58 protein-coding genes (1 of these 58 only partly in view) are annotated in these 56,472 nt (G+C 61.7%); 27 read left to right on the top strand and 31 right to left on the bottom strand.

Annotated features, from left to right (window positions below; all coding sequences use genetic code 11):
- A protein-coding gene (locus VMA09_10260) for a carotenoid oxygenase family protein (GenBank protein HUA33977.1) crosses the window boundary here: on the top strand, nt 1-600 show its 3' portion. 807 nt of this gene lie to the left of the window's left edge; 600 of the gene's 1,407 nt are visible here — the last part of the coding sequence; the start codon falls outside the window, past its left edge; it ends in the stop codon at nt 598-600.
- 15 nt (nt 601-615) lie between these two features.
- On the opposite strand, the gene VMA09_10255 is transcribed toward VMA09_10260, so the two are convergent.
- The 14 genes from VMA09_10255 to VMA09_10190 form a co-directional block, all read right to left on the bottom strand.
- Entirely contained in the window at nt 616-1,227 is a 612-nt protein-coding gene (locus VMA09_10255) for a methyltransferase domain-containing protein (protein ID HUA33976.1), read from the bottom strand.
- A gap of 104 nt (nt 1,228-1,331) precedes the next feature.
- Nucleotides 1,332-1,526, bottom strand: a complete 195-nt coding sequence (locus tag VMA09_10250) for a helix-turn-helix domain-containing protein (GenBank protein HUA33975.1) — start codon at nt 1,524-1,526, stop codon at nt 1,332-1,334.
- A 207-nt stretch (nt 1,527-1,733) separates the two neighbouring features.
- Nucleotides 1,734-3,386: a protein translocase subunit SecD gene (gene secD / locus VMA09_10245; protein ID HUA33974.1), complete on the bottom strand. Its 1,653-nt coding sequence runs from the start codon at nt 3,384-3,386 to the stop codon at nt 1,734-1,736.
- Between the two features lie 52 nt (nt 3,387-3,438).
- The gene (yajC, locus tag VMA09_10240; GenBank protein HUA33973.1) at nt 3,439-3,786 is read right to left on the bottom strand and encodes a preprotein translocase subunit YajC; all 348 of its coding nucleotides are present in this window, start codon (nt 3,784-3,786) and stop codon (nt 3,439-3,441) included.
- Complete coding sequence (gene tgt / locus VMA09_10235; protein ID HUA33972.1) at nt 3,786-4,919, bottom strand: tRNA guanosine(34) transglycosylase Tgt; 1,134 nt, start codon at nt 4,917-4,919, stop codon at nt 3,786-3,788. The genes yajC and tgt overlap by 1 nt, the downstream gene beginning before the upstream one ends.
- Nucleotides 4,920-5,939, bottom strand: a complete 1,020-nt coding sequence (queA, locus tag VMA09_10230; protein ID HUA33971.1) for a tRNA preQ1(34) S-adenosylmethionine ribosyltransferase-isomerase QueA — start codon at nt 5,937-5,939, stop codon at nt 4,920-4,922. It abuts the gene before it with no gap.
- Nucleotides 5,940-6,012: 73 nt separating this feature from the next.
- The gene (locus VMA09_10225) at nt 6,013-7,323 is read right to left on the bottom strand and encodes an MFS transporter (protein ID HUA33970.1); all 1,311 of its coding nucleotides are present in this window, start codon (nt 7,321-7,323) and stop codon (nt 6,013-6,015) included.
- A 276-nt stretch (nt 7,324-7,599) separates the two neighbouring features.
- The gene (hpaB, locus tag VMA09_10220; protein HUA33969.1) at nt 7,600-9,045 is read right to left on the bottom strand and encodes a 4-hydroxyphenylacetate 3-monooxygenase, oxygenase component; all 1,446 of its coding nucleotides are present in this window, start codon (nt 9,043-9,045) and stop codon (nt 7,600-7,602) included.
- A 1-nt stretch (nt 9,046) separates the two neighbouring features.
- Nucleotides 9,047-9,934 carry a dihydrodipicolinate synthase family protein gene (locus tag VMA09_10215; protein HUA33968.1) on the bottom strand — a complete coding sequence of 296 codons (888 nt, stop codon included), beginning with the start codon at nt 9,932-9,934 and terminating at the stop codon, nt 9,047-9,049.
- Between the two features lie 21 nt (nt 9,935-9,955).
- A complete protein-coding gene (locus tag VMA09_10210; protein ID HUA33967.1) occupies nt 9,956-10,300 on the bottom strand; it encodes a toxin-antitoxin system HicB family antitoxin in 345 nt (114 codons plus the stop codon).
- Nucleotides 10,293-10,535, bottom strand: coding sequence for a type II toxin-antitoxin system HicA family toxin (locus VMA09_10205; GenBank protein ID HUA33966.1), 243 nt, complete (start codon nt 10,533-10,535; stop codon nt 10,293-10,295). Before VMA09_10205 ends, VMA09_10210 begins: the two co-directional genes overlap by 8 nt.
- 50 nt (nt 10,536-10,585) lie before the next feature.
- On the bottom strand, nt 10,586-11,452 hold the full coding sequence (locus tag VMA09_10200; GenBank protein ID HUA33965.1) for a hypothetical protein: 867 nt from the start codon (nt 11,450-11,452) through the stop codon (nt 10,586-10,588).
- The gene (locus tag VMA09_10195) at nt 11,445-12,920 is read right to left on the bottom strand and encodes an aldehyde dehydrogenase family protein (protein HUA33964.1); all 1,476 of its coding nucleotides are present in this window, start codon (nt 12,918-12,920) and stop codon (nt 11,445-11,447) included. The genes VMA09_10200 and VMA09_10195 overlap by 8 nt, the downstream gene beginning before the upstream one ends.
- A gap of 303 nt (nt 12,921-13,223) precedes the next feature.
- Nucleotides 13,224-14,399, bottom strand: coding sequence for an acyl-CoA dehydrogenase family protein (locus VMA09_10190; GenBank protein ID HUA33963.1), 1,176 nt, complete (start codon nt 14,397-14,399; stop codon nt 13,224-13,226).
- A 149-nt stretch (nt 14,400-14,548) separates the two neighbouring features.
- Here VMA09_10190 and VMA09_10185 point away from each other — a divergent pair, with 149 nt between their 5' ends.
- Nucleotides 14,549-15,202 (top strand): LON peptidase substrate-binding domain-containing protein, encoded by a 654-nt coding sequence (locus VMA09_10185; protein ID HUA33962.1) that lies wholly within the window; start codon nt 14,549-14,551, stop codon nt 15,200-15,202.
- A gap of 370 nt (nt 15,203-15,572) precedes the next feature.
- The gene (locus tag VMA09_10180) at nt 15,573-16,007 is read left to right on the top strand and encodes a hypothetical protein (GenBank protein ID HUA33961.1); all 435 of its coding nucleotides are present in this window, start codon (nt 15,573-15,575) and stop codon (nt 16,005-16,007) included.
- A 298-nt stretch (nt 16,008-16,305) separates the two neighbouring features.
- On the opposite strand, the gene VMA09_10175 is transcribed toward VMA09_10180, so the two are convergent.
- The 4 genes from VMA09_10175 to VMA09_10160 form a co-directional block, all read right to left on the bottom strand.
- On the bottom strand, nt 16,306-16,683 hold the full coding sequence (locus tag VMA09_10175) for a hypothetical protein (GenBank protein ID HUA33960.1): 378 nt from the start codon (nt 16,681-16,683) through the stop codon (nt 16,306-16,308).
- A 132-nt stretch (nt 16,684-16,815) separates the two neighbouring features.
- Nucleotides 16,816-17,814 carry an MBL fold metallo-hydrolase gene (locus VMA09_10170; GenBank protein ID HUA33959.1) on the bottom strand — a complete coding sequence of 333 codons (999 nt, stop codon included), beginning with the start codon at nt 17,812-17,814 and terminating at the stop codon, nt 16,816-16,818.
- 112 nt (nt 17,815-17,926) lie between these two features.
- A complete protein-coding gene (locus tag VMA09_10165; GenBank protein HUA33958.1) occupies nt 17,927-18,139 on the bottom strand; it encodes a dodecin family protein in 213 nt (70 codons plus the stop codon).
- Nucleotides 18,140-18,199: 60 nt separating this feature from the next.
- Nucleotides 18,200-18,952 carry a class I SAM-dependent methyltransferase gene (locus VMA09_10160; GenBank protein HUA33957.1) on the bottom strand — a complete coding sequence of 251 codons (753 nt, stop codon included), beginning with the start codon at nt 18,950-18,952 and terminating at the stop codon, nt 18,200-18,202.
- A gap of 326 nt (nt 18,953-19,278) precedes the next feature.
- Between VMA09_10160 and VMA09_10155 the strand changes: the two genes are divergently transcribed.
- Nucleotides 19,279-20,289 (top strand): trypsin-like peptidase domain-containing protein, encoded by a 1,011-nt coding sequence (locus VMA09_10155; GenBank protein ID HUA33956.1) that lies wholly within the window; start codon nt 19,279-19,281, stop codon nt 20,287-20,289.
- Between the two features lie 135 nt (nt 20,290-20,424).
- On the opposite strand, the gene VMA09_10150 is transcribed toward VMA09_10155, so the two are convergent.
- Both VMA09_10150 and VMA09_10145 read right to left on the bottom strand, forming a co-directional pair.
- Complete coding sequence (locus tag VMA09_10150; protein ID HUA33955.1) at nt 20,425-21,036, bottom strand: Rieske 2Fe-2S domain-containing protein; 612 nt, start codon at nt 21,034-21,036, stop codon at nt 20,425-20,427.
- Between the two features lie 174 nt (nt 21,037-21,210).
- Nucleotides 21,211-21,642 carry a hypothetical protein gene (locus tag VMA09_10145; protein HUA33954.1) on the bottom strand — a complete coding sequence of 144 codons (432 nt, stop codon included), beginning with the start codon at nt 21,640-21,642 and terminating at the stop codon, nt 21,211-21,213.
- A 113-nt stretch (nt 21,643-21,755) separates the two neighbouring features.
- Between VMA09_10145 and VMA09_10140 the strand changes: the two genes are divergently transcribed.
- The 5 genes from VMA09_10140 to VMA09_10120 all read left to right on the top strand — a co-directional run bounded on the left by VMA09_10140 (nt 21,756) and on the right by VMA09_10120 (nt 27,163).
- Nucleotides 21,756-23,120 carry a hypothetical protein gene (locus VMA09_10140; GenBank protein HUA33953.1) on the top strand — a complete coding sequence of 455 codons (1,365 nt, stop codon included), beginning with the start codon at nt 21,756-21,758 and terminating at the stop codon, nt 23,118-23,120.
- A complete protein-coding gene (locus VMA09_10135) occupies nt 23,120-23,965 on the top strand; it encodes a radical SAM protein (GenBank protein HUA33952.1) in 846 nt (281 codons plus the stop codon). The genes VMA09_10140 and VMA09_10135 overlap by 1 nt, the downstream gene beginning before the upstream one ends.
- A gap of 236 nt (nt 23,966-24,201) precedes the next feature.
- Entirely contained in the window at nt 24,202-24,846 is a 645-nt protein-coding gene (locus tag VMA09_10130; protein ID HUA33951.1) for a hypothetical protein, read from the top strand.
- A 100-nt stretch (nt 24,847-24,946) separates the two neighbouring features.
- Nucleotides 24,947-26,782 carry an outer membrane protein assembly factor BamD gene (gene bamD / locus VMA09_10125; protein ID HUA33950.1) on the top strand — a complete coding sequence of 612 codons (1,836 nt, stop codon included), beginning with the start codon at nt 24,947-24,949 and terminating at the stop codon, nt 26,780-26,782.
- Between the two features lie 18 nt (nt 26,783-26,800).
- Nucleotides 26,801-27,163 (top strand): hypothetical protein, encoded by a 363-nt coding sequence (locus tag VMA09_10120; protein HUA33949.1) that lies wholly within the window; start codon nt 26,801-26,803, stop codon nt 27,161-27,163.
- Here the strand turns inward: VMA09_10120 and VMA09_10115 are convergent.
- Nucleotides 27,160-28,440, bottom strand: coding sequence for a M20/M25/M40 family metallo-hydrolase (locus VMA09_10115; protein ID HUA33948.1), 1,281 nt, complete (start codon nt 28,438-28,440; stop codon nt 27,160-27,162). The two genes, VMA09_10120 and VMA09_10115, sit on opposite strands and share 4 nt — an antisense overlap.
- A gap of 118 nt (nt 28,441-28,558) precedes the next feature.
- On the opposite strand from VMA09_10115, the gene VMA09_10110 reads away from it, so the two are divergent.
- Complete coding sequence (locus VMA09_10110; protein HUA33947.1) at nt 28,559-29,383, top strand: hypothetical protein; 825 nt, start codon at nt 28,559-28,561, stop codon at nt 29,381-29,383.
- A gap of 1 nt (nt 29,384) precedes the next feature.
- Here VMA09_10110 and VMA09_10105 read toward each other — a convergent pair whose 3' ends face one another.
- Complete coding sequence (locus VMA09_10105; GenBank protein HUA33946.1) at nt 29,385-30,173, bottom strand: enoyl-CoA hydratase-related protein; 789 nt, start codon at nt 30,171-30,173, stop codon at nt 29,385-29,387.
- Between the two features lie 394 nt (nt 30,174-30,567).
- Here VMA09_10105 and VMA09_10100 point away from each other — a divergent pair, with 394 nt between their 5' ends.
- A complete protein-coding gene (locus tag VMA09_10100; GenBank protein ID HUA33945.1) occupies nt 30,568-30,735 on the top strand; it encodes a hypothetical protein in 168 nt (55 codons plus the stop codon).
- A gap of 4 nt (nt 30,736-30,739) precedes the next feature.
- On the opposite strand, the gene VMA09_10095 is transcribed toward VMA09_10100, so the two are convergent.
- The gene (locus VMA09_10095) at nt 30,740-32,128 is read right to left on the bottom strand and encodes an FHA domain-containing protein (protein ID HUA33944.1); all 1,389 of its coding nucleotides are present in this window, start codon (nt 32,126-32,128) and stop codon (nt 30,740-30,742) included.
- An 80-nt stretch (nt 32,129-32,208) separates the two neighbouring features.
- Nucleotides 32,209-33,252, bottom strand: a complete 1,044-nt coding sequence (locus VMA09_10090) for a histone deacetylase (GenBank protein HUA33943.1) — start codon at nt 33,250-33,252, stop codon at nt 32,209-32,211.
- Nucleotides 33,253-33,365: 113 nt separating this feature from the next.
- On the opposite strand from VMA09_10090, the gene VMA09_10085 reads away from it, so the two are divergent.
- The 3 genes from VMA09_10085 (at nt 33,366) to VMA09_10075 (ending at nt 36,886) form a co-directional block, all read left to right on the top strand.
- A complete protein-coding gene (locus VMA09_10085; GenBank protein HUA33942.1) occupies nt 33,366-33,596 on the top strand; it encodes a twin-arginine translocase TatA/TatE family subunit in 231 nt (76 codons plus the stop codon).
- A 16-nt stretch (nt 33,597-33,612) separates the two neighbouring features.
- Nucleotides 33,613-34,428 carry a twin-arginine translocase subunit TatC gene (gene tatC, locus VMA09_10080; GenBank protein HUA33941.1) on the top strand — a complete coding sequence of 272 codons (816 nt, stop codon included), beginning with the start codon at nt 33,613-33,615 and terminating at the stop codon, nt 34,426-34,428.
- A 61-nt stretch (nt 34,429-34,489) separates the two neighbouring features.
- Nucleotides 34,490-36,886, top strand: coding sequence for a glycoside hydrolase family 15 protein (locus VMA09_10075; protein ID HUA33940.1), 2,397 nt, complete (start codon nt 34,490-34,492; stop codon nt 36,884-36,886).
- Here VMA09_10075 and VMA09_10070 read toward each other — a convergent pair.
- Entirely contained in the window at nt 36,883-37,116 is a 234-nt protein-coding gene (locus VMA09_10070; GenBank protein HUA33939.1) for a DUF4911 domain-containing protein, read from the bottom strand. The genes VMA09_10075 and VMA09_10070 overlap by 4 nt on opposite strands.
- An 88-nt stretch (nt 37,117-37,204) precedes the next feature.
- On the opposite strand from VMA09_10070, the gene VMA09_10065 reads away from it, so the two are divergent.
- From VMA09_10065 to VMA09_10055, 3 genes are all read left to right on the top strand, one after another.
- Nucleotides 37,205-37,555 carry a hypothetical protein gene (locus VMA09_10065; GenBank protein ID HUA33938.1) on the top strand — a complete coding sequence of 117 codons (351 nt, stop codon included), beginning with the start codon at nt 37,205-37,207 and terminating at the stop codon, nt 37,553-37,555.
- A 212-nt stretch (nt 37,556-37,767) separates the two neighbouring features.
- On the top strand, nt 37,768-38,634 hold the full coding sequence (locus VMA09_10060) for an ArsA-related P-loop ATPase (GenBank protein ID HUA33937.1): 867 nt from the start codon (nt 37,768-37,770) through the stop codon (nt 38,632-38,634).
- The gene (locus VMA09_10055) at nt 38,631-39,740 is read left to right on the top strand and encodes an ArsA-related P-loop ATPase (GenBank protein HUA33936.1); all 1,110 of its coding nucleotides are present in this window, start codon (nt 38,631-38,633) and stop codon (nt 39,738-39,740) included. The genes VMA09_10060 and VMA09_10055 overlap by 4 nt, the downstream gene beginning before the upstream one ends.
- On the opposite strand, the gene VMA09_10050 is transcribed toward VMA09_10055, so the two are convergent.
- Complete coding sequence (locus tag VMA09_10050; GenBank protein HUA33935.1) at nt 39,726-40,109, bottom strand: hypothetical protein; 384 nt, start codon at nt 40,107-40,109, stop codon at nt 39,726-39,728. The two genes, VMA09_10055 and VMA09_10050, sit on opposite strands and share 15 nt — an antisense overlap.
- Nucleotides 40,110-40,188: 79 nt before the next feature.
- Between VMA09_10050 and VMA09_10045 the strand changes: the two genes are divergently transcribed.
- From VMA09_10045 to VMA09_10035, 3 genes are all read left to right on the top strand, one after another.
- A complete protein-coding gene (locus VMA09_10045; protein ID HUA33934.1) occupies nt 40,189-40,617 on the top strand; it encodes a VOC family protein in 429 nt (142 codons plus the stop codon).
- A gap of 290 nt (nt 40,618-40,907) precedes the next feature.
- Complete coding sequence (locus tag VMA09_10040; protein ID HUA33933.1) at nt 40,908-41,192, top strand: hypothetical protein; 285 nt, start codon at nt 40,908-40,910, stop codon at nt 41,190-41,192.
- Between the two features lie 150 nt (nt 41,193-41,342).
- The gene (locus VMA09_10035; GenBank protein ID HUA33932.1) at nt 41,343-41,804 is read left to right on the top strand and encodes a hypothetical protein; all 462 of its coding nucleotides are present in this window, start codon (nt 41,343-41,345) and stop codon (nt 41,802-41,804) included.
- A gap of 24 nt (nt 41,805-41,828) precedes the next feature.
- On the opposite strand, the gene VMA09_10030 is transcribed toward VMA09_10035, so the two are convergent.
- Nucleotides 41,829-43,004, bottom strand: a complete 1,176-nt coding sequence (locus VMA09_10030; GenBank protein ID HUA33931.1) for a hypothetical protein — start codon at nt 43,002-43,004, stop codon at nt 41,829-41,831.
- 125 nt (nt 43,005-43,129) lie between these two features.
- On the opposite strand from VMA09_10030, the gene VMA09_10025 reads away from it, so the two are divergent.
- From VMA09_10025 to VMA09_10005, 5 genes are all read left to right on the top strand, one after another.
- On the top strand, nt 43,130-44,050 hold the full coding sequence (locus VMA09_10025) for a TIGR03560 family F420-dependent LLM class oxidoreductase (GenBank protein ID HUA33930.1): 921 nt from the start codon (nt 43,130-43,132) through the stop codon (nt 44,048-44,050).
- 35 nt (nt 44,051-44,085) lie between these two features.
- On the top strand, nt 44,086-44,808 hold the full coding sequence (locus tag VMA09_10020; GenBank protein HUA33929.1) for a hypothetical protein: 723 nt from the start codon (nt 44,086-44,088) through the stop codon (nt 44,806-44,808).
- Between the two features lie 156 nt (nt 44,809-44,964).
- Nucleotides 44,965-46,404, top strand: coding sequence for an amidohydrolase family protein (locus VMA09_10015; GenBank protein HUA33928.1), 1,440 nt, complete (start codon nt 44,965-44,967; stop codon nt 46,402-46,404).
- Nucleotides 46,405-46,431: 27 nt separating this feature from the next.
- The gene (locus VMA09_10010; GenBank protein ID HUA33927.1) at nt 46,432-47,979 is read left to right on the top strand and encodes an acetolactate synthase large subunit; all 1,548 of its coding nucleotides are present in this window, start codon (nt 46,432-46,434) and stop codon (nt 47,977-47,979) included.
- A gap of 66 nt (nt 47,980-48,045) precedes the next feature.
- A complete protein-coding gene (locus tag VMA09_10005) occupies nt 48,046-49,569 on the top strand; it encodes a bifunctional heptose 7-phosphate kinase/heptose 1-phosphate adenyltransferase (protein HUA33926.1) in 1,524 nt (507 codons plus the stop codon).
- On the opposite strand, the gene murJ is transcribed toward VMA09_10005, so the two are convergent.
- Nucleotides 49,566-51,203 carry a murein biosynthesis integral membrane protein MurJ gene (murJ, locus tag VMA09_10000; protein HUA33925.1) on the bottom strand — a complete coding sequence of 546 codons (1,638 nt, stop codon included), beginning with the start codon at nt 51,201-51,203 and terminating at the stop codon, nt 49,566-49,568. The two genes, VMA09_10005 and murJ, sit on opposite strands and share 4 nt — an antisense overlap.
- A 97-nt stretch (nt 51,204-51,300) precedes the next feature.
- Here murJ and hemW point away from each other — a divergent pair, with 97 nt between their 5' ends.
- Entirely contained in the window at nt 51,301-52,449 is a 1,149-nt protein-coding gene (hemW, locus tag VMA09_09995) for a radical SAM family heme chaperone HemW (GenBank protein HUA33924.1), read from the top strand.
- A gap of 224 nt (nt 52,450-52,673) precedes the next feature.
- Here hemW and ispD read toward each other — a convergent pair whose 3' ends face one another.
- Both ispD and ppk2 read right to left on the bottom strand, forming a co-directional pair.
- Entirely contained in the window at nt 52,674-53,354 is a 681-nt protein-coding gene (ispD, locus tag VMA09_09990; GenBank protein ID HUA33923.1) for a 2-C-methyl-D-erythritol 4-phosphate cytidylyltransferase, read from the bottom strand.
- Nucleotides 53,355-53,375: 21 nt separating this feature from the next.
- Nucleotides 53,376-54,209, bottom strand: a complete 834-nt coding sequence (gene ppk2, locus VMA09_09985; protein HUA33922.1) for a polyphosphate kinase 2 — start codon at nt 54,207-54,209, stop codon at nt 53,376-53,378.
- A 156-nt stretch (nt 54,210-54,365) separates the two neighbouring features.
- On the opposite strand from ppk2, the gene VMA09_09980 reads away from it, so the two are divergent.
- Nucleotides 54,366-55,196 carry a hypothetical protein gene (locus VMA09_09980; protein HUA33921.1) on the top strand — a complete coding sequence of 277 codons (831 nt, stop codon included), beginning with the start codon at nt 54,366-54,368 and terminating at the stop codon, nt 55,194-55,196.
- A gap of 3 nt (nt 55,197-55,199) precedes the next feature.
- Here the strand turns inward: VMA09_09980 and VMA09_09975 are convergent.
- On the bottom strand, nt 55,200-56,472 hold a 1,273-nt coding region (locus tag VMA09_09975; GenBank protein HUA33920.1), incomplete at its 5' end, for an alpha/beta fold hydrolase.

The following is a 56,472-nucleotide window of genomic DNA, read 5'->3' as shown; positions in this document are numbered from 1 at the left end:
TTCCGATGGTTCGCGGCGGGAGCGCGGATGGCGTGGCATTCGATGAATGCCTTCAGCAACGACTCCAGGATCTTCGTCGACGTGTGCGAACAGGACGCCGCGGTTTTTCCCTATCCTGATGGAACGCCGACAGAACCTCGACTCGCGACTCAGCGCCTCGCGCGATGGGTGATCGATTGGGACAAGCCCGGCAAGTTCGCAATCGAGAGACTGTGCGAGGAGCAATGCGAGTATCCGCGTATCGACGAGCGCCGTACGAGCGCCGCCTATCGCTACGGCTACGTCGCATGCATTGGAGGTCCTGGCAGCGACGATCTATTCCATCGCGGCATCGGCCGCTTCGATCATTCGACGCGCGAGATGCGCATCTACAACGCGGGTCCCGCGTTCGCACTTGCGGAACCGGTCTTCGTGCCTGAATCGCACGATGCCGCCGAGGGCGACGGCTACCTGCTGACCAACATCTACGATGAGGCGCGGGACGCGAGCCATCTTGCGATCTTCGATGCGAGCGAAATCGAGCGCGGTCCGATCGCGCGGGCGCACCTCGACCATCGCGTGCCCGTGGGCTTCCACGGCCAGTGGCGAGGTTCCGTCTGAATCAGGGCTACGGAACTAGGCGGTCTTGCGCAAAATCAACAGGCGGTGAACAGGCCCGCACGGGCTGTCGGTCACGACGCTGATCTGCTGGCCTTCGAGCAACCTGCTCTTCTTGAGCTTCGAGGTCCATCCGAGCACGCGCGTGATCGGATTGAGCAGGTTGCCGAAAATCGAAAGCACCGGATTCTCGCTCTGAAAGTGCGTCGTGATCACAATCCGGCCGCCCGGCTTACACACGCGCACCATCTCCGCCATCATCTTGTATGGGTCGGGAACGACGGTGATCACATGAAAGCAGGTCACGCAATCGAAAGTATTATCGGGAATATCGAGATTGAGCGCGTCGCCAGTCCGGAGCTCGACGTGCTTCCATCCGTTGTCATTGGCGCGCTTGACGGCCTGCGCGAGCATGTCGGTCGACGGATCGATGCCGACGACGTGCACGTAGGGCGGATAGCCGTCGAGCGCGATGCCGGTTCCGACGCCCACCTCGAGCACCTGCTGCTCGGGACGCAGGTTCAGCTCTTCGATTATCTCATGCTCGTGATCGGTAAACGCGCGGCCGAAAAACTGGTCGTAGAAGCGCGCCAGGTCAGAATAGATTCGGCTCTCATGCGGTTCTGCCATTCGTTTTGAACTCCCTGAGAATGCACCGCAACGCGAGAGGTCCGAGCGCCAGACGACGGCGAGGATTGCCGCCTACCGCCCCGCACATCCCATCTCAGCAGGCGTCAAGCGGCAGCGTTGATCCCCCTTAACTGTCGTTTAACTGAGGTAATGTCCCGCTTGCGAAAGCGCCATTGGCGGCCCTTCTTGAAGGCGGGAATAATATTCCGGCGGGCAAATTCATTGACCGTGTCGGGACTGAGGTCCAGAAGAAACGCGACCTCACGCGAATTCAACAAGATGTCGTCTTTATCGGCCATGTCTTAGTCCAACAAGACGCCCTTTCTACAGGATTGTTTCGAGCGTCGCCGGTTCTAATACGCCGTTGTCGAACAAGTCAAGGAACTGCCACGGAAATCTGTAGATTGTTGATTGAGCTGCGTGCCTCATGACTCGGATGCTAGCGTTGATATTATTCTGCCATGAACAACGAGTTAACTATTCCTCACGCAATCCTACTATCGCTATTACACGCTAATCCTGTCAAGACGCCGCACCATGATTCGATAGTCGTACCACGCCCTCGTCACCACGATACATGAGAATAGGCCTGTCAGCACGCCGACGCACAGGGTGACCGCAAAACCCTTAACCGGCCCGGTACCAAACTGAAACAGGATGAGACCGGCGACGAAAGTCGAGATATTCGAGTCCCGAATCGCCGACCAGGCGCGCTGATAGCCGAGCTTGACCGCCTCGCGCGGCGACTTGTTGTTGCGCAGTTCCTCGCGCATTCGCTCGTTGACGAGAACGTTTGCATCCACCGACATTCCGAGCGTCAGCACGATACCCGCGATACCCGGCAGCGTGAGTGTCGCGCCCATCGCGGCCATCACGCACAGCAGCAAGATAATGTTGAGCGTGAGGCCAAAGTCGGCAAGCAATCCCGCGCCGCTGTAATACACCGCCATGAAGATCAGCACCGCACCCGCGCCGATCACGAAAGAGATCTCACCCTGGCGGATCGATTCGCGGCCGAGCGTCGGACCGACGGTGCGCTCCTCTTCGATCGATACAGGAGCGCTCAACGCGCCTGAGCGCAGCACGATCGCGAGGTCGTGCGCTTCCTCCATCGAGAAGCGCCCGGAAATCTGCACGTGCCCGCCCGGGATTCGCTCCTTGATGACGGGGTCGGAATAGACGGTGTTGTCCAGGATGATCGCGAGCTTCTTGCCGACGTTCTCGGCCGTGACCGTATCGAAAATGTCCGCGCCGCGCGGGTCGAGCTCGACCGCGACATACGGTCCCTCGAGGCGCCCGCCGGGCCGCACGCGCGCATCGGTCACCGTATCGCCGCTGAGCAACACGGGAGACTCGACCAGGTACTGGGTGTGGCGATCGGAGCTGTAGAGCAGATCGTCTCCGGGAGGCGGTCCGTTTTTGATCGCGTCCTGCAAGTCGTGCGAGTCGTCGATCAGCTTGAACTGCAGCACCGCAGTTCTGCCGATCAGCTCCTTGGCGCGTTCGGGATCCTGGATACCGGGGAGCTGAATCAGGATTTCATTGCTGCCTTCCTGCGCCACGGTCGTCTCGCGAACACCGAGCTGGTCGATACGATTGCGGATCGTCTCGAGCACCTGGTCCATCGCGTTCTTTTGGATCTCGGTAGCTTCGCGCGGCTTGTAAGCCAGCGTGTAGGCCGGGCCGCCGTTATCAGTCGGCGAGGTGTTAACGGTGAGGTCCGTAAAGGCCGACGAGAGCAGGTCGAGGAACGCGGAGCGATCGCTGGGGTTCTTGAGTTTTACGACCAGCGCCCCTGATTTGTCCTGCGTGATATCGACATCGATCGGAGGCTTGTCAGCCTTGAGCTGACTCTTGAGATCGTCGCCACGGCGTCGCAGCTGGGTCACCACGGCAGAGTCGAGATCGGCGCCCAACAGCAGATGCGTCCCTCCCTGCAGATCGAGTCCGAGCTGGATCTTCGCCGCGCCGAGCCACGTCGAATACCAGTCGGGCAAATCAGTGACGAAACTCGGTATCAGGATAAGCGCCGAGGCGACGAGCAGAAGCCCCGCGACGTAGAGCCGCGTCAGCCCGCTGCCACCCGAGAAATGCAGGTAGAGGAAGGCTACCACCAGCGCCAGCAGCATCAACATCGGTGCGAAACTTTGATTTTCCACTATGCTTCTCGAATCGGCCACCACTTAAAGGCGCGCCGCAAATTCGCTCAATTCAAGATGATTTTGACGAGGTCTTCCCGTAGTTGGAGATTCCCGAGATCTGCGAGCGCTCGACGCGGATCCGCACGTTGGGCGCAATCTCCACCGTGACGATCTTGTCGCCGAGCTCGGTGATCTTGCCGACGATACCGCCGGTCGTTACCACTTCGTCGTTGCGCTTGAGCTCGCCCAGCATCTTGCTGTGCTCCTGCGCCTTCTTGGTCTGCGGCCGAATCAACAGGAAATAGAAGACCGCGAAAATCGCCGCCAGCGGCACCACCGTCTGGAGCATCGTCTGCTCCGTGCTACCCGCCGTCGCGCCGCCCGCAGCCTGCGCCCATGCAACGCCTTCAAAAAACATCAGTTCTCGCTCGTCGCGGGATTGCCCTCGGCAAGCCCGCCGCTAAGTTCTTTCGCGTACGCTTTGAAATTGCCAGATGCGATAGCAGTCCGTGAGTCCCGCATCAAGCGCGCGTAGAAGTGCAGATTATGCTCCGTTAAGGCGCGCGCCGCGAGTATCTCGCCTGATACGAACAGATGGCGTAAGTAGGCTCGCGAATGGGTCCGGCAGGTTCTGCATTCACATTTCTCATCGAGCGGCCGCGTGTCGCGCAGATACGCCGCGCGCTTTATCGACACCGGCCCCGCGCTCGTGAACGCCATCCCGTTGCGCGCGTTGCGCGTTGGCAGCACGCAGTCGAACATGTCGAATCCCATGCCGATCGCGTTGAGCAAATCGGACGGCGTGCCGACACCCATCAGGTAGCGCGGTCGATCGCGCGGCAGCATCGAGACGGTGAGCGCCGCCATCGCGAGCATCTTGTCTTTGGGCTCGCCGACTGAGAGCCCGCCCGCGGCATAGCCATCGAATTCGATCGACGCGATCTGCTGCGCGCTGGTACGGCGCAGGTCTTCATAAACGCTGCCCTGCGCGATTCCGAATAGCGCCTGTGTCTGGCTTTTGCGCGCGGCGGCGCAGCGCTCGGCCCATCGCGCCGTCAGCTCGAGCGACTTGCGCGCGCGATCGCGATCGGCCGGATACGGCGTGCATTCGTCGAGCGCCATCATGATGTCCGAGCCGAGCTTCTCCTGGATATCGACCGCACTCTCGGGCGTCAGCGTCATCAGCGAGCCGTCGATATGCGATCGAAAATTGATTCCGCGGTCATCGATCGAATTGATCTTTGCCAGGCTCATCGCCTGGAATCCCCCCGAGTCGGTGAGCACCGCGCCGGGGAATCCCATGAAGCGCGCCACTCCGCCCATCTCGTGCACGAGTTCGGCGCCGGGCCTGAGAGCAAGATGGTACGCGTTGGCCAGCACCATCCTGTAGCCCATCGACCACAGCTCGTCGGGCGCCATCGCCTTCACCGTCGCGCGCGTTCCGACCGGCATGAACACGGGAGTTTCGATTTCGCCGTGCGGCGTGATCATGCGTCCCGTGCGCGCATCGCCGTCAGTCGCGATGATCGTGAGATGGATCGGCGAGTTCATCTAGATGATCAGCATCGCATCGCCGTAGCTGAGGAAGCGATATCGATGGCGCACGGCTTCGCGATACGCGTGGAGGATCAGATCGCGCCCCGCCAGCGCCATTACCATCGCAAGTACCGTCGTGCGCGGCATGTGGAAATTCGTGATCATCGCGTCGATGAGCTTGAAGCGGAAGCCGGGATAAATGAACAGGCCTGTGAAGCCTTCGGCGTCGCCCGTGATCGCCCACGATTCGAGCGAGCGCGTCGTGCTGGTGCCGACTGCGATCACGCGCCCGCCCACGCGATGCGCGTGCGCGATCGCATCCTGCGTCGCAGGCGGAATCGTGAACCACTCTGCTTCCATCGTATGCCGCTCGACCTCGGGCGCGCGCAGCGGAGCGAACGTGCCCGGTCCAATATGCAGAGTCACACGCGCCGTGCGGATTCCCGCGTCGGCGAGCTCCTTGAACAGCTCTTCGGTGAAATGAAGTCCCGCGGTCGGCGCCGCGATCGCGCCTTCCTTCTCAGCATAGACAGTCTGGTAGTCATCGAAGTCGGCGGGCTCGACCGTGCGATGAATATAGTGCGGGAGCGCGAGTGTCCCCGACGCTTTGAGAATCTGCTCGATGGATTGCTCGCCCTCGGCAATCAGAATCGGACGGCCGTGCCGCGCGTACTTCGCGACAACGAGCGTGTGACCGTCGCTGAGCTCCAGGCGCGCGCCTTCCTTGAGCGGGCGATGCGCCCGCATCATCGCGAGCCATCCGCCGGGCGCGTCAGAGACAGGGCGGATCATTAGCAGCTCTACCTTGCCGCCTGATTCCTTCTTGGCAAAGACGCGCGCCGGCAGCACTCGCGTATCGTTGAGGACGATCAAATCGCCCTCGCGCAAAAGGCGCGGCATCTTATAGAAGCGCGAGTTCTCGACACTCTTCGCGCGCCGATCGACGACCATCATGCGCACCGAGTCGCGCTGGTCGAGCGGCTCCTGCGCAATCAGTTCCTCGGGCAATTCGTAATCGAGATCGGCCAGTCGCATTTCAGAAGGAATCGGAAGTCGAGGCTGCGATGCACAATAGCATCGCAACCCGAACCTCGCGATATGGTGGTTTTCACCCGGCCGTCGCTTTCACTTCCTCAGGCAACGCAATCGCGCGATCGGTAGCGCTAACAGACCACACAGACGATAGAGCGAGCGAAGCGCCCGCGAGCGCGAGGCCGATCGCACCCGCGTACATCACCGGTCTTATGCCAACGAACTCGGCGAGCAGACCGGCGCCGATCGAGCCGACGATCATTGAAGCCAGCGCCACGAACGAGATCGTCGCCCTGACTCGTCCCAGCATCCGCGTCGGCACGAGGATCTGCAGGATCGTCTGCCCACTGATCAGCGCTACTGTGCCGCCCGCGTCACCAAAGAGCTGCTGCGCGATGAGCAGCAAGGCCGCGAGCATCGTGGCACCTCGCGCTGCGGGGACGCATATCCATGAAGCGCCCTGCAGCGCGAGACCGATCGCAAAGCCCCGCCCTTCGCCTATTCTCCTGATGATATTCGGCGCCGCGATCGAGCTGATAAGCGAGCTGACGCCGCCAACAGCGAAGATCACACCGAGCGGGCCTGGTCGGAAGCGCAGTTCATCGACGACGAACAGCATGTACAAAGTCGAGAACGTCGCGAAGCCGAGTCCGGCGATTCCGTTGATCGCGGTCAACGCGTACAGCCTCCGGTCAGCGACCATGACTCCGATGCCCTCGCGCGCTTCGTGAAAAAAACTGCGTTGACGACGGCCCGGCGCAATCTCGAGTTCGGGCTTTTCGATCGATCGAATCGCGACCGCCGACGCGATGAACGAGAGCGCATCGACGAGGATCGCGTAGGGTGCAGTGAGAATCTGCACCAGCCATCCGGCTATTGCGAAGCCGCCCACTTCGGCCGCGGCGTAGCTCGCGGACAACTTACTGTTGGCCTCGACCACGTCGGACGCATCGACGAGCGACGGCAGATATGCGCCGTAGGCGACATCGAACAGCAGATCGAGCAGCCCGACGATGAGAATCACTGGATAGAGGTACTTCATCTCGAGATGACCGAGCATCGCGGCGAGCGGAATCGTCGCCAGCAGCGCGAAGCGGCCAAGATCGGCGCCAATCATCAGCGGCCGCCGGCGGACGCGATCGACCCACACTCCGGCGACGAGACTGAAGATAAGTTTAGGGACCAGGCGCGCCGCCGCGAGCATTCCCATCTGGAGTGGAGTCGCACCGAGCGCGATAACAGCGGCGAAGCTCACGGCAACGTCGCCCATCCTTGTGCCGAACACGGAAATCGTTTCGCCGGTCCACAGCCGGCGGAAATCGCGATGCCGCCGGAGCAGGCTCACCCGCACCTCGGCGCGCTCGCGAGAATCTTCACGCATATCCATCGCAAATCCTCAAAGCAGAAAAAGAAAAAGCCCCGGGCATCGAAGCCCGGGGCTTTTTACAAGTCAGGTTTCGAATTTTCCCTAAACGATTTGGATATCTGCGAAGGTTGCCTTCATAGGAGCACGCGAAACGTGACGCGCCGAAAGTATCGTCGCGCCCTCCAACAGTCAAGCCGCACAACGCTCGATGCATTCGCTCTGCCTGGTTTGAATAATTTCGCCCGCAAAACGGGAGAGGTTATTCAAGGCGAGGTTATTCAAAGAGATCGGCAATCATCATGTGGGACGATTCAGGAATTGCTTTACCCGCTCTACCAAGGGCTTCAGGTCGGTATTATCGACCAGCGCCGAAGCCATCCTGACCGGATCGCCGAAGAAGAAGCGCTCGTATAACACCTGCCTGCCCGCGAATGCGCTGCATGCGACGTCCCAGGCGAGGCGATAGAGCGCGACGCGCTCGCGCGCGGCCGCATCTACAGATGCAAAGTATTTCTCGATATCGGGCAACTCGGCAGGATTAGCGAAATCGCTCGCCGCAGGCGTCGCCATCAGCGAGCTCGAGCTGTTGAGCTGGATGATCTCGACCATCCGCGGATAGAGCTTCGGGAACAGGTTGCGCGCCGTGTCGAGCGGCGGCCGCGCCGGCACGCATACGCCCCATTTATCGACGGACGCATCGGCTTCCGACGCGCGCAGGCACGCGCGCATCGTCTCGGTCGTCGTGATCATCTCCGCCAGGCGCTCGCGCACATGCTGCAGTGGCATCGCATCGGCGACCTCGGCGATTCGCGTTGCGAGACCGAGCAGAAACTCGCTCTTGGCGACGTTCTTTACCGCGACCTGGTGCATCATGTGGACGACAGCATTGGTCGCGCCGTAGAGCGCGTTGCATCGCGCGACATCGCCGCACAGGAATACGCGCTCCCAAGGCACCGTCACATTTTCGAAGATGACAACGGCGTCCATCTCCTCGAAGCGCGAGGCGAGCGGATGATCGAAATGCGAGCGTCCGAGGTCAAACGTCTCGCGGCACAGGAACTTGAGGCCCTTGGCGTTGCAGTTGATCGCAAACGAGAGCGCGAACGGCTCCGCAGCAGACTCCGCCCTAAGCACCGTCGATGGAAACACGAGCAGTTCTTCCGAGAGCGGCGCGAGCGTCGCGAGCATCCGCGCTCCGTTGACGATGATTCCCTCGTTCGTCTTGTCGACGAGCTTGAGTGCGAGGTCGGCGTCGGTATGCCCCGCCCATCCCTGCGCACGGCTCGCGCGCGGATTGACGAGAGTATGCGTCGCGCACCAGTCATGCTCGCGCGCGCTCAAATAGTAGTTCCAGATATTGTCGCCGAAGCGTGGATCGCTCTCGGCGAAGAACTCGCGCGCGGCCGCCATCGCCGCGATACTCGCGTTGAGATAGTCGGGGGTGCGGCCCATCATGCCGCCGCTGTAATCGGCCCACGCCTTCATCATCCGCGAGCGCTTGCGCACGTCGTCGACGCTCTTCGGAATCATGAACGAGATTCCGGCGCGGCCGCCGTCTTCGGTGCGGAACGTCATCGCCTCGGGCCGCTCGGCCTGCATGTCGTAGAGCGAGGCGAGCGAGCGGGCCGCGTGCATGAGGCCCGGATGCGTAGTCGGATCTTTGACGCGCTCGCCGCCGAGCCAGATCTCGCCGCCCAGCTTCTTTATCGATGACAGGTAGTTGTTGCCCGAGCGCGCGCCCATCTCAGAGGATCTCCTTGAGCAGCGGCAGCCGTTTCTTGATTCGCTCGGCGGCGTCTGCCGGCGCCATGTACGGCGGTCGCGCCGGTCCCATCTCGATTCCGGTCGCGACGGAGGCTGTCACCTTGGTTGTGCCGAGATGACCGAGAGTTTCCTCGCCGCCGCGCGGGAAGCATCGATTAAGGCGGCGCTGGATTTCCTCGGCGCGCTTGTAATCGCCGGCCTTGAACGCGCGGAGCAGCGCGGCCGAAGCGGGCACGGCGAAAATATTAATCAAGCCGCCCGCCGCGCCGAGCATGAGACCTGCGAGCAGCACGCGGAAGGTGTTGTAGATATCCGCGCGGCCATCGACCTCGTCGTAGAGCGCCTCGAGATGCTGCAAGTCGGTCAGCACTTCCTTGAACGCGACGACGCCCGGCAGCGTCGCGAGGCGGCCGGCGAAGCGCGGCGAGATGTTGAACTTGCTGAGCGCGGGATTGTGGTAGATGACAACCGGCAGGTCGCCCGCCTCACCGACCATGCGAAAATGATGCTCGACTTCGGTCTCGCCGCATCGCCAGTAGTACGGCGCGATCACCTGCTGCGCATCGTAGCCGAGGCGCGCGGCGATCTTCGCGTAGTGCAGAGTTTCGAGCGTGGTCGCGCCGGAGGTCATCGCGAGTGCGGAGACACCGCTGCGCTTGCGCGCCTCTTCGATCACGATCTCGAAGACCCGAGTGCGCTCGGCCTCGTTCAAGTGCAGGAACTCGCCGATACTCGGCGCGGCGACGACACCCTCGGCGCCATTGTCGAGCGCCCACCTGACCTCGGCCCGCAATGCATCTTCATTAAGCCGGTAGTCGTCATGAAACGGGGTCACCAGCATCGCAATAATTCCATGCACGAGTTTCATCAGTGCGTTCCTCCGAAGCTGCTAGATGTCCGTCGACTTGGCGAGCTTCTCTGCGACAAGCGCGTTTAAGCTCACTCCGGCTCGCTCGGCCTCGATTGCAAGCGCGCGATGGACCCGCTTGTCGATCCGCACCTGAAACACGCCACGATATTCCCGCCGCGCAGGTGCGACTGGAATTTCGAGGCCATTCGCGGCGTACGATTCCTTGGCGAGTTCCCACGCCGCAGCGAGTTCCTTGAGCGCGGCCTGCGGCGATGAGCCGAAGGCGGAGATAGAAGGAAGCTCGGTGAGATGTGCGAGCCAGTCGTTGTCCTCGTCTATAAAGAGTTCGACGCCGTATCCGTCGAACAGGTCTTGCTTAGCCACTCGAGGTTTCTTTTTCATAAATCTGCAGAAACTGCCGGACCTGATAGCTCTTTGCCTTGTTGCGCCTGGGTTGCACTGAAAGCATCAACCTCTCAGGGGAATACCAGATGCGATGACTGCCGCGCTGGCGATCAAATCTCCATCCGGCCTGATTCATCAAACTTTCGAAGTCGCTGAAGGAAAGTCCACCAGGATTGTTTCGGGCCTCGGCCAGCAGCTTGCTTAGCTTGTTCAATTTGTAACTATATATAGTTACGTTCTTCTGTCAAATCCTCGATACCCAGGTTAGGGCGCGAAGTAGAAAATCGACTGCCCCGTGCCTATCGCGGCTTCGTAGCGGCCGAATTGCTCCCCGCGCCAGTTCCATTTTTCTGCGCCGAGCGCGCCGGCCATTACGAGATAATGCGAGAAGCGGCCTTCGGGCGAGCAGTGGGCGCGGAAATCGTCGGCGCACTTCAGCACTTCGTCGTGCCGCCCCGCTTTGAACCATTCCATGATGCGCTCGTCGTAGAGGCGATTGGCCGTCGAGCTGATGTCCTCGGGCGAGGCCGACGCGTGATCGAGGACTCGATCGTAGTCCCAGAAGCGATGCGACATGCCGCCCGACGCGACGATCACCGCGCGCCGATCTGATTTGCGAATCGCGTCGCCGACTGCTGCGCCGAGCGCGAGGTCGTTTTTGACTGACGCTGTCTGGCACACGCTCATCGAGACGACGCGGCGGCGCGCGCCGGGATTGAAATAGTACATCACGTTGAGGGTCGGATAATGGAGCGGCAGATTGCGATGCGCCGAGGCGAGCGCGCGCATCCCATGCTCCTTAGCTGATTGCTCGATCGCGCGCGCCAGCTCGGGGTCGCCGCGATAGTCGTATTCGAGATCGTGCAGCATCGCCGGCAACTCCTCGGAGGTGTACACGCCGGCGAGGCGCTCGTGCGCGTTGATCACGTATTCGAGCGTGGTAAACCAGTGCGAATCGATCAGCACGAAGGTGTCGAAGTGGAGGGAGCTCAGCCGCTCGCGCTCAACCTGCGGCATCGCATCATAAAAGGTCGTGACGTTGCGGCCCATGTAAGCCCGGCGCGCCGCGGGGTCGATTATCATCAGGCGCGGCACGTGGGTCGTGAAAATCGCGGCCCTGATCTCACCCATCGCGCTCCTCCTCGCCATAGGCCAGGCACACGAGCTTCGGCTCGGTCCAGAATTCGAGGCTGAAACGGCCGCCCTGGCGGCCGAGGCCGCTCTGCTTGGCGCCGCCGAAGGGCGTGCGCAGGTCACGCAGGAAAAAGCTGTTGACCCAGACCATCCCGGTTTTGATCCGCGACGCTACGCGCAACGCGCGATCGACTTTGGAGGTCCACAGGTACGTCGCCAGGCCGTAGCGCGAGGCGTTGGCCTTTGCGATTGCGCCGTCCTCGTCGTCAAAGCGCTCGATCGTCAGGACGGGCCCGAATATCTCTTCGTTGACGGCGTGCGACTTCTCGTCAACTTCGTCGAGAAGCGTCGGCTCGTAGTAAAACCCGGGGCGCGGCAATTCGGGAACCTTGCCTCCCGCGAGCAGCTTCGCGCCCGATGCGATCGCTTCGGCGACGAAGGCGTGGACACGCTCGCGATGGGCGCCCGAGATCAGAGGGCCATATTCGGTGCCATCGACGAGCGGGTCACCGATTTTGAGCTTGGGAATTTCCGCGATGAGCCTTGAAATAAAATCGTCGGCAATGCGCCGCTCGACGAGCAGGCGCGATCCCGCAACGCACGATTGTCCCTGGCTGCGATAGATCGAACGCGCGACGCCTGCGGCGGAGAGCTTCAGGTCGGCGTCGGCAAAGACGAGGTTCGGCGACTTGCCGCCGAGCTCGAGCGTAACGCGCTTGAGCGACTCGGCCGCCGCAGCCATCACGCGCTTGCCGGTGGCGACACCGCCCGTGAACGCGATCGCATGCACTCCAGCATGCGCCACGAGTGCCGCGCCCGCATCGCCAAGGCCGGGCACGATATTGAGCACGCCGGGCGGCAGACCCGCTTCATTGGCGATCGCGCCGAGGGCGATCGACGTGAGCGGCGCAAGCTCCGATGGCTTCAACACGCAGGTGTTGCCCGCGGCGAGGCAGGGGCCGAGGTTCCAGGTGCCGAGCATGATCGGCGAATTCCACGGGATGACGATCGCGCCGACTCCGAGTGGCGGACGCTCAGTGAAGTTGACGAGATGCAGATCGCGGCTGAGGAACTTCGCCTCGCTCGCGGCGGCTTCCTGGGTCCAGGTTTCGGCGGCGGCGGCGAAGAAGCGGATATTGCGCGCGGCGCGCGCGACGTCGTGATTGACGCATTCGGCGACGGGCTTGCCGACGTCGCGCGCCTCGAGCATCCCGAGCTCGCGCGCGTGGCGCTCGATCGTATCGGCAAAGCGGCCGAGGATTTTGCCGCGCGTCTCGGCGCTCATGCGCGGCCATGGACCACGATCGGCGGCTTCGCGCGCGGCGGCGACGGCGCGGTCGATGTCGGCATCGGAGGAGCTCGCGATTTGGGCGAGCTCGCGTTCGGTTGCGGGTTCGATATCAAGGAAGCGCGCGCCGCCCGCCGCATCGACATACGCGCCGTTGATGAATAGCCGGGTCTCCATCGATCGTGACCTTACCAGAATGTGGGATGGGCGGCAGGATGTTGCGGCGGGGTTCACAGGCAACAAACGAAAGCGCTGCGCGCGATGTTTGGCACCGGCCCCTTTGGGGGCCTCCAAGATCCCTCGACTTCGCTGGGGATGACGGAATTTTTCGATCATGACGAATGGTCGCTGGGCGGTGACTGTTGATGAACGGGCGCAATATGCCTCTAAGAATCTGTGGGGTGCGCGTCCCTATGGGCGTCCCTGCCCGCAGTTGGACACGTAGCCGCGCGGCTCACGCCACATTCCAGGGCGTGTCGCTTAAACCAACGGCGTCGTTGGCGGCAGGCCGAACAGGATGCGGCCGACTACTTCGTAGCGGGCGGTGTTCATCGTTACGTGCTGGGTGACTGCATGTACGTCGCGCCAGCATCGCTCGATCGGCAGCGCGGTCTGCATCGCGCTGATTCCGGCGGCGTCGTAGATGAGGTCAACGGCGCGGGCGGCTAGCTTGCCCGCAGTCACCGTCGCAAGGCGCGCGGCTGCGAGCGTGGGCAGATCGAACGGCTCGCCGGCTTCGCCTTTGCGCCAGACCTCGTTGACGCTCTGATGCAGATACGCGCGCGCCGCCTGCAGCGTGCCTTCGGCCTCGCCTAACTGAAGCTGCGCGACGGGACGCTCGCGCAGCGAGGCGAACGTGCCGAGGGGGACCTTGGAGATCGCGAGTTCCTTGAGCGCTTCGATCGCGTGACGCGCGATCCCTAATGATACCGACGCGAGCGCGCCGCCGAGTTGCACCATCAGGGGAATCTGTGCGAGCGCGCCCTTCTGCCAGGTGGGCTTGGCGTTGGGAAAATCAAAGGTGAACTTTTCAGGAATGAAGACGTTTTCGAAAACCACGTCATTGCTGCCGGTGCCGCAGAGTCCGGAGACTGACCAGGTGTCGAGAATCTTCGCTTGCTTGATCGGCATCATCCCGGCCTTGAAGCGCGGAATGCCGTTTTGGATTTGCGGTGCGCCGTCGATGAGCTCGACGCCGTTGGCCGTGAGCCAGGTCGCCTGGGCCGAGCCGCTGGCGAAGGTGGACTTGCCGGTGAAGCGATGGCCGCCGTCGCATCGCACGGCGGTATTGCCCATCGGGCTGAACGATCCGGCGACGAGTGCGCGCGGGTCGGAGAAGATTTCCTCGAATGCATCGCGCGCGACGAAGCCTGCAATCGCAGGGCCGCCCGAGCCTATCGCGAAGTTCCATCCGGCGGCGCCGTCGAAGCTCGCGACCTCCTCAATCACTTCGTTCTGCTCGGGAATCGTCAGCCCGAAGCCGTGCAGTTCTTTCGGTAAGAGAGCGCGGAACAAGCGCGAATCGTGAAACGCGTCGACGATTGCTGGCGCGAGTTGGCCGAGCCGCTCGGACTCGGCGGCGTGTCCCGTGATGGTCGGGCCAAGCTGTCGAACGCGATCGATACAGTCTGCAAGTTGACGCGCGGATTGATTCATTGCTGTCTCCGGCTGCCTGTGCTCGGCAGGCTAACGTCTGATCGCCTTATATGCGCGCGTGACTAGCGAATCCACTTGGCGAAGCGAATACGGGTAGAGTCAATCTTGACCGGTCCACTGCAACGGTCCTAGGCTGGGCCGAGGCGGCGATGCCGACAGAGTTACCGTCCATAATCCCGCTCTTCCCGTTACCGAACCTGGTTCTCTTTCCGGGAGTCAGCGTTCCATTGCGAATCTTTGAGCCGCGCTATCGCGAGATGGTAGCCGAAGTGTCGGCGTCGCACGGGATCATCGGGATGGCGCTACTCAAGGGCGACTGGCAGGAGCAGTACTACGGCCAACCTGACATCTTCGAAGTCGGATGCGCCGGCAAGATCAGCGACCTCGTCAAGCTACCCGACGGCCGCTATAACATCGTGCTCGACGGTATCGATGAGTTCCGCTTGCGGCGCGAGATTCGCGAACGTTCGTATCGCCAAGCCGAGATCGAGTGGAATTCGGCAACACCAGCCGAACGCGAATGTGACGACGAGACGATCGAGGGTCTGCGCGAGGTGCTGTTCAGCTATCTCGGCGAGCCAGCGCTGGAAGCGTGGAAGACCATGGTCGAGGAGCGGCGGCTGCGCGGCGCGGACCTTGTGAACTTCCTGTGCTTCCATCTCGACGTGACCCCGATCGAAAAGCAGACACTGCTCGAAGCTACACGCAACCGCGCCGACTGCCTGATCGATGTTTTGACGTTCCGGCTTGAAGAGCGCCGCCGGGGCGGATCCTCTGGTCCCGGGTCGGATACGGTGCAGTAGCCAGGCGGCATCGAAGCCGATTGCATGCATCCCAATCGATGCGATGGCGTCAATCGGGTGACACCGCGTCGAAATGTGGACCGCACCTGAGGCAACATCGCCTCAGATCCGTTACGATTAGAGACGCCGAAGTACCTTCGCAAATTGCGTATACGTTTGCGAAATCCTAATGATTTCCGCGATTCGCACTGAAAAGCGGAACTAATTTTGTGTTTGATTGATGTGATCATTCGATTGCGCGTGCTCGATGGTGCTGAATTGGGCAGCGGTATGAATATTGCTTGAGCTACTGGCGTCTAAGTTCAGAACCCGGCGGCTCATGAGAGCAGCACTTCGATTAACAGCCGGGTCAGTGGGAAGGCACACGACAATGGAATGGGAAAACAGCGCATTGGGGAATCTCTTTGTTCCGGACGTTCTGACGCCCGAGCAGTTCTATGACAGCCGGCGCGACGATAGCTCGATCCGCCCCGTCAAAAAGCTGATGATGGCGATTCTCGAGGACGCGCTGCGATGCTTCCAGAATAACGCCGACGCGAAGACTGGCGCCCGCAAGCGCCTGTTCAATGAGGCCGAGCAGTGGCTGTGCGGCGAGGGCGGCGAAGGCCCGTTCTCGTTCGAGGTGGTTTGCGAAACGCTCGGCATCGAGCCTGGGTTCCTGCGCAAGGGTCTGCGCGAATGGCGCAGCCAGCAGCTGGCCGGCGTGTCGACGCGCCGTCTCGCGCGCCGTTCACCGGTGGTCCGCAGTGGGCGTATCAGCGCCCCGGCGCATCGCGAAGCGAAGCGCGCCGCGCGCGCAAACTAAGCTCGCATCTACGTAGAAGTAAGGAAGGCGCGGCGCTCATTGGGCGCCGCGCTTCTTTTTCGCTGGTACGACCGTCGCGATCGTCGAAGCTTCGCCGCAGAAAATCAGACAACCACCAAGCCACCAAGGGAAGTAAGATCCCTTGGCTTTGTGCCCTCGGGTCTTTGCGGTGAGTCTTTTGTGCTCGCCACAAATGAACAAAAGCGGCGCGGCGCTTCCATGAGCGCTGCGCCGCTTCGTTTTCCCCCGAGCCGGCGCCGGTCACGCGATGTGCGCGACCGATTGTTCGATCAGAACCTTATTGCGCAGGTGACGGCGCAGCATTGGGTCCAGGCGCGTTAGACGCCTTGACAGCCGCCGCCGCAGTCGATCCCGGAGGTGCGGCAGGCACGTAGCCCTTGGGCTGATGCGCTACCCAGTCCTCGCAAGCAGGGATGTCGGACGCTTCGGTCAGCGACTCCTGCTCCATGATCTGCTGATCGGTCCAGCCCTTCTTCTTCAGATAGTGAACTCCCGGACACTTGACCGCGAGATTGAAATTTCTGGCCGCGGCGGGCTGAGCCTCAGCCATCCCTCCGCCTGCTGCCCCGCTGCTTGCGCCTCCCCCCTGACTGGCGCATCCGGCAACCAGCAATGCCAGCCCTGTGGCCAGCGCAAATCCTATTGTGCGTTTCATGGCATCCTCCTTCAGTCTTGGACCCCTCCGCTATCTAACAAGTCACCGCCGCGCAGGTCAAAGCAGCGCCAAAATACACCGATTCAAAGAATTAGCAAACCCCCTGTAATCTCGGCATAATCCAAGGGTTGTTCATAAGGCCTGATAAACAATTCGCGCCTCATGTTCCATTTTTTTAGCACGGCCTTCCAAATAGGCAAGTTCCAGATGGGCCAACGTCTCGAACGTCGCCGCCATTACATGGAAGATCGGGCGCTCCTCGCCAAAAATCTGATGCGCGACTTCAAAAGCTGTTTGAGGTTTTTTGCGCGTCAGATCGAGCATCTCCTCTTCGCGATAGCGATGATGCTCGATGAGCTGATTCGCGCGATGCCGATGGTCATGGTAGACGCCACCATGGGCAGGTAGCACCAGCTCGACATCGAATTTCTGCACTTTCTTTTGCGAGTTGATGAAATCGCCAAGCGGATTCATCCCGCTGCTATCAGGGTAGATTCCGACGTGAGGAGTTATCTTGGGTAGCAGATGATCACCTACGATCATCACTTTCTCGCGCCGCAGATAGATCACGTTGTGACCAGGTGAATGACCCGGTGTCCAGATCACTTCGAACTCGCGATCGCCGACCTTGATCACATCGCCGTCGCCTATGAAACGATCCGGCGTCACGACGGGATCGTACATCGAGGTGCCCATCCACGCCGGGCGCATCCCGGTCGGATTGAACTGCTCGATCGGAAAGCCGTGGCTCGTAAAGAACGCGCGCGATTCGGGCCGCTCGGCGTGCCCACCCATTGAGCCGAACGCAATCATGCGGTTTGCACGCTCCGCCTCAAGCGCGTGCAGATGCACAATCGCGCGGCTCCTGCGCCGCAGCTCGCCGGATGCGCCGAAGTGATCAATGTGATGATGCGTGCCGATGATCACCGTGAGATCCTCGGCCTTCATCCCGACCTGGTCGAACGCCTCTTCGAGCGTCGCCACGCTTTCGGGCGAATTCATCCCCGTGTCAACAAGCGCCCACCCGCCGTGACAATCGACCAGGTAGACGTTGATGATCGTGGGCCGCATCGGCAGCGGCAGGAAGATTTCGTAGATTCCCGGGTGAACCTCAACGACTTTGGACGCCATCGCTCAACACTCCGATTCGGTTTCGCTGGACCCAAAGATCCTCGCGCTCCGCATCGATCGCGGCCTTAAGCCGCGAGCAGGCGGAAGTAGCGTGACGCGCGGTGCGGCGCGCTCACTCGTGCAACTCGTCCTTGACCAGGAAGGTGGCCTTGATTCTGACCTTCCAGCGCACGACCTTGTTGTTTTCCACAGCCGCCGCGATGTCCTCGACGTGCACGCTGTGGATGCCTGAAATCGTCACCCCGGCGCGCGTCACCGCGAGCTGAACGGCATCTTCAACCGAGTTGGCCGAGATTCCGGTAAGCTCGAGCGTCTTTTCCACCATAGCCGCTGCTCTCCTGCGGGCGCATCTGCATGCCAATCGCGCCCTGCGAACGTGCTTAGCCTACCCCTCAAGTTCAGACAAGGCGACCTCTTTTGCTCTCACCGCGTGCTCAATGGTGGCAAAGTAGTGCGTGCGGGCGAACGGGACGAGGCCGACGATGCCGCACATGAATGGCGCATATGGGCCGATCCTGCGCAGCAACGGCGGCAGAGGATGAATCGGACGGGCGGTTATCCGGGCACCGGGAAAGAACTGCCGGAGCTGGCGCAGGTTCACCCCGCGGGCGTCTTTCTCGCCTGGCGGGTGATACCGATAGTCACACCAGAGAATCACGCCGTTATGCTTGAGCACGCGCATGGCCTCGCGCGCGATTCCGCGGCATACGTCGTCATTGAGGATCATGCAGAAGACCGAAAACAATATCACGACATCGAAGCTGCGATCGGGATGGCGCAGTTGCAGAGCGCTGCCGCAATCGATTCTCACGCCCGGGGCGCAGAGCCGGCGCGCTGCGTCGACGCGCTCCTTGACAAGGTCGACTCCGCATAGATTCTGAGGCTGTGCGCCCCAATTTATCAGTTGCCGCGTCCAGTCTCCGCTGCCGCAACCGATATCGAGTGCGGTTAGAGTTTCCATATTTGCATGGCCGGTTCGTCCGAGTGCCGCCAGTATCGCGCGTTCGAGTTCCTGAATCCGGTAGACGTAGCCTGGATTGAACCAGATTTTCTCGTACGCGTAATGCTTCGAGCGAACGACTGCACGCACACGTGATTGAATCAGCTCTTCTTCACGCTCCGCCCCTTCTACATTCATCGCCCTCTGCCCCCTGCTCGATTCGCGTTCGGTTGCGATTTCCTTCCGTCATCTAATTCTAGCTTCTCTGGCCGAACCAATCAGAAAAACGCGCCAAGCGGCGACTATTTATACTTGTCCTGGACAAGCATTTTCGGAAAATGCAGGCCTTCAGCGGGCAAACCGTGAAAAGCTCTTAGGCACCAGGGCACTAAGCGAAGCGGCGCGACGCCGCTTCGGCGGATCTTCCTTAGTGTCCTTTGTGCCTTTGTGGCGATCTTTTTCCCTTCTGCTTTCCAGTCCGCGGATCGTGGTTACATTCGTTAGCAAGGAGTGGTGTAGGTCAGATGCCTCGAAGCATTCGTCTCGTTTCGAACAATGATTTCAACACGGCGGCGCGGACATCGATTTCCGATGATCGCGAAGCTCTTTTACTCGACGCTTACTCGCACGCAGTCACAGGCGCGGCCGATGCGGTCAGCCCCGCGGTCGTATATATCGAGGTGCGCCACGGTCAGGATGCAAATGGCGGTAGTGGATCGGGTTTTGTGTTCACTCCCGATGGATACATTCTGACAAATAGTCACGTCGTGCACGGCGCGACGCGAATCAACGTGACGCTCGCAGATGGGCGGCGCGTGACGGCCGAGCCAGTGGGCGACGATCCCGATACGGACCTCGCCGTAATCAGGATCGGTGCGCCGGGTCTCTCGGCGGCGTTGCTTGGCGATTCGCAGGCGATTCGCGTGGGCCAGCTTGCGATCGCGATCGGCAATCCGTACGGCTTCCAGTACACGGTGACCGCAGGTGTCGTGAGCGCACTTGGACGATCGCTGCGCACGAACAGCGGGCGGCTGGTTGACAACGTGATACAAACCGACGCGGCGCTGAACCCCGGCAACTCCGGCGGTCCGCTCGTGAACTCGCGCGGCGACGTGATCGGCGTCAACACGGCGATCATCCTGCCGGCGCAGGGAATCTGCTTTGCGATCGCGATCAACACGGCGAAGCTCGTCGCGGGCCATCTGATCAAGGACGGCAAGATCAGCCGCGGCTATATCGGAATCGCGGGCCACAACGTCGTGCTGCCGCGCCGGATGGTGCGCTTCTATCGTTTCGCCAAGGACAGCGCCGTGCGAATCGCGGGCGTCGAAGCCAACAGCCCCGCGCAGCAAGCCGGAATCCATGAAGGCGACGTGATGGTCGAGTTCGACGGCACCGCAATCGCGGGAATCGACGACCTGCAGCGTGTGCTGACGGCGGAGAAGATCGGCGCAAAGATTCCGATCACGCTGATTCGCGGTACTGAGAAGGTGAGCCTTGAAATAACGCCGGCCGAGGCTCCGCGTCGTCAATGATCGGCGGGCAGGCGGAAGAATTGGATCGCTGAGGCGCGAAGCGAGGCGGCGCAGCGCCGCCTCGTAGAAATTCTATTGCTTTGGGTTCTTAGTGTCTTCGTGGTGATCTTTTTCTGCTTCTGATCTTTGCCCGCCTCAGGCGATTTTCAGGATGCTCTCAGGATGCTGGACGTTGGGATCTACGCCGGGCGCCATTTCATATAGTACTGACTTGTCCACGACGAGTTGGCCGTCGTCGCCGACGTAAATCTTGAACCGATCCATTGGGCGCGGCGCGGGGCCTTCGAAATTCAGCCCGCTGATGTAGTAGCCCGAACCGTGGCACGGGCACTTGAACTTCTGCTCCGCCTTGAGCCATCGCGGCGTGCATCCGAGATGCGTGCACTTGGCGAAGATCGCGTAGAAACCCGCCTTGGTGCGGATAATCCAGGTACGATAGTCCTGCTTATACTTCTCGCTGACTTCGCCTACTACGTAATCGTCGGGATAACCGGCCTTGAATTTCGAAGGCGGCAGGAACAGCACGCGCGGGAACGCCGAGCGCAGCGCGGCTAGCAATCCGACGAGCGAGAATACGCCGAATCCCGCCCATCCCAGCCTGCCCAGGAAGTCGCGACGGCTCCACAGGGAGCCGATTTCGGCCTTTTCACGGTCGCGCTTGGAGCGCTCGCGAGCCTGTTCGGCCTCGCGCCACTTTTTGAGCTCTTCGGGGTCGGTCGGAATCTGAGGTTTGGGTGCAGCAGCCATCTAAACCGAAATCCTCCCATCTGGCGACGAACCACTTCAATCGCCCTCATCGAATTGGACGGATGTGATTAGAGAAAATTCTATGACGGAAAAGGGTGGATGATTCAAGGCAAATCGATGCACCGCGGTATTTTGCCGTGATGCATCGAAGAGAAAATTGCCGCTCGATGCGGCTTAATGAAGTGCTGGCTGACTCGAGGGAGGAGCTATCGGCTGTTCAACCGGAGCCTGGACTACGCCGTAGCGCGGACGCGCCGTGGGCGCACCGGAGACCGGAGCGGGAATCGGGCTCGAGCTCTCGGCTGTGAGCGAATTATCCGGGATGTATGCGATCGGCGGCGGCGGTCCGTTCTCGTCGGCATCCGCCGGCTTGTAAATGAACGATAGCGGACCCTTGGTGGCGCTCCACTTCAGCGGCCGCGCGATACCCCACTCTACCGCCCATCCGATTGGATAGAGCACGTAGCTCGCAATCGCGAGCGGCTGGGAATCTTCGTCGGTGTAGTCGTCAGGGTGCTGCCGGTCCTCGACGAAGCTCTGCGCATGAGCGAATTGCGGCGCCAGCAGAAACAACGCCGCGGCAATAACCATCGCTGCTCGCTTCATGAGCTCACTCTTTCCGATCCGCGCCGACTAAGTCAACCGCCGAAACGTATCGGGGGCGTAGGGATCGGATACGTTCTTGCCTTGTTCGGCGCACGCGCGCAATTCTGATTGCGATGGCATCACGATTCCGCTGCTCGAAGATGACGGCTGGTGCGATCCTGACCGCCGCCACGGCCCTGCTTTTGTTCGCAATTTCCAGTGCGATCGCGGCAAGCGTTTCGCCCGCAGGCGCGATCGTTTACGTCGGCACCGACTCCAACATCTACTATTGCGACGGCAACTGCGGCGAGCCGCAATGCATAACCTGCAAAGGCGAAGGCGCTCACGTGATGCGCCAGCGCGAGACCGGCATCTTGCGCGCCGCGTTCGATCTCGCCCAAGCCGAGCATCCCGAGGAATCGCACACCGAATACGGATGGCCGACGTTCTCGCCCGATGGCAAACAGATCGCCTACTCGTCAATCGATGAGAAGCCCGACGGCTCGACCTATGCCGTCTGGGTCTATGACATCGCCAAGCATCAGGCGACGCAGATCTTCGAGAGCCGCAGTCAGCGAATCGTGTACGTCGATTGGCTGAGCGACGGACGCCATCTCTCATTCCTCCTCGGCGAGCCGCAAGGGCTAAGCCTCATCCTCGCGGAAGTGAAGGAAGGCGCGCCGGTACGGATCGTCACGACCGGGATGCCACTTTATTTCGATTGGAGTCCGGACGCTGACCAGGTCGCGGTACATACCGTCGGCCTCAACTCGGATCGCACCGAACAGGTATCGCTGATTTCGGTAACGCCCAGCAGCCAGAGGGTCGTCAAGGTCTTGTCGAGCGGACGCACGCCCTTCAAGACGCCGTGCTGGTCGCCCGACCATAAGCGCTTCGCGTACATCGCGAATTATCACGCCGAGGCGAACCTGCTCATCGCCGACGCCGACGGCAAGAATGCGCGCTCAATCGTGAGCCTGCCGGTGGGCGAGAACAGTTTCATCTGGTCGCCCGACTCTGCACATATCGCCTACTCGACGGCGATCACGACCGACGAGCCGGTCTATCATGGGATTCGTGTGGTCGATATCGCGAACGCAACGTCGAAACTCATCACCAAGGACGATGTCGCGGCGTTTTTCTTCGCGCCCGACGGTAAAACGATCGCCTATATCGGCGTGCCGGCCGAGAAGCCCTATTACACCTGGGGCGTCGTCAGCACCGACGGTAGTAAAAGCCGCAAGCTGATGAACTTCCTGTCGACGCCTGACGAATCGACCGCCTATCGGTTTTTCGATCAGCTCGCAGTGTCGCACTCGATCTGGGCGCCCGATTCCTCGGCTTTCGTCTATGCCGGCGTGCCGCTCGCCGGCGAGGCGGGACCGGCAACCGGAATCGCGCCGCCGCCGATGGTCTGGGTCGTGCCAGTCGACGGGGCCAAGCCGCGCGCGATCGAGCAGGGCGTGCTGGCCTTCTACGCGCCGACTGCGCCGAAGTAGTGCCGCGGCGCTATCTTGAGCGGCCCGCGACTCGCGCCCTCACGCCCACCGGTGGCTTCCTCAAGGGCATCGCATTTTCGCTGAACCCGTACGTTGGATGCGCCTTCGGCGACGCGGGCGGATGCCCTTACTGCTACGTCAGGATGCTACCCGTTGCGCGCTCTGAGCGGGGGCCGTGGGGCTCATGGGTGATTGCGAAGTCGAACCTGGCCGAGCGCCTCGAGCGCGAGCTGATAGCTCTGGAAGCGGCGGCGCGCGCATCGCAGACAACCATCTTCATGTCGAGCGCGACCGATCCCTACCAGGGCTTCGAGCGCAAGCTCGGTCTCACGCGCGCGGCGCTCGAGGTCATCGCGCGGCATCCGATACGGCGGCTTCTGCTACAGACGCGCAGCCCCGTCATCGAGCGCGACATCGACCTGATCGCGAGCATGGGCGAGCGCGTGATCGTATCGATCACGTTGGAGACCGATGACGACACGGTGCGCCGCGCGCTAACTCCGACCTCGCCAGGAGTTGCGCGCAGAGTCCGCACGGCAAAAATGTTCCGCGAGCGCGGCGTGCTCATGCAGCTCGCGATCGCGCCGATGATGCCGAATCACGCCGAACGCTTCGCCGAGATCGCCGCAGGATGCGCCGACCGCGTGATAATCGACACCTACTTCGACGGCGACGGCTCAAAGGGCCGCCGCTCCCGCGCGCTCGGGATCGGAGAGCTGTACAAGAAGCTCGGCTACGAAGGATGGTTCCACCCCGGGGCCGAGCAGGAATTGATCGCCGCAATGAAATCCCGTCTCGGCGAAGACCGCGTCCTGTTCAGCAAAGAAGGCTTCACCGCCGTCTGACAATATCGAAACCGATCTCTGAAAATCCCTCCCCCCTGACCAGGGGAGCCGGCGGCGGTATCGCTGCGCCGGGTGAGGGTTGGCTGAATTTCTGTTCTGCCGATGCATTTCCAAGATCCAGAATGCCCTCACTCTCGCCCTCTTCCTGGTCAGGGAGAGGGGATCAGAAAGTCAGCAGAATAGAATTGGCGCCTGTATAGCGAGCGCTATCGCGATCCGGCTATCGTCATCACTCGATGGCTCGACTTCGGAAAGCGGCGCGGATTTGGGCTCGCCCTAAATCGCAGGAACTCGCGCAGAGCGTGATGGTTGCGGACGACCGGCCCGTGTTCACGATCAATCCGCCGGCGATTTTCGGCCGCCGCGCGCCGCTCGAAATCGAGATCGGCGCCGGCAAGGGCGAGTTCATTATCGAGCGCGCGCGAACGCTGCCCGATCGCGATTTCCTCGCGGTCGAACTCTCCGCGACAATCGTCAAAGTGCTGGCCGTTCGATGCGGCCGGGCCGAGCTCGGTAACCTGCGCGTGGCGCGGATGGACGCGCGCACGCTCGTCAACCTAATGCTCGCGGACGACAGCGTCGCCGCCTACCACGTCTATTTCCCCGATCCGTGGCCCAAGGAGCGGCACTTAAAACACAGATTGTTCACGCCGCGTTTCAGCGCCGGATTGTTTCGCACCCTCGAGCCTGGCGCCGCGGCCTATGTCGCGACCGACGTACGCGAGCGCGCAATCGAGATCTTTCCGCTGATGGAAGGTGCGGGGTTCCTGCGCGCGGCCGAAGTGCCGCCGGGCGCCAGCGAGACCGGCTTCGCCCGTAAATATATCGCGGCCGGGAAGCCTCTCCACGCAGCGGCTTTCCGAAAGCCGCGCGAAAATTAAAGACGCTATAACATCGGCCAGCATGGTTCGGCTGTCGATTTCAAGAGAGCATAGGCTTGCGATGCTAACCTGCGTTGAATAACCTTTTTGCGGCTACGGAATGAAGCGAGTCTTAGCGATAGTGACGGCGTTGGCATTGCTGTCAGCGGCGGGGTGTAGCCTGCGCAAGAAGCCAACCGGCGAGGACTATTACGCCCAAGGCCAGGCCAACTTCCAAGACCACGAATACAAGGCCGCCGTCGAGAACTACCAGAAGCTGATCGACGAGTACCCTTTCAGCCCTTATGAAGAGGACGCCGAGCTGAAGATCGGCCTCGCCTCCTACCAGGAAAAGGAATACGCCGAGGCCATCGCCGCCCTGGACGACTTCCAGCGGATGCATCCGACCAGCAAGAAGCTCGACCTCGTCACCTACTACATCGCGATGAGCTACTACGACCAGATCGGTCGCGAGGACCAGGACCAGAGCAAGACCGAGGCGGCGCTTAAGCGCTTCGAGGAAATCGAGCAGCGCTTTCCCGAGGGCAGCTTTGACGAGCTCGCCCGCGAGCACGTCGCGGTGTGCCGCGAGATGCTGGCGCGGCACGACATGGTGGTGGGCAGTTTCTATTACAAGCGCGCCAACTTCCGCGCCGCCGAATCCCGCTTCGCCGAGCTGATGCAGAAATATCCCGACACCCCGGTTGCGCCCGACGCGCTATGGGATCTCGGCGTCGCGCTGGAAAAGGAAGGCAAAAAATATTCTGCCGCGCAGGCCTTCGCCGCGCTCGAAAAGCATTATCCGCATACGCCGTATGGACCGAAGGCGCGCGTCGAAATGCGCAAGCTCCATCAGGCGATCGATACCGAAGAAGATCCGCTGCCGATGGTGCTGGCGGAGACCGGGTATCCGACCACGCAGACCGATGGCAGCGACGGCGTCACGGTTCGCCAGCGGAGTTCCGACCTCGCCTCGAGCGGCGGCAGCAATTCCACGCTGTACGGCGAGGATGGACTGCCGATCCTGACTGCCTCGAACGACAAGCATGGCGGCACTGCGACCGACGCCGGCGGATCGCTCGGCGGCGCAGGCAGCGCGGGGTTGCCCTCCGGCACGTCTGCTCCAGCCTCAGGTGGTGTCGCGTCGGCGCTGGCGGCGTCAGGCACCGCCGCGGCGGGTGGATCGACCCAGGCACCGTCACCGGCCGGCGTCGCATCTAAGATCGCGTCCGCAGCGCTGCCCTCGTTCTCGCCGCCGCCGGCACCGGCGCGCGCCACATCTTCAGGTGAAGAGTTCGGCGCTGCGTTTCAGCAGCAGCAACCGCAGCCGCCGCCATCGGCGCCGAGCGGATCCGCACCGATGGTTCCCGGCGCAGATATGATGGCGCTCAACACTGCCAACACCGCGCCGCCGCCGAGCGAATCGTTACCGACCCAGGTCACGCCGCCGCCAGCGGAAACCGCCGATTCATCGGCACCGCCCAGCTACGGTTCAGGCCTCGGTCATTCGTCAATGCAGCCCGCGAGTCCGATTCAGAGTGACACTGCGCCTGGTTCGATGAGCGCGCTCGCCAACGCGCCCGCGCCCGAGACCGGTGCGGCGACGTTGAAAAAGATCCGGCTGTCGTCGAACGATCCGCCGCTGACGGTAATCTTCGATCTCACTGGCCCCGTGAGCTTCGAGAAGAGCATGGAGCAGAACAGCGACGGCACGATCGTGACCGTCGTGCTCAAGGACGTAAAGCCCGACGCCAGTATCGCAAGCCATGTGGCCTTCAACCGCTCGATCTTCAAAGACTGCGATATCACCAGGGACTCCGATAGGACGACGATCACGCTGAACATGCAGCCGATCATCAGCTACTCAGTCGTGCCCCTCCAGGAGCCCGCGCGCCTGCTCGTGACCTTCACGCCGCAGAATCCGCCCGGCTCGGAGAAAACCAGCGCCAACAACTAAGCGCGGCCTCGTCCTCACGTGCAGACCAATCGAACGTTGCTGGCGGTAGGAATCGGCGAGATCCTTCTCGGGGTATTCCTTATCGGAGGTCGATATCGGAATCCGCTGCCGATCGGCGCGACGATTCTTTTTCTCTCACTGGCTCTTGTTTCGGGAATCGGATGCGGGATGCGCTACGCGCGCGGTGAATGGGGCATGGTCAGGATCGTGCGCTTCGGAATCCTGTGGCCAATAGTCACGGCAATTCTCGTCGGCGTGTCACTTGCCGCGGTCGTGCACTACAGCGATATCCAGCCGACGATAATGCTCGCCGCGATCATGTCGGAAATCGTGTTCATCACGGGCGTGCTCTCGCGCACCCGCGCGACGGCCGCCGGCTAGCAGAACACGTCGTCGAATTTGATCCCGACGAAGTTCAACACCACTTCCGTATAGACCTTGAGTCCCCACTGAAAGCCGTCGATCGGAATCCGCTCGTCGTTGCCGTGAAATAGCGAGCCGAATGGAACGTGGCGCTCGAGTTTGACCGGCGAGAATCCGTAACACGCCGCGCCGAGCAGCGAATAGAACTTGTTGTCGGTCGCTCCCGGGATCATCCACGGGATTGCGCGCGAGCCTGGATCGTTGGCCTCGACACGCTCGCGAATTAAATCGAAAAGCGGAGTGTTGGCGCTGGTCTCGACCGGTGGCGCGGTGCGGAGCAGCTCGAACGTCGGCTCGGGGCCGACGATCGCGCGCAGCTCGGCCATGAAGCTCTCCGGATCCTCGCCCGGCAGCGTGCGCCCGTCGAGCACGAGCGTCGCTTCGCCTGGAATCACGTTGTCCTTGTAGCCGGAGTTGAGAATCGTCGGCGAGACCGTGTTGGAGAGCATTGGGGCGAAGAGCGCGCCCGCGGCTTCGATCTGAAGCCCCATTTCCTTGAGCGCATTGCGCACCACCGGATTGACCTTCTGCCGCATCGGCGTTTTCGTGATCTTCGTGATCAGCTCCGCCATCCGCGAGATCGCCGTGTCGCGCCGCGGCATCGAGCCGTGTCCCGGCGGCGCCGTGACTTTCATCTTCACCGTGACGAAACCCTTCTCCGCCACCTGGATCGGATAAAAGCGGCGCGGCCCGACGTGCACGGTGAAGCCGCCCACCTCGTTGAGCACGAACGCGGCGCGCACGAGGTCCGGATAACGCTCGACGAGAAACTTGGCGCCGTCCTCGGAGCCCGCTTCCTCGTCGGCGACGGCGGCGAGAATCAGATCGCGGTCGGGCGCGACGCCCGCGCGCTTGAGCGCGATCATGAGCATCAAGTCCATCGCACCCTTGGACTTCATGTCGATCGAGCCGCGGCCCCATAGGCAGCCGTCGGCGATTTCGCCGCTGAACGGCTCGCGTGTCCATCCTGAGCGCTCGACCGGAACAACGTCGGTATGCGAGGAGAGCATCAGCGCGCCTTTGGTCGAATCGCGTCCAGCGATCTTTGTCACGAGGTTGGCGCGGGTCGGCGCGCCCTCGCGAATGACGCATTCAATACCGTCGCGGCCGAGCACGCCTGCGATGTAATCGACGGCGATCCGCTCGTTGCCGGGAGGGTTGGTGGTATCGAGGCGGACGAGCGCGCGGAGCTTGTCGAGCGCTTCATCCTGGAAAGTCTGCCATGAGGTCTTCATCGAAACCGGCCTTCAATCGAAGTTAAATTGGCGTCGATTATCATGGCAGGCGCGCAAACCGAATGACACTTCGCGCACGGTGGCGTCGCCGATCAAGTGCGGATAGGCTCTGGAAGCCATGTCATCCGCGATGCAAATAGTCGCCGTCGAACGCGTGCTTGTCGCGGTAGCGAATCTCGATGAAGCAAGATCGAACTGGTCGCGCGCCGGCTTCGCGATCGCATCGGGCAGCTTCAGCGACGGCGGCCTCGAATTCGCGCGGATGGCCACGGGAGCGGTCGAGATCGATCTGGTCGGCCTTTTACCCGGAGAGCGAACAAGCGCGCTCGCCGAGCCAGTCGCGGCCCGAATCGAAAACGGCGGCGGGATCATCGGCTGGATCTGGGGTCTCGGCGAACCGGCATCCGAGAGTGCGCAGCGCGTCACGATCGTTCCCGGCTCGCGCGAGAGCGGCGAGATTGCCGACCTCGTGCCGAGTGCATTGCCCGGAGTGTTCACGGCGGCGCTCGAGATCGATGGCGATCTCGAGGCGAGGCGCGCACGCCTCGCGACGAAGTGCGGCTCGAATCCGAACACGGTCGACTATCTCGAGCACATCGTCGTGATGACGCCGGATCTCGAACACGCGATCTCCCAGAGCGCGGCGATCGGCGTTCCATGTAAGCGCATCCGCGAACTCGGCAACGGCACGCGGCAGGCGTTTTTCAAGCTCGAACAGACTGTGCTGGAAGTCGTCGGCCCGTCGCGCGGCGAGCCCGGATGCTGGGGCCTCGCGCTCATGTGCTCGGACATTCACACGGCCGTCGCACACGCGCGCAATTCCGGTTTGCAGGCGACCGAACCGAAGGCCGCGATCCAGGGCGGCCTCATCGCGCGAATCATCGAGCCGCTCGACGGCGTCGCCATCGCCTTCATGCAGTCCGGCCCGCGCCGCGATACCTAAGCTACCTGCCCTTGAATTCGGGCGGGCGCTTGCTCATGAACGCCTGCAACCCTTCCTGGAAATCGCCGGAGCGAAAGAGCGTCAGCAACTGCATCAGCACATGATGCGAGTGCGATTCGAAGTCCTGGCTGAGGCCGTGGCGGTAAAGCCGCTTGATCGCGCGCACCGCGAGCGGAGCATTGGCCGCGATCTTCGCCGCCCACGTTTCGGATTCCTTCATGAGATCGTCGTGCGGGACCACCTTGTTGGCGAGGCCGAATTCGAGCGCCCGCTCGGGCGTGATGTCGTCGGCGATAAATCCGATCTCGCACGCCTTGGACCATCCGACCAGACGCGGCAGGTACCACGTGCCGCCGCTCTCGGGCACGATGCCGCGCTTGGCGAACGCCGGCACGAGCTTGGCGCGATCGCTCATGATTCTCAGGTCGCATCCGAGCGCCATGTCGAAGCCGTAGCCTGCCGCCGGTCCGTTGATCGCGCAGATAACGGGAACGTCGATTCGGTTGAGCGTGATCGTCGGCAGGTCGCGCGTGCTGACGTGCGAGGCGCCGCCTGAAAGCCCCGCGCCGATTCCTTTGCCGGCGGCGGTGTCCTTGAGATCGAGGCCGCTGCAGAACCCGCGCCCCTCGCCGGTCAGGATAATCGCGCGAACTTCCTTGTCGTCGTCATACTCGCGAAGCCGGTCGTTGAGCGCGGAAAGCATCTCGACGCTGATCGCGTTCATGCGATCGGGCCGGTTGAGCTTGATGATTCCGATGTGATCGTGTTTTTCGGCGAGCAAGTCTGCCACGTGCGGCGTTCCTCCGAGGAGCGATGGTTTCAACCTAGCGCATCGCGCTCAGGCTGACGAATACCCCTTAAAGCAAGGCGTTCGTCGCAGCGCATCATGGGTTATCGCTGCGTAAGCAACACTTCTGATCCAAATCGCGAACGCAGCTAGACTTGGAGCTTGCAAGAAGAGCGCTTCCGAGCAGATGGAAGCAGAAGCGTTGCGGCAAGAGGAACAGCTCATCCCGGCGCGCGTGCGCGAGATCGTTGGGGGCGCAAGCAGACCGCATAGGAAAAGATCTGGTTCAATCCCGGCTACATCTATCGAATCCAGGAGCTGGGGCGCGCGGTTCTCTCTGCGCTCAAGCGCCGGAAGCGCAGCGTGACTGGAAGGCAATCCGCGTCGCGATCGCGCGATGCGCCGAACTATACGGGCTCCTCGATGCGCACCTGGCCGGCCGGATATCGACAGGCCCGCGCTTGCCAGCGTCGAGCAATGGTACCTGCAACTGTCGTCGCGTGCCGCGTATCGCGAGCTCGTGATGATCCCGTTCGAGGACTTGCGCGGACGCCTCGCCTTCTGAGCCATCATGGCGCCACTGAGAACTGCCAGTTGTACTTCTTGCCACTGGCGGTCATCTCGACATTGTAGCTGGCTCCCGGTTTGAGCGGCTGCCGTGGAATCACGACGACTGTGCCGAAGGCATTGAGCGACGCGCGGGCGGCAGCCTGGATGGCGGGGTCGGGGTTGGTGTAGGTGCTCGAATCGAAGCCGCAGGCCTCGACCTCGTCGCCCGAGTCGGCCTCTTTCAGCGAGTAGTTGTCGAGTTTGATCGCGATGAAATTGCCGAGTTGGAGCGTGATCGGCACGCCCGTAGGCTTTTGGTAATCGGGGCAACTGCTGAGCGGATTCGGCACTTCCATCGTGAACCACTTGAGCGCGAGCGTGGCGCCGTCGGGCGGAAACGCGACCGGGATCTTATACATCGTCGTCGCGGCGGCGTGCTCGACGTCGGTCTGCGCATTCATCGCGGCAACGCACATCTGATTCTCGCACTGCTGTGCGTAGCCGACTCGCTCGAGGCGCGGGCTCAGCAGCGGCAGGCGATGAAACGCGCCGGTGATCCAGTCATCGATCGCCCACGTTTCCATATGTTGCTTATAGCTGCCTCTCCACCACATGAAGTCAACATCGCTATGCTGTGCGGCGTAAAGGCCGTCCGCCGAGTAGCCCGGTTTGTCGCTCGATTCCTGGTGCATCTCGAGGCCCGGCATGATGCCGTGCATGATGTCGTCAGCATAGTTGGTGAAAAGATACGCCACGTGCTTCGCGTCGGCTGTAGCAAGCGAGTCATCCTCGCCCGCGGGCGCGAGCTTGGCCATATCGCGATACGAATTGAGCCGCTGGAGCCATTCCGGCGCAGGCGCCGCCGCGGCTGAATAAACCGGGACCGAGCTATTACCGGCCGATGCCGACGGCGCCGCGCTGCTCGCGGTCTTCGCTTCGAGCGATTGCCTGATCGCCACCGTCGCAGTGTGAATCGGCCGCGGGCCGAGGAAGTAGCGCGCCGCGGCGAAGCCCACGGCGAACATCGCGAGGAGCGCGATCGCGAGCATTGGCCGCGTGCGTCTGCGCGCGATCGTTGCACCGGTCAGAAACGCAAAGCGCATCGCGCCGAAGCGAACTTCGTCGCCGGGCTTTAGAATCGCCGCGCCTTTGATGCGTTTGCCGTTGACGATCGTGCCGTTGGTCGAATCGAGATCGGTGAGCGTGAAGCGCCCGAGCCGCCGCGCGATCGTCGCGTGATTGCGCGACACGGTCGTATCGTCGAGAACGATGTCGTTGCTGCGATGGCTGCCGACTTTCAAGAGCGGCTTGTCGAGCGGATACTCCGCGCCGCCGCCGATCGCCACCAGCCGGCCTTTGACCTCCCCCGTCGCGCTATCGCCGCGCGCAGCCTCAGGCTGCGAAGCCATCGCGTGTGCCCATTTTCATCGTGATCGGTCTGATTTGAATAACGCCGCTTGCAACGCGCAGGTTACACATCGAGGCGCGATCACTCGAAGCTGCCGAGGTTCCAGAATTTTCCAATGTTGTGACGCGCGCGCTCGAGCATCCGATCGGCGCGCTCTCCCCCTTCTTCGACCGCGATCGGCTCGTCCGCGAAATGGCCCAATTCTTCAAGCACAGCCTTGCCCGAGTTGGTCAGCCCCTCGATGTCGTAGCCGCCTTCGAGCGCGGCCGCGAACTTGCCGCCGCACAACTCAGCGGCGAGCCGCTTCACCCGCCGCGTCATCTTGAGGAACCCGTCTTCAGTCACCTGCATCGAGGCGAGAGGATCGCGATAGTGCGCGTCGAAGCCCGATGAAATCAGGATGAACTCCGGCTTGAACTGGCGCGCGATCGGCACCAGGAAGCGGTCGAACACGCGCATGTATTCGGCGTCGCCCCACTCCGCCGCCATCGGCGCGTTGACGTTGAAGCCAAGGCCCGCGCCGTAGCCCATCTCCTGCAGCGAGCCGGTGCCGGGATAGTGCGGATACTGATGCGTCGAAAAATAGAGCACCTCATCGGACTCATAGAAGATGTCCTGGGTACCGTTACCGTGATGCACGTCCCAATCGACGATCATCACGCGCCGGAGCTTGCGCGTGCGCACCAGCCATTCGGCGGCAACCGCGACGTTGTTGAAAAAGCAGAAGCCCATCGCGCGATTCGGCAGCGCATGATGCCCCGGCGGCCGCACCATCGCGAACGCGTTGTCGGCCGCGCCATCCATTACCGCCTCGACTGCCGTGACAACGCCGCCCGCCGCGAGCATTGCGGTCGCATACGAATCGCGGCACGTATGGGTATCGGGATCGAAGTCGTAGCGCTCGACCTTCGCGGTCTGCTCCATCTGCTCGATGTAGTCCGGGAAGTGGCACATGGCGATTTCTTCGGTCGTCGCGGCGCGCGGGGAAATGAATTTCAAATCGGGCCGATGGATCGTCTCGGCCATCTCGATCATCGCTTCCAGCCGCTGCGGTCGTTCTGGATGGGCCCGGCCGGCAAAATGCTTGAGGTAGGCCTTGTCGGTTACAACCGCGGTCTTGAGCATCGTTGACTCCGGGCGCTGGTGTTATGATGATTTGCGAACCTGAGCGGAACGATTCGCGCGTCCATGAAGGCTGACTCTATCAAAACGTGGACGGGCGAATCAGCCGGGATGTTATGGAAATAATCGTGCTGCTGGCGATTGCGTTGATCGTGCTCGGGCCCGAGCGCATGCCCGAGATGGTGCGCGCGGCGGCCAAGGTCCTGCGCGAGTTGCGCTCTGCCAGCAACATGGTGATGCGCGAGCTGAGCGAGGGTCTCGATGACGACCTGACCACGATGCGTCCGGCGCGCCGCGTCGAACCCGAGCCGCCAAAACCCGTCGAACCGCCCACCGAAAAAACATAGCCGCTTCGCACAGATCGTGGCCAGCGAGCATAGCAATACTCCAGTCGTGGTCGAGGAAAGCTCGTCCGAGGCGCGGATGCCCCTGGTGGAGCATCTGACCGAGCTCCGCACGCGGCTGATCTGGTCGTTCGTGGCGATCGGCGTTGGCTTCGCCGTCGCGTACCTCTTCGCCGACAATTTGTTTTCGGCGCTGACGTGGCCGATCCGCGATGTATCGCATGGCAAGGTGCTGCTGATCGGCACGGGCGTCGCCGAGGCATTCTTCACAAAAATCAAGGTTGCGCTGATCGCCGGACTGTTCATCGCGAGCCCGGCGGTGTTCTACGAAATCTGGAAATTCGTCGCGCCCGGGCTCTACGAGAAAGAACGCAAGCTGGCGCGACCGTTTGTCATCTTCGCGTCGTTGTTCTTTGCGCTGGGCGGATACTTCTGTTGGGCCGTCGTCTTCAAGATCGGCTACGCATTTTTCCTGAGCCAGTACGCGAGTATCGGAATCACCCCGACGATTCGTATCAGCGAATACCTGGCGTTTTCGTCCAAGCTCCTGCTCTCGTTCGCGATCACCTTCGAGATGCCGATCTTTGCCTTCTTCTTCACGAAACTCGGCCTGATTGATTACACGATGATGATTCGCTACTTCCGCTACGCAGTGCTGGCGATCTTCGTCGTCGCCGCGGCGATTGCGCCGCCGGACATGATCTCGATGTTCCTGCTAGCGATTCCGCTGCTGCTGCTCTATGGCCTCAGTATCGGAGTGGCGTATTTCTTCAAGGCCGAGGCACCCGCACCGAAGTCCGTGCCGGCGGCGCCGGAGGGTACCGAAACGGTCTGAGGCGAGCGGCATCTTAGGCGAAGCATCTGGGGCCGGGAGGGTCCCGGGAAGGTTCTGCCCTATGGCTACATTGCTCGACAAACCAGTCGCATCAGGCGCGCCCGGAATCCATCCGCGATGGACGCGCAGCGCCAAGGACGTCGTATGTACGGCTTATTCATCGGTAAGCCGCGTATGGTTCACCGCCTCCAACGGCGTGTTGAACGAGATCTACTTCCCGACTATCGATCAGCCGCAAGTGCGCGACCTGCAGTTCCTCATCACCGATGGCGAGACGTTCTTCCACGAGGAACGGCGCCATCTGATTTCAAAGACCGAGTACCTGTCCGAGGCCGGGCTCGGTGTGCGTATCCAAAGCCACGATCCCAACGAGCGCTACAGTATCGTCAAGGAAGTTCTCGCCGATCCGCATCAACCATCGGTCATCATGCGTGTCACGCTCGAGGGCGATCCCGATCTGCTCGCGAAGCTGCACATGTACGCGATTCTCGCGCCGCATCTCGAGGTCGGCGGCGCCAACAACAACGGCAATGTCACGCAGATCGTTGGCCACGAATTTTTGACCGCTCACAAGGCCGACGCGTGGTTGGCTTTCGGCGCGTCGGCACCTTTTGCTAAGCGCTCATGTGGCTACGTCGGCACGACTGACGGATGGCAGGACATCAGACACAATCTGGGGCTCAGCCACGAGTTCGCCGCCGCGCTTGACGGTAATATTGCGCTCACCGGCGAGATCGATTTGCGCCGCGGCTATACCTTCAAGCTCGGCATCGGTTTCGGCCGCACGCTCCATCGTGCGGTTACTACACTTTTTCAGTCACTCGGCACGCCCTTCGAGGAGCATCACACGCGCTTTCTCGAGCAATGGGACCGCGCCTCGCGCCATATGCATCCGCTGGAGAAGTGGGCCGGCGATGGCGGCTCGCTTTATCGCCGCTCGCGCGAGCTGCTGCTCGCTCACGAGGACAAGAACTATCCAGGCGCGATGATTGCCTCACTCAGCATCCCGTGGGGCGAAGCAAAGGGCGACGAGGATCTCGGCGGATACCATCTGGTGTGGACGCGAGATCTCGTCAACAGCGCGACCGGACTAATCGCCTCGGGCGACACTGCCACTGCTTTACGGGCGTTAATCTACCTCGCATGCTCGCAGCGGCCCGACGGCGGCTTCCCGCAGAACTTCTGGATCGACGGCGAGCCGTACTGGAACGGTATCCAGCTCGACGAAGTTGCCTTTCCAATCATGCTTGCCTGGCGGCTCAACCGCCTCAACGCCCTCAAGGATTTCGATCCCTATCCTCTGGTCCGCTCGGCCGCGGCGTATCTCATCATGCACGGCCCCGCAACGCCGCAGGAACGCTGGGAAGAGAACAGCGGCTACTCGCCCTCGACGCTCGCCAGCAACATCGCGGGATTGATCTGCGCTGCGGCCTTCGCACGCGAGCGCGGCGACGAGCTGACGGGCCGCTTCCTCGAGGAATACGCTGACTTCCTCGAATCGCACATCGAGCAGTGGACTGTTACCAACCACGGAAAGATCGTCCCCGGCATCACGCGCCACTATGTGCGTATCAATCCGATTTCCGCCGACGATCCGAATCCCGACGAGACGCTCGACGGCAAGATGGTCCATATTCAGAATCGCCCACCCGGCTCGCAGGCGGATTTCCCCGTCGAGGAAGTCGTTGATGGTGGATTCCTGGAGCTCGTACGCTATGGGATTCGCAACGCCAACGATCCGCTGATGACAGATTCCGTGCACGTGATCGATGCCGCAATCCGCACCGATCTGCCCCAGGGTCCATGCTGGCGGCGCTACACGCACGACGGCTACGGGCAGCACGATGACGGCGGTCCTTTCACCGGATGGGGCCGCGGGCGGCCGTGGCCGCTGCTCACCGGCGAGCGCGGGCATTACGAGCTCGCGGCGGGCCGCGACATTATGCCGTATCTGCTTGCGATGGAGGCCTTCGCCAACTCGACCCAGCTATTGCCCGAGCAGGTATGGGACGGCGACGACATCCCACGTGCGCTGCTATATCGTGGACGCCAAACCGGCGCCGCCATGCCGCTGATGTGGGCGCATGCGGAGTACATCAAGCTTCTCAGGTCGCGCGCCGACGGCGGCGTGTTCGATCTGATTCCGGAAGTCTCGCGCCGTTACCTGGAAAGCCGCGCTCCGCGCCGCCCGTTCGAGGTCTGGAAGCATAATCGCCGCGCGCGCTCGATTCCGGCGGGCGGCCTGCTGCGCATCCAGGCGCTTGAGCCCTTCACGTTTCACTGGAGCAGTGACAACTGGTCAACAACGCACGATAGCTTCGCGATTTCGACACCGATCGGAATCGAGTACGTCGATATCGAAGTGCCGAGTGGCGGCACGAGCGCCATCGTGTTCACCTTCAGATACGCGAACGGCGATCGCTGGGAAGGCGTGAACTTCACCGTGAACGTGACTTAGCCCTGGCCGATGTTCCGAATCTGAAAGCGGCCGTCGAGCGATTCAAGCAGCGCTTCAATCTCCCCGCGGCTTTCAGGCGCAAAATAGATCCGCAGGTGATGGCGCCGCGGATCTTCCGTGCGCATCGTCGCGAGGTTGTCGTACGACTCGACGATCGATTTGAAGAGCACGATCTCCTCCGGCGGAATCGCAATCAGCATGCTGTCGAACGCGTGAGGCACCGGCGTCATTTCGATTGCGTCATCATTCGCGGCACGGCGTAGAATGTTGGTAGAAACCTGCCCGGCTGCACTGTCGCTGGGTAGGAGGGCACTGGCGATGGCTGCAAATAATCTTCAATTTCTCCTGTTCACCCAAAGACCGACGTACGTAATTCAGTGCCTTCAATATGACATTGCGGCGCAGGGAAAATCCCCGGACGAGGCGCTGAGATCTCTAGTTTCGCTGTTCCGGGCTCAAAAATCCTACGACGAGCGAGAGGGGCAAACTCCTTTCTCAACCTTGGAGAGCACGCCGCCAGAATTTTGGGCCGTCTTCGAAAAAAGCTGGAAACTCGAAATTTCGCTCGATCTGCCTCCATACCTGAGCGCACGCCCGAGTTGCGGCTCGCTCCCTATCCGCTTGCTGCCTGACGCCTCGCTTGAATCAGCCCGATCCGCCATAGCCTAATTTCGCGGAGTCGGCGATTCTCGTAAGCCAATTCAACTGCGTCGTCGAACCGCCCATTCCAAATCTCGTCTATATCGCCAAGCCAGTCACGTTCATCTCGCGCATGGTAGCAATCAGTGGTGAAAAATTCTGTACGCGTCGGGACGGCGTCACTGCGGCTCTCGGTGCTATCGCGGTTTACTGTTTCATCACGGCCACTTAGATTCTAGCCGATGAATCTGCCGCGCGTTTTGTTCGTGACCGGCAAAGGAGGCACCGGCAAGAGCACGATTGCCGCCGCGCTCGCGATGGCGCTGGCGCGCAGGCGGCCGACGATCCTTGCCGACCTCGACGGGCGTGGCACGGCAGCCGCGATCCTCGCGGATTTCGCTCAGCCGCACGGCGCGCTCGAAGTCGTTTCGCTCAGCCCGCGCTCGGAGCTCACCGCGTTTATTGAGCGAATCGTGCCGCTGCGCGCGATTTCGCGCCGGATGCTGAAGAGCAGGACGTTCGGCTACGTCACCGCTGCGCTACCCGGCCTCGAAGCATTTCTGTTGCTGGAGCGGCTGCGAATCATGGGCGGAGATGCGGCACTCGAAGATCGTTTCGTCGTGATCGATGCCCCCGCCTCGGGCTCCGCGCTGGAGTTGCTGTCGGTGCCGCCCGGCCTCAAGGGTATCGCGCCGGCAGGAGCGCTCAATCGCCTCGCAGATTCGGTCGAGAAGTTTCTCATCGACCCGACGCGCTTCGGCGTCGTGATCACGGTAACGCCTGAGGATCTCGCGATTCGCGAGGCGATTGAAACTGCGGCCGCGATTCGGGAGCGGTTCGGCGCCGCGCCGATTTTCGCGATTATGAATCGCACGCCAGAGCAGCTCTTCGATACATCCGAGCTCGCCGCGCTTACGCCCCTGGGTGCTTACGCGGAGCTCGCAATTCGTCGCTACGCCACGCACGAGCGCGCCGTGATCGGAATCGAAACGCTGCGCGAAGCGGGGTTGGCGACGATCGTACTGCCGATGCTCTTCACGCCCGCGATGAACTTTCGTGAAGTCGCGCAATTGAGCCGCGCACTGGAGCCGGCTCTGGCCGCGGCATGACACCGGACAAACTTCTGATCGACGGCCGGCGCGTGCTGATCTGTCTCGGTCCTGGCGGCGTTGGTAAGACCACGATGAGTGCGGCGCTCGCGATTCATGCGGCGGCGACGGGACACACGGTCGATGTAATGACGGTTGATCCGGCGCCGCGGCTGCTCGATGCACTCGGGCTCGAGGGCGACGCGTCGGAGCCGCGCGATGTGCCGCTGGATCTGGTGCGCACGCCGCGCCGCGGTCACCACAAGCCCGGCCGCCTGCGCGCATTGCGGCTCGATCCCAAGCGCACCTTCGACGCGATCGTTGCGCGTTACGCGTCATCGGTAGCGGCGCGCGACGCAATTATCGCCAACGGCATTTATCGCAACCTCTCGAACGCGCTGGCCGGCGTCGGCGATTACATGGCGATGGAACGATTGCTCGAGCTCGCCGGCAACGCGAAGACGCAACTCGTCGTGCTCGACACTCCGCCCGCGGCCGAGGCTATCGACTTCCTCGATGCGCCGCGGCGGCTCCTGGAGCTGCTCAACTCGCGCGCGGTCGGCCTGCTCGGCGCGCCGGGCGGAATCCTGCGCAGCCAGCTTCGCTTTGTCGATATGGCGGCGCGCGCCGTGCTCGCGGCCTTCGATCGCGTGACGGGCCTCAACCTGCTGACTGACGTGCAATCGTTTGTGCAGAGCTTCGACGGGATGTACGCGGGATTCGCCGAGCGTGCGGAGCGCGCCCGCGATCTGGTGCGCGGCGCTGATACTTCGCTGGTCGTGGTCACGACCGCCGAGGCCGGGCGAATTGCACAGGCGGCAGACTTCGTAACCGCGCTGGAGCAGGCGGATCTCACGATCAGCGCCGTGATCGTCAATCGCGTGATGGCCGAAGTGCCCGACGCCGCGGATGTCGATGACGCGAAAATTCCCGCCGCGCTCAAGCGCAAGTTGCGCCGTAATCTCGCCGACTACGGCGCCCTTAAACGCCGCGAGGAGAACTCGCTCGACGCGCTCAAGACGAAGCTGCCGCATGGCGCGCGACTGATCGTGGCGCACGACCTTGGTCATGAGCCGCGCACACTCGCCGAGCTTGCGGCAATCGGCAAAGATTTACGATTCGGATGACGGCCGCGATTTGTGGCGCGGACGCTTCAGCGGGGCCGGCGCGGGCTTCGCGGGAGGGCTTTCGTGCGCATGCTCGTGCTCGGCCAGCCGGTCAACCTTGATGCTCAGGTTGAGAAGCTGCGAGCTCAGATGATCGAGGCGCGCCTTCAAATCGCGCACGTCCCGGCGCGAAGGCACGTTGAAGAACTCGAGGAACTGTTCGATGTTGCGATCGAACGTATGCTTGTTCTCCATGAAGCGCGCGCCCGCCCGCCCGAGGCTCTTGCGCATCTTGTCGTTCGACATCACTTCGCTGAAGAGGCTCGTGAGCCCCTCCTCGCTGAGCGAGCGGATCCTGGCGAACAGGTTGTCGTAGTCAGGACTTGCCATATGAGAAACTATATATTCACGATCAGGCGAACTTCAAAACCTCGTGCCGCAAGATTCGCGCATCAAAGGGAGGAACGTGATGGCAGCCAAAGCGATTCCTGACGGATACCACACGGTTACACCGTTGGTATTGGTTGGAGCTCCGGCGAAGTTTCTTGAATTCGTGAAACAGGCTTTCGGCGCCGAGGAGATCCTGCTGATGCGCGGACCGGATGGCGCCGTGGCTCACGCCGAGATCAACATCGGCACCTCGCGAATAATGGTCGAGCGAAGCGATTCAGAGTCGAGCCAGGGTTCCTTTTACCTGTACGTCGATGATTGCGATGATTTCCATGGGCGCGCGATCCGAGCCGGAGCTCGACCGGAACGGGAACTCACCAACAAGCTGTGGGGCGATCGAGTTGGAATGGTCAGTGATCCGTTTGGCAACAGTTGGTGGATAGCAACCCACAAAGAGGATGTCTCGCCAGAAGAGATCGGCAGACGCGCCGCCGCAGTGAATCGCTAAGCAGAGACTGCGTCGCTGGCCCTTATTGCGCGTGGCGGATGCCCTTCTGACGGGCGATTGCGAACTTCTCGCTGTCGAGCAGGGCCCTGTCGCAATCATCGCACAGGAAGTACTTCCAGATGCAATTTTCGATTCTGTCGACAATTGAACGGAGAGCGCCGGGCTGCGAGCATCCGTCGCGACTGCATTTGCTTGAGGCTGGGTCTGAGTTTGCCAATTCAGCTTGGATCCTTGTCGAAGTGACGGTCTTATTCTGCAACTATATGTGGACGGCGCCGTAGATCAAACTGATGAACTCGCTCGCGAATATCATGGCGGTGGCTTCCGGCTTCGTGCTGATGGGCTATCGCGGCCAGCCGGCCAATCTGCTCGCCACGTCGATCGTCGTCAACCTGGCGCTCGCGCCGATGACGGCCGTTATCGCGAGCCGGCGCAACCGATCTGTCCTGCGCTGGACGATCGGCGGCCTCGCGTTAGGCGCGTGGGCCCTCGCCACGGTGCTGCTCCTGCCAGCGTCGAACGAGGAGTCCCGCCCGCCGGCGCCGAAATATCCACCAACATCTGACGCCGCTTAACGAAACCGCCCGCGCTTCAGATACTTCGTCGAGCGCTTGCTGTCTGCCTTTGCCTCGCTAGCATCGTCAGCATCGTCATGAAACTGTTTTTATGCCGCCACGAAATACACCCGAAAATCGGGATAGCGGCTCAGGGGGAACTGAACCAAAGTGAAAAAAAGCATTTCGATGCTGATCGGCGGATTGATGCTGGTCTCTTTATGCGGGTGCGTCGCTTCGATGGTCGCCGAGCAGGCTGCAAATCAAGTAGCTCCGCCAACGGTCGAAAAATTCAGTTTTGATCAGTCAACGCCCGGAACTGACACTGGCACTTTGATGGTCGAAACCAGGCAGCCGACTTACCGGCTCGCGGTCAGTAACTACGCGATCAAAATCGATTCAAACGCTCCTTTGGTCGTGGCCACGCAGAGTGATGTCACGATAAAGTTGAATGCCGGCCCGCACTCCGCAAAGTTCTATGTTACCTCTTCCGATCCATCGCAGAGTGAGAAGGTCACCTACGGCCAGTCCTCGACGAAGGATATTGTCATCACCAAAGATCAAGAGCTGAAACTCAAATACACCGGCCCGTACCTATACCTTGCTTCCGGCAGCATCGAGGAAATGCAGTAGCCGCCGTCGTTACGAGCGTAACTCCTACTTCTGATGCTGCTTGATGAAGGCGGCGACCGGGACGTAAACCTCTTGCTCGGAGTTGGTTCCCACGATCACATCCAGGTGACCCCATCCCTGGAGCGTCTTCACCGCCGGAGCGGAAGTCCCGGTTGATTTCGCGCTCTCGGTGACCAGCGTTGGCCAGCTTTTTCCGAAGTTGGTGCTGGCGAACGCGATCACCGGAATCTTCGACGACTTCAGCGCCTCGAGCAGTTCCGATGTAAACGGATTGTCACCGTCCTGCACCGTCGGCCAGTAACGATCGTAGGTGATCAGCAGGCGCGCCAGCACCACCGCGTCGGACTTGCCGTCGATCGGATCTGCGAGCCCGCCCTTGCCGCCGAATACGCCCCCCGCGCCGTAAACGACGTGCTCGAGGTTCTCGCGCGCAGTCTTGTACTTGGGAATCGGCGCGGGCTGATTCGGATTGTCGATTACCATCTCGATCAGCTTTTTGCGCTTATCGTACGTGAGATGCTCACCGCCGATATCCGACGCCACATCCTTGCTCGTGCCCGCGATGAGCGGCGCACCCAGCGGGGGCATGAAGCCGTCGAGCGCGATAATGCCCGCGACGTTCTCCGGATGCATCGCGGCGTAGAGATACGCGAACTCGACGCCGCGGCTGAATCCCGCAACGAAAAGTTCGCCGCGATGCGTTTGCGATTCGACGAACTTAGCCGCCACGTCGATATCGCCCGCGAACATCTGGTTCGTCCAGTCTTTCAGCTCCGACAAACCGGACATCGGCGTCTCGGGCGGAATGAAGTGCGTGCGATAGTCCATCGACCACACCTCCACTCCCCGCTCCGCGAGATACACCGGCAGCGAATGCGCGGGATCGTCGAGCGCAACTTCGCCGTTCATGTTGGTGCCGGGAAGATATAGGACGACTGCACCCGGATTCGCGGGCGGAGTCGGACCCTTGGCCAGCAGATGAAGCCCGATGAGATCGAAGGGCGACGATCCGACGATCGCGATGTAGCGCCATTCGTAGATTCCCGGCGCACCCTTGAGTGCCGTCGCTGTGCCGACCTGCTTGAAGGTCGCCGCGCGCGCGATCGCGGGCGCTACCAACAGTATCGCTAGCAGAATCGCGATCCGGCGCGCCGCTGAACGCCTAAATTCTTGGATACGGCCGAAGCTGGAATCGCCCATGGTCCCTCCCATCACGACCGGCTGTTATAGCATCCCGCGCCCCGTAATCATCGGCGGTTGACCCTGTTCGGCGCTCATGCGAAACAGGTTGGGAGCGCTTCACACCTTCGCACGGGAGACCTTGAATGAGCAGGAAAGTCGAATTCGCGTTGTTCAGCCCGCAGGCCGGACAGAGCTGGCATCAGCTTCTCGATCGCGCCCATCGCTGCGAGCATCTCGGTTACCATTCTATCTGGCTCGTCGATCACATGTGGACGCGCGGCATGCCTGACCTCGACCATCACGAGTGTATAGCCCTGATGAGCGGGCTCGCGGCGCGCACCGAAAAAATCCGCATCGGCACGCTCGTGATGTGCAACTCGTATCGCAACCCGGCCCTGCTCGCGAAGACGCTTTGCACTCTCGATCACATCAGCGAAGGCCGCCTCGAAGTCGGCTACGGCGCGGGCTGGATGGACGAAGAGTATCGCGCCTACGGCTACGAATTCCCCTCGATGGGCGCGCGGCTCAAGATGTTCGAGGAAGGCCTGCACATCATCAAGGCGATGTTCACCCAGAAGCGCACGACCTTCGAGGGCAAGCATTACAAGGTCGTCGACGCAGCCTGTAATCCCAAGCCTATCCAGAAGCCGCATCCACCGATCACGATCGGCGGCAGCGGCGAGAAGAAGATGCTCAAGCTGGTCGCGCAATTCGCCGACCGCTGGAATATCCCGGCCGGCTACGAAAGCTTCGAGCACAAGTACAACGTGCTCAAGCAGCACTGCAAAGACGTCGGGCGCGACCCCAATACGATCGAAGTTTCGGAGCAGCTCCTGGTCTGCATCGGCAAGGACGACGCCGAGGTCGAACAGAAGTGGAAGACGGCGCAGATGCTGAAGCCGTTCGTCACCACCGGCATCAAGGGCACGCCCAAGCAGCTTATCGAGGAGCTCAAGAAACGCGTCGCGATGGGTATCACGACGTTCACGATTTTCTTCAGCGACTTCGCACCGCCGCCAACGATCGAGATGTTCGCGAAAGAGGTAATGCCGGCGTTCGCCTGATGGCCGACGCCGCGCGCGCGGCGTAAATTAATCTGGTGATTCGGATTCGGGCGCATCGGCGCATTCACTTCGCGCTCGCGATAATGGTCGCGGGCGCACTCGCGGCGTGCTCGAATCCACCCGCGCAATTCACGACGCAGCTCGATCGGCCGGGCGGAGTCGGCCCCGGCGATCCGGTGATTCACGGCGCGGCGCAGATCGGCCAGGTGACTGGAGTCTCGCCGCTCGGCGACGGCGACACGGAAGTCAGCTTCCAGGTCGAGGGCGACCACACCAAAGAGGTGCACCAGGACGCGATCATGTTGCTCAACGCGCAGCCCGGAACTCCCTCGCTCGAAGTACTGAATCAGGATGCGATGAGCCCGACAGCTCAGCCCGGGATGCGGCTCGACGGCGCGACGGATATGTACGAAGTCCAGCTCATCATGATGTCGCGCGGGCCGGGCAGCCTCGCGAGCGCACTCTCGAACGCGTCGGGCGCGTTCCCCGGCTCGAACATCGTGCAGCCATCGACCACCACGCAGCAGATGCAGCAGATGTTCTCGCAAATCACGCAGCAGACGGCAGCGATGGCGATGGCGATGTCGCCACCGAGCCAAGCCGCCGTGGCAGCGATGCAATCCGACGCAAAGGCGGTCGAGCGCCAGTTCAATCGCAACGGCAAACCCGATCAAGCCGCCAAAGTGCAGGAGCAGATGAACCAGCTCCAAACCACCTACGGCATCAGGGTCGCCCCCCCGTCAACCTCAACGCCGTAATCCAGTTTCTTCTGCACAGCTCGTCCGATGAATAGCCTCGCCCGCGGCTGACGCCGCAGGCGAAAGCCGTAAGCCGGGAGAGGCGGCGCTGGCTTGACACGATTCACTGGCGCGGGGTAGCACCGGATTCGATCCTTCTGCGCGAGGTTATTATTCGTGGACATCGACAAAATTGCGCGCGTGCGCGGATTGCGCGCCCAGCTTGACCATCCGGTGATCGATGGCGACGGTCATCTTGTCGAGCCGGCGCCTCTCTTCAATCACTACCTGCAGAAGATCGGCGGACGCGACACCGTCGAACGCTACCATCATGAGCTGCGCGAGCATCCGACCGGATCGCGCGGCGACCGCGAGCACGGCGAGATGCGCGGCGCATGGTGGGGCGTCGGCAACAACGCTTACGATCTCGCGACCGTGATGGCGCCGCGCCTGCTTCATCGCCGCCTCGACGAACTCGGCATCGATTTCGCCATCCTCTACCCGACGCTCGGCCTCGCGCTGCCTACGATTCACGACGCCGACGTTCGGCGCGCCGCGTGCCGCGCGCTCAACACGATGAACGCGGAGATAAGCGCCGACCTGCGCGACCGCATCGCACCCGCCGCGGCAATCCCGATGCATACGCCCGACGAGGCAATCTCGGAGCTTGAGCAAGCGTCGAAGCTCGGCCTCAAGGTTGCGATGGTCCCGCCCGGCGTCCCGCGCCCGATCCCGGCACTCAATGCCGAACATTCAGCAGCATTTCCCTACGCATCGTATTTCGACAATTACGGCCTCGACAGCTTTTACGATTACGATCCGCTGTGGCGCCGCTTCCAGGAGCTCGGCTTCGCCGTGACCTCGCACGGCGGCGTCGGCCTCAGGTACCTGCCGCTCGGGCGGCGCTCGCCGAGCAACTACATGTTCAATCACATCGGCGGTCACGCCTATCAGCAGGGCGAGCTGTGCCGCTCGCTGGTGATGGGCGGAGTGCCGGCGCGCTTTCCGAATCTCGCGTTCGGCTTTCTAGAATGCGGCGCGGGATGGGCCTGCGACCTGCTTCATTCGCTCGAGGAGCATTGGGAAAAGCGCAACCTCGAGGGCCTCGTGAACTACGATCCGTCGAAGCTCGATCGCAAGCGGCTGCACGAGTTGCTCGCCGAGTATGGCGGCCCGGAGTTCGTCGACGCGTCCGCGGCGCGCGGCATGTCGAACGCCTATGCCGAGGGCCTCGGGCGGCACGATCGCGACGCCGATCGCGACGAATGGCGTCTCACACAGGTGCGCGACGAGCACGACTTCGAGCGGATGTTCCGCAACTTCTATTTCGGATGTGAGGCCGACGATCCGAGCGTGTTCCGCGCGCTCGACGCGCGCGCGAACCCCTTCAAGGCGCGGCTGCAGCCGATTTTCAGCTCCGACATCGGCCACTGGGACGTTCCCGATATCGCAACCGTGCTACTGGAGAGTCATCGGCTGATAGACAAAGGGTTACTGAGCGCCGACGACTATCGCGATTTCGTTTTCACCTATCCGGCGCGACTGCATCTGAAGGCCAACCCGGATTTCTTCAAGGGCACGGTGGTCGAGGGCGCACTTACGCGGCTCGCCGCCTGAAACCGAACTAAGCAAGGATTTTTCATCATGAATGGAGCCGAGAGCCTGATTCGCACGGCGATCGCCGCGGGCGTCGATACCTGTTTTGCAAATCCCGGCACGACCGAGATGCCGCTGGTGGCGGCGCTCGACGCGGCCGAAGGGATGCGCGCCGTGCTGTGTCTCTTTGAGGGCGTCGCGACTGGCGCGGCCGACGGCTACTCGCGGATGGCTGAACGGCCCGCGCTGACTCTGGTTCACCTCGGACCCGGCTTCGCCAATGGAATCGCGAACTTGCACAACGCGCGGCGCGCGCGCTCCTCGATCGTGAATCTAATCGGCGATCACGCGACCTGGCATGCGCATGCTGATGCTCCCCTCGGCTCCGACATCGTGTCGCTCGCGACGCCGGTTTCAGGATGGGTCAAGAGCGTCCGCACCGCGGCATCCGCCGCGAGCTCGACAGCAGAGGCGATCGCAGCCGCGGGCCATGCACCCGGCCAGGTCGCAACGCTAATCATTCCATCGGATTGCCAATGGGATCTCGCAACGAGCGAGGCGCATCCGATCGCGCCGGCGGCTCTCAGAGCCATCGCGCCCGATGCCGTCCGCCGCGTCGGTGTCGCGCTCAGCCAGGCGAAGAAGCCGGCGCTGCTGCTCGGCGGCCTCGCGTTGCGCGCGCGTGGTCTTATGGCGGCGGCGCGAATCGCTGCCAAGTCAGGATGCGCGCTGATTGCTGAAACGTTCCCATCGAGACTCGAGCGCGGCGCGGGGATGCCGGCGGTTGAGCGCCTGCCGTATTTTCCCGAGCAGGCGCTCGAAATGCTCAAAGCATACGACCTTATCGTGCTCGCTGGTGCGAAGAAGCCGGTCGCATTCTTCGGCTATCCGAATCTACCGAGCAGCCTGATTCCCGAGGGCAAGCGCGTCGAAGAGTTGTGCGCGCCGATTGACGATTCACCGGCGGCGCTCGAAGCGCTCGCATCGGAAATCGCGGCGCCCGTCGCGGTATCGCTGCCGCAAACCGGCGCGCGGGTTGATCGTCCAGTCGGCGCGCTCAATCCCGCATCGGCGGGAGCGGCGCTCGCAGCCGTTCTGCCCGAGGGCGCGATCGTAATGGATGAAGCCGCGACCAGCGGCGGTCCTTTCTTCCCGGCGTCGTTCAACTCACCGTCGCACAGCTACATGTCGCTCACGGGCGGCGCGATCGGACAGGGATTGCCATGCGCAACCGGCGCCGCAGTCGCGTGTCCCGACCGCCGCGTGGTCGCGTTCCAAGCCGACGGCAGCTCGATGTACACGATTCAGTCGCTCTGGACGCAGGCGCGCGAGAGTCTGAACGTGACGACGGTACTCTGCAACAATCGCAGCTATCGAATTCTCCAGGTCGAGCTCGCACGCGCAGGAATCAAGGAGCCGGGTCCCAAGGCGCGCTCGCTGACTGACCTTGGTCATCCCGATCTCGATTTCACGAACCTGGCGAGCGGCATGGGAATGCCGGCGGTGCGAGTGAATTCGGCGGAGTCGCTGGTGATCGAGCTCGAACGATCATTTGCCACGCCCGGTCCGGCGCTGATCGAGCTGATGCTGGGATAGGCGGTCTCTTCGAGCATCCGCGCGCGCTTTCTCCGGCCGCGGGCGATACCGTAAGATGCGCGCATCATGGCTCGACGTAGCACCGCCAAAGCCTCGCTCAACTCGCACCCCAGCGCGATCGAGCTGCCCGCGCTGAAACCATTGCGCGTCATCGTCGCGGGCGAGGTGATTCTCGATCGTTACCTGTGGGGCGACGTCTCGCGCATTTCGCCCGAAGCGCCGATTCCCGTGCTGCGCGTGCAGCGGCGCGAGGAAAAACCTGGCAACGCCGGTTTCGTCATGGCCAATTTGCGCGCGCTCGGCGCGGACGTCAGTGCGGTCAGCGTTGTCGGCGCGGATCGGAACGGGCGGATGTTGCGCGAGATCTTCGGCGATCTTGGAATCGCGACGCGCTCGCTGCTCACCGATCCGGAGCGGCCGACGATCGTCAAGGAGCGGATGCTCGGATCGGTACAATCGGCAAATCGCGCCACGCAGCAGCTTCTGCGCGTCGACGAGGAAGATCCGACGCCGCTGAGACCCGTGCGCGAGCGCGAGCTTATTTCGCGATTCAAGCGCGAGTTGAAATCCGCCGATGGCGTGCTGATTTCCGATATCGACAAGGGACTAATGACGCCCTCGCTTCTGCGCGCGATTATCGACGGCGCCCGCCAGCACGAAATTCCGGTGATCGTCGATCCGAAGCGCACCGAAGACTTTTCGATCTATCGCGGCGCAAGTGTGATCACGCCCAATCGCTACGAAACCGAAGTCGCAACCGGAATCCGGCTGCTCGATCGCGACGCGTGGCGCAAGGCAGCCGAGATGCTGGTGAAGAAGCTCGATCTTGACGCGTGCCTGATCACGCTCGATCGCGACGGCATGTACCTCGCCGAGAAAAACGGCGACGACACGTATATCGCGACCATGCCGCGCGAGGTTTACGACGTGACGGGCGCGGGCGACGTGGTGTTGTCGGTGTTCGGCATGTTCACCATCGCGGGACTGGGCTACCAGTCTGCCGCGCGCATCGCGAACATCGCCGCCAGTATCGAGGTGACGCGGCTTGGCACCGAAGTCATCACGCGCGAAGATTTGTCGCGCGCGTTGAGACCGATTCACGACCTGAGCGAGCGCAAGATTCTCTCCGCCGAGGAGCTCCGCGTCGCGCTCGATCGCGAGCGCCGCGCCGGCAGGCGGATCGTGTTCACCAACGGATGCTTCGATCTGCTCCATGCGGGCCATATCCAGATTCTTTCGTTCGCGCGCGCGCAGGGCGACGTGCTGGTGGTGGGCCTCAACAGCGATCGCAGCGTGCGCGCGCTCAAGGGTCCCGAGCGGCCCATCTATCCGGCGGCTGAACGCGCGCGAATCCTGGCCGCGCTAGAGGCCGTTAACTACGTGACGATCTTCGACGAAACGCGCGCCGAGCGGACGATCCGACGGATCAAGCCCGACGTTCTGATCAAGGGCGAAGACTGGAGCGGCAAGCGCGTCGATGGGCAAGCGTTCGTCGAGTCGCGCGGCGGCCGCGTCGTGCTCGCTCCCCTGCTCGGCGGCCGAAGCACGTCGCATACGATCGAACGCATGCGTGCGGGCACGCAGGCTTAGGACTTCGCGCGGCGTCTGATGCGATCGAGGTAGGGTTGGAGTTCCGATACTTCGAACCACCACGCAAGCCCGAAGTAAACGCATCCGAAAATTCCGAGAACTAAGAGGCCGCCAATGCGCGCGCCAAGAAATGCAGTGTGCAGCTTGATCCAGAACGCGATCGCCGAGGCCGTCACCGCCATCGCCCACAGCGGCATCAGGAATTTGGTGTGCAGGCCGGTCCATCCGATACGCCGGTTGAGGCCCCGTCTGAGCAGTACGAACTCGACCCATCCGGCGATTCCGGCTGAGGCGGTGAGGCCGGCGACGCCCCATTTCTGATCGATCCCGATCCAGTGCGGCAGCGGAATCGCGAAGAGGTAGCCGAGCACCACCGTCAGCGCGACGCGGATGAGCGCGTAGCGGAGCGGCGTTCGCGTATCCCACAGTGCATAGAACGCGGAGTTGTAAAGCCGGCCCATCGTCGCCGCCAGCAGGCCAACGCCGGAGCCCGCAACCACCGACCATACGTAGATCGCGTCGGCGTGCTTGAATGCTCCCGACTGAAAGATCACCGCACTGATCACGTCGCCAAGGATGATGAAGGCGGCCGCCGAGGGTACGACCCAAAACGCGATCTGCTTGAGCCCGCGATCGAGGCGATAGCGCAGAATCGAGGCCATCTGCTCCGGAGACGCAGCCGCGCGCGACATCGTCGGTAATTCCGACGCTGCAACGGAAAATCCGAACAGGCTGATCGGCAGCATGTAGATGATCTGGCCGTAATTGAGCGCGGCGACCGCGCCGGTCGGCAACAGACTCGCCAGGACGGTATCGACGTAAGCGCTGATGTTGACCGCGCCCTTGCTCGCCACGACCGGCGTGAGGTTGTGGAACACCGACTTAAGTGGCGACGCGATGCGCTGCCAGTTCACGTTGTAGCGGCGCATCAGCGCCATCATCTGCGGAACCTGCACGGCGATCTGAAGAATCGCGCCGATGATCGCCGCCCACGAGAGCATGATCGTGAGGCCGTCCTGCGAGCGCCGCGGGCCGTAGTAGATAAGCGCTGCGATCATCGCGGCATTCATCGCCACGCCGGCTGAATACGATACGAAGAACTTGTGATGGCTGTTGAGAACGCCGAGGCACCACGACGACATCACGAGCAGTCCGGTGCATGGAAACAGGATGCGTACAATGTGAATCGTCAGCTCGCGCTTGTCCGCCTGGAATCCCGGCGCGATGACATCGATAAGGTACGGTGCGCCGAAGATTCCGAGTACGACGAGAATCGCGACGGCGAGACTCAGCAGCGACCCGACTCCCCATGCGACCATGTCGGCGGTCTCCTCGTCGCCTTCGCCGAGGAGCTTGCTGTAAACGGGGATGAACGAGGCTGACAGGACGCCTTCGCCGAGCAGGTTCTGCAGGATGTTCGGGATCCGAAAGCCGGCCTGGAACGCGTCGGCGGCAGCAGAGTTGCCGAGGAAGTGGGCGAAGAATTGCGCGCGGACCAGGCCCGACAGGCGGCTCAGCATCACGCCCGCCGCGACGAGGCCCGCGCGATTGGCGCCGCCCGGAGCGATCTTCGGGGCGCGGCTCGCCGTCGAGCCTTGCCCTGGTGGAATCGGATTGGTTGCGACTTCGGCCAAAATCGACCTGCCGATGGGAGTATAACGACCGCGTCCGGCGCGGAGTAGCATCTCGCGGCGGCAGCTTCGTTGCGCAAATTCGCGATAGAATACGCGCGTGAGCTTTTCGCTCTACATCCATATTCCGTATTGCCAGGCGAAATGCCCGTACTGCGATTTCAATTCGTATGCGGCCGCGAGCTGGCCCGAGGCAGAGTACACGGCGGCGCTGATTCGCGAGCTCGAGACTCGCGCGGCGGCGAGGCCATTTGCGGGCGAGAATCTCCGAACGATTTTCTTCGGTGGTGGAACGCCGTCGCTGTTTGCTCCCGATTCAATTGGCAAGATTCTCGAGGCCGCTGACCGCTTATGTGGAATCGAAAGCGGCGCAGAGATCACGCTGGAGGCGAATCCAGGCACCGTCGATGCGACTAAGCTCGCCGGGATGCGCGCGGCAGGCATCAATCGCGTCAGTTTCGGCGCGCAATCGTTCAACCCGGCGATTCTGAAATTCCTGGGACGCATCCATTCGGCGGAGGAAACTCGTGACGCGGCCAGACTCGCGCATCGGGCGGGATTCGAGCGCCTCAATCTCGATTTGATTTTCGCGGTGCCGGGTCAGACGTTGAGCGACGTGATGTATGACATCGAATGTGCATCGGCGCTCGAGCCGGATCATATCTCCGCCTACAACCTGACTTTCGAAGAGGGCACGGCCTTCTTCACCGACATGAAGCGCGGTCGCATCAAGCCACTGCTCGGCGACGATCAGGCAGCGATGTACGAGGCGGTCCGCTCGGAGCTGCCGCGCCGCGGCTATGCGATGTATGAGATCTCCAACTACGCACGGCCAGGACGCGAGGCGCAGCATAACCTGACTTACTGGCACGCCGAGACTTATCTCGGGATCGGCGCGGGCGCTCACAGCTTCGCGCGCGACGGCGCGGGCGGCAGAAGATGGTGGAACGCGAAGCTGCCTGCGCGATACATCGGGGATATTTCGGACTCCGGCAGTGCTGAAGGCGGATCTGAGTTCGTCGATACGCGTACAGCAGAAAGTGAGTTCGTATTCCTCAATTTGCGCTTGCGCGAGGGATTCGCGCTCGGGGCATTCGCATCGCGCTTCGGCCGCTCGTTCGAAGACGCATTCGGTACACAATCGGACAAGTTGCTAGACGGCGGCCTGCTAATTAACGATCGCGGGCAGCTTTATCTAACCGATCGCGGCCTGGAACTCGCAGACTCAGTATTCGCCGAATTTATCTAGTACAATATTTCCCAATCTCCTTATTTTCTGATCCCCTCTCCTTATCCTAGGAGAGGGCTAGGGAGAGGTTTCGCGCTGGCATAGATCGAATATCGACTTTGATTCAGTACCATGGTTTCGAATATCTGGTTGATTGAAGAATGAGGCTGGCGACGAATGCGTGGCGATGCACCTCTCCCTTGCCCACTCCTAGGATAAGGAGAGAGGATCGGCGGAGAGGAGGGCTAACTGCGTAATGAAGTTAGTATTGCTTCGGCGATTTCAAGATCGCTTGGTGTCGTGATTTTGATATTGCGGGTTGAGCTTTCTATCAGTTCCACTCGCGCGCCTATTTGCTCGACGAGATCAGCGTCGTCGGTCGCGATGATTTTTTCGCGCGTTGCGCGTTCGTGCGCCGCTATTATCAGCGAGCGTAGAAATGCCTGCGGGGTTTGGGCTTGCCACAAGCCGGCGCGCGGGACCGTCGCAATGATCGCGCCGTTTTCGCCGCGCTTCAGGGTGTCGGATACCGGGACTGCCGCGATTGCGCCGCCTGAGCGCTTCGCCGCCTCGAGGCATCGATCGAACAGACGCGCGTCTGCGAAGGGCCGCGCCGCATCGTGGATTACTATCAACTCGCTCTCTGCGCTGCTGAATGAAAGTGCGATGCGGATCGAATCCTGGCGCTCTGCGCCACCCGCGACGATCTTCACTGGAAGCTTTATCTGTGATGTTTCCGATCTCGCGACTGTTTCCATCCCTGCCGGAACGGTTATGATGACTTCCTCGATTCCCGGGACTGATGCGACGCTTGCAAGCGAATAGGAAAGCATCGTGCGGCCGCCGAGCTTGACGAACGCCTTGGGCGCGCCGCGTCCGAGACGCTGGCCGCTGCCGGCCGCAGTGATTATTGCAGAAGCCCTCATTTCTCGCTCGCGACTTTCAAATCAACGCTGGTCCGGAACGATATTGTAGCTACGGTTCCTGGGCTCATCATAGCCGTGAGGCTTCTGGCGCTTCGGCAGCTTGACCGGATCGCGCTTTACTTCTTTGTAAGGAACAATACTCAGTAGATGCGAGATGCAATTCAAACGCGCCCGGCGCTTGTCGTCGGCATTGACAATGTACCATGGCGCGTACGAGGTATCAGTAGCAAGCAACATATCGTCGCGCGCGCGCGAATAGTCATACCATAGACGGTGGGACTCCAGGTCCATCGGACTTAGTTTCCAGATCTTGCGGCCGTCCTTGATTCGCTGCATGAAGCGCCGCGTCTGCTCCTCCTGGCTCACCTCGAACCAGTACTTGACGAGGATGATCCCGGATTCGACCAAGGCATGCTCAAAGGCGGGGCAATCCTCGAGAAACCGGGTGACTTCTTCATCCGTGCAGAAGCCCATCACGCGCTCGACTCCGGCACGGTTGTACCAGCTGCGATCGAAGATCACGACCTCGCCAGCGGCCGGCAGATGCGGCACGTAGCGCTGGATATACATCTGCGATTTCTCGCGCTCAGTTGGCGCGGGCAAGGCGAGGACACGAAATACGCGCGGGCTCACGCGATCGGTGAGGCGCTTGATGACGCCCCCCTTGCCGGCGGCGTCGCGGCCCTCGAACACGATCACGACCTTGAGGCCTTTCTCCTTGACCCACATCTGCAGCTTGACCAGCTCGACCTGGAGCCGCTCGAGCTCGCGCTCGTAATCCTTGAGATCCAGCGGCTCGCGCGAGACGTTCGGAGCCTGCCTCGCGTTTTTCTTGTGCTTCGACTTCTTGCCCATCGGCGCGGTCCCCTCGGCGGCCTCGGTTCAATTTGAAATAGCCACCTGTTCCAAGACCGCATCTAGCATCGCTCGTGTCGCAGAGATAGCAGGGCGAAGCAATCACCTACTTGTGGATCGGCGGCAGCTTGGAGCATTCTGCACGCGGACGCACGAATGAGAGCGGGCTTTATCTTCGGAATCCTGATCGCTATCTGCTCGGCGCTGTGCATTGCGGGTCCGGCCTCCGCGCAGCAAGCGACGCCCGCTGCTGAGCCGACGATATCGGATCAGGAACTGGCCAAGAGCGTGCACAATCCGTTCGAGGACTTCGTCAAGATTCCGATCCAGGCGACGACCGGCTTTCGCGTCGGTCCGGAGCACAACGCCGGCGAGGCCGTGAACGTTCAACCTCTGTTTCCGTTCCACCTCAACAGCATGGTGGATATGTTCGTGCAGCCCAGTCAGACGATTACCTACATCCCGAGCCCGCACGAACAATTCGGCCTAAACGATTTTCAGACTTCGTTTTTCTTTTCGCCGGCCAAGGCGCACGAATGGATATGGGGCGCCGGCCCGATACTTCTTTATCCGACTGCGACGGGTAAGGAGTTGGGCAGTGGACGATGGTCGGCGGGACCGACCGGTGCGGTAGTATATGACCACGGGCCGTGGTTCGAGGGCGTACTCGCGTATCACTTGATGTCATACGCAGGAGATCGCAGCCGCGGCAGCGTTAACTACACGTATATCGAGCCCGACTTCAGCTACAACTGGGACAGCGGATGGTATGTGCAAACCGATCCGCCGATGTCATACGACTGGACCGCCGCGCAGAACGAGGCATGGGTGATTCCGGTGGGCGGGGACGTCGGCGATGCATTCACTATCGACAAGCAATCGCTGAGCCTTCAGGCGGGTTCATACTACTTCGTCAAACGGCCGGATGATGGTCCGCAGTGGATGATTCGTTTTCAGTTCACATTGCTGTTTCCCACCGCCAAGTGATCGTTATCGCGATTCGATGAAGTTCGTGATCAGATCGATCACACTCTGATCGACGTGGCCGGGGATTTGGTATTCGGCTGGATCGGGCGTGCCGTGGCCTTTGATAAACAGGTGGTTGAGGTCGGGGAGCTCTTCGATCTTCACCTTGGCGTCGCCCTTTAGCCCTTTTTGCCAGACCCGGATGTTGTCCTCGGTCATCTGGTAATCGCGCGTGCCGTGCAGGATCAGGATAGGAACGTCGAGCGTGCGGGCCAAGGCAACCTCGTTGCGATTGTCCATGTCGTAGAAGTACGACGCCGGCGCTCCCATCATACTTTCGTCGGGCTGCATCTGATGCTTTGAGATGCGATTGGCCTGTTCCTCGACTTTCATCATATCGGTCGGCGACGTTTCTTTCAGAAAGCGCATCTGCTGAACGATCACCTGCTCAAGCTTATGCCCCGGCGGCGCGAGCATGACGATTCCCGCGATGGGCCACGCGCGCTTGGCGATGTCAGGGGCAAGCTCCGCGCCGAGACTATGACCAACGATATAGATACGATCCTTCGCGACGTCGCCGCGCGCGCGCAGCATTTCGATCGCAGCGGCAGCATCGTCGACCAACTCGGCATCGACGGTCGTCATCCTGATTGAGTGGATAAAGCTGCGCTTGTCGTAGCGGAGCACCAGGATTCCCCGCGAGCTGAGCCCCTCGGCGATGTCCTTGAAGATATGATTCGGTCCGACGGTTTCGTCGCGATCATGGGTGCCGGAGCCGTGGACGAGCAGCACCGCAGGAAACGGTCCTCTGCCGTTGGGAATCGTGATCGTGCCAGGCAGATGAACCGGCGGCGAATTTACGACCACATCGAGCGAACGAAACTTCGATGCATCGGCATAGGGCGGCGAGGTCGCCGGCATGCTCGATTGCGCTGGCTTGAAGTAGAGCGAGGCGATACGGTCGGATTCCGAAGCCACTGCGATTTTCGCGGTGGCGTCGGTCTTGGCGAACTGAAGCTTGACGGTCTGCTCGAGGCCGCCTGGAATCGGATCGCTATGAATGACCTGCCAGCTCTTGAGCGGTCCCTCCTTGGCATAGCCGTCAAGCCACAACTTCTCGAGGCTCTGTGGTGAGAGGCCAGACTTGAGGCTCTGGTTTAGGCAATCGGTCGCGGCGACGAAGTCGTTCTTTTGAATCGCGGTGAAGAATCTGTCGATCGCGCCCTGGCTCGCGTCGCATCGAGCAGCAAAGAGAATGGCTGGGACCAGAAGAAGGAAGAAGAGCCGCCGCATCCGA

Source organism: Candidatus Binataceae bacterium (genome assembly GCA_035508495.1).
GTDB lineage: Bacteria > Desulfobacterota > Binatia > Binatales > Binataceae > JASHPB01.
The sequence above is the reverse complement of the archived record's forward strand: the minus strand, read 5'-3'. Positions and strand labels throughout refer to the sequence as shown.

Coding starts and splice junctions, on each gene's coding strand:
- VMA09_10255 (HUA33976.1), bottom strand. CDS start 1,227: ATGGCAGAACCGCATGAGAGCCGAATCTATTCTGACCTGGCGCGCTTC.
- VMA09_10250 (HUA33975.1), bottom strand. CDS start 1,526: ATGGCCGATAAAGACGACATCTTGTTGAATTCGCGTGAGGTCGCGTTT.
- yajC (HUA33973.1), bottom strand. CDS start 3,786: ATGTTTTTTGAAGGCGTTGCATGGGCGCAGGCTGCGGGCGGCGCGACG.
- tgt (HUA33972.1), bottom strand. CDS start 4,919: ATGAACTCGCCGATCCATCTCACGATCATCGCGACTGACGGCGATGCG.
- queA (HUA33971.1), bottom strand. CDS start 5,939: ATGCGACTGGCCGATCTCGATTACGAATTGCCCGAGGAACTGATTGCG.
- VMA09_10225 (HUA33970.1), bottom strand. CDS start 7,323: ATGGATATGCGTGAAGATTCTCGCGAGCGCGCCGAGGTGCGGGTGAGC.
- hpaB (HUA33969.1), bottom strand. CDS start 9,045: ATGGGCGCGCGCTCGGGCAACAACTACCTGTCATCGATAAAGAAGCTG.
- VMA09_10215 (HUA33968.1), bottom strand. CDS start 9,934: ATGAAACTCGTGCATGGAATTATTGCGATGCTGGTGACCCCGTTTCAT.
- VMA09_10200 (HUA33965.1), bottom strand. CDS start 11,452: ATGGGTGAGATCAGGGCCGCGATTTTCACGACCCACGTGCCGCGCCTG.
- VMA09_10195 (HUA33964.1), bottom strand. CDS start 12,920: ATGGAGACCCGGCTATTCATCAACGGCGCGTATGTCGATGCGGCGGGC.
- VMA09_10190 (HUA33963.1), bottom strand. CDS start 14,399: ATGAATCAATCCGCGCGTCAACTTGCAGACTGTATCGATCGCGTTCGA.
- VMA09_10185 (HUA33962.1), top strand. CDS start 14,549: ATGCCGACAGAGTTACCGTCCATAATCCCGCTCTTCCCGTTACCGAAC.
- VMA09_10180 (HUA33961.1), top strand. CDS start 15,573: ATGGAATGGGAAAACAGCGCATTGGGGAATCTCTTTGTTCCGGACGTT.
- VMA09_10175 (HUA33960.1), bottom strand. CDS start 16,683: ATGAAACGCACAATAGGATTTGCGCTGGCCACAGGGCTGGCATTGCTG.
- VMA09_10170 (HUA33959.1), bottom strand. CDS start 17,814: ATGGCGTCCAAAGTCGTTGAGGTTCACCCGGGAATCTACGAAATCTTC.
- VMA09_10165 (HUA33958.1), bottom strand. CDS start 18,139: ATGGTGGAAAAGACGCTCGAGCTTACCGGAATCTCGGCCAACTCGGTT.
- VMA09_10160 (HUA33957.1), bottom strand. CDS start 18,952: ATGAATGTAGAAGGGGCGGAGCGTGAAGAAGAGCTGATTCAATCACGT.
- VMA09_10155 (HUA33956.1), top strand. CDS start 19,279: ATGCCTCGAAGCATTCGTCTCGTTTCGAACAATGATTTCAACACGGCG.
- VMA09_10150 (HUA33955.1), bottom strand. CDS start 21,036: ATGGCTGCTGCACCCAAACCTCAGATTCCGACCGACCCCGAAGAGCTC.
- VMA09_10145 (HUA33954.1), bottom strand. CDS start 21,642: ATGAAGCGAGCAGCGATGGTTATTGCCGCGGCGTTGTTTCTGCTGGCG.
- VMA09_10140 (HUA33953.1), top strand. CDS start 21,756: ATGGCATCACGATTCCGCTGCTCGAAGATGACGGCTGGTGCGATCCTG.
- VMA09_10130 (HUA33951.1), top strand. CDS start 24,202: ATGGCTCGACTTCGGAAAGCGGCGCGGATTTGGGCTCGCCCTAAATCG.
- bamD (HUA33950.1), top strand. CDS start 24,947: ATGAAGCGAGTCTTAGCGATAGTGACGGCGTTGGCATTGCTGTCAGCG.
- VMA09_10115 (HUA33948.1), bottom strand. CDS start 28,440: ATGAAGACCTCATGGCAGACTTTCCAGGATGAAGCGCTCGACAAGCTC.
- VMA09_10110 (HUA33947.1), top strand. CDS start 28,559: ATGTCATCCGCGATGCAAATAGTCGCCGTCGAACGCGTGCTTGTCGCG.
- VMA09_10100 (HUA33945.1), top strand. CDS start 30,568: ATGCGCCGAACTATACGGGCTCCTCGATGCGCACCTGGCCGGCCGGAT.
- VMA09_10095 (HUA33944.1), bottom strand. CDS start 32,128: ATGGCTTCGCAGCCTGAGGCTGCGCGCGGCGATAGCGCGACGGGGGAG.
- VMA09_10090 (HUA33943.1), bottom strand. CDS start 33,252: ATGCTCAAGACCGCGGTTGTAACCGACAAGGCCTACCTCAAGCATTTT.
- VMA09_10085 (HUA33942.1), top strand. CDS start 33,366: ATGGAAATAATCGTGCTGCTGGCGATTGCGTTGATCGTGCTCGGGCCC.
- VMA09_10075 (HUA33940.1), top strand. CDS start 34,490: ATGGCTACATTGCTCGACAAACCAGTCGCATCAGGCGCGCCCGGAATC.
- VMA09_10070 (HUA33939.1), bottom strand. CDS start 37,116: ATGACGCCGGTGCCTCACGCGTTCGACAGCATGCTGATTGCGATTCCG.
- VMA09_10065 (HUA33938.1), top strand. CDS start 37,205: ATGGCTGCAAATAATCTTCAATTTCTCCTGTTCACCCAAAGACCGACG.
- VMA09_10060 (HUA33937.1), top strand. CDS start 37,768: ATGAATCTGCCGCGCGTTTTGTTCGTGACCGGCAAAGGAGGCACCGGC.
- VMA09_10055 (HUA33936.1), top strand. CDS start 38,631: ATGACACCGGACAAACTTCTGATCGACGGCCGGCGCGTGCTGATCTGT.
- VMA09_10050 (HUA33935.1), bottom strand. CDS start 40,109: ATGGCAAGTCCTGACTACGACAACCTGTTCGCCAGGATCCGCTCGCTC.
- VMA09_10045 (HUA33934.1), top strand. CDS start 40,189: ATGGCAGCCAAAGCGATTCCTGACGGATACCACACGGTTACACCGTTG.
- VMA09_10040 (HUA33933.1), top strand. CDS start 40,908: ATGAACTCGCTCGCGAATATCATGGCGGTGGCTTCCGGCTTCGTGCTG.
- VMA09_10030 (HUA33931.1), bottom strand. CDS start 43,004: ATGGGCGATTCCAGCTTCGGCCGTATCCAAGAATTTAGGCGTTCAGCG.
- VMA09_10025 (HUA33930.1), top strand. CDS start 43,130: ATGAGCAGGAAAGTCGAATTCGCGTTGTTCAGCCCGCAGGCCGGACAG.
- VMA09_10010 (HUA33927.1), top strand. CDS start 46,432: ATGAATGGAGCCGAGAGCCTGATTCGCACGGCGATCGCCGCGGGCGTC.
- VMA09_10005 (HUA33926.1), top strand. CDS start 48,046: ATGGCTCGACGTAGCACCGCCAAAGCCTCGCTCAACTCGCACCCCAGC.
- ispD (HUA33923.1), bottom strand. CDS start 53,354: ATGAGGGCTTCTGCAATAATCACTGCGGCCGGCAGCGGCCAGCGTCTC.
- ppk2 (HUA33922.1), bottom strand. CDS start 54,209: ATGGGCAAGAAGTCGAAGCACAAGAAAAACGCGAGGCAGGCTCCGAAC.
- VMA09_09980 (HUA33921.1), top strand. CDS start 54,366: ATGAGAGCGGGCTTTATCTTCGGAATCCTGATCGCTATCTGCTCGGCG.